The 56,434-nt window shown below is 72.0% G+C and carries 51 protein-coding genes and 1 pseudogene (1 of these 52 cut by a window edge); 27 read left to right on the forward strand and 25 right to left on the reverse strand.

Annotated elements, in window-relative coordinates; all coding sequences use genetic code 11:
* Positions 1-195: pseudogene (locus tag ACWD0F_RS43795) on the reverse strand (MarR family transcriptional regulator); the annotation flags it as partial.
* Between the two features lie 162 nt (positions 196-357).
* Between ACWD0F_RS43795 and ACWD0F_RS43800 the strand changes: the two are divergent.
* Positions 358-1,431, forward strand: a complete 1,074-nt coding sequence (locus ACWD0F_RS43800; protein ID WP_449887805.1) for an LLM class flavin-dependent oxidoreductase — start codon at positions 358-360, stop codon at positions 1,429-1,431.
* The gene (locus ACWD0F_RS43805) at positions 1,428-2,915 is read left to right on the forward strand and encodes an AMP-binding protein (RefSeq protein WP_449887807.1); all 1,488 of its coding nucleotides are present in this window, start codon (positions 1,428-1,430) and stop codon (positions 2,913-2,915) included. The genes ACWD0F_RS43800 and ACWD0F_RS43805 overlap by 4 nt, the downstream gene beginning before the upstream one ends.
* On the opposite strand, the gene ACWD0F_RS43810 is transcribed toward ACWD0F_RS43805, so the two are convergent.
* Positions 2,916-3,503, reverse strand: a complete 588-nt coding sequence (locus ACWD0F_RS43810) for an acyl-CoA-like ligand-binding transcription factor (protein WP_449887809.1) — start codon at positions 3,501-3,503, stop codon at positions 2,916-2,918.
* A 99-nt stretch (positions 3,504-3,602) separates the two neighbouring features.
* Here ACWD0F_RS43810 and ACWD0F_RS43815 point away from each other — a divergent pair, with 99 nt between their 5' ends.
* Positions 3,603-4,754, forward strand: coding sequence for a cytochrome P450 (locus ACWD0F_RS43815; RefSeq protein ID WP_449887811.1), 1,152 nt, complete (start codon positions 3,603-3,605; stop codon positions 4,752-4,754).
* Positions 4,755-4,785: 31 nt separating this feature from the next.
* Here ACWD0F_RS43815 and ACWD0F_RS43820 read toward each other — a convergent pair whose 3' ends face one another.
* A complete protein-coding gene (locus ACWD0F_RS43820) occupies positions 4,786-5,694 on the reverse strand; it encodes a cyclase family protein (protein ID WP_449887813.1) in 909 nt (302 codons plus the stop codon).
* A gap of 29 nt (positions 5,695-5,723) precedes the next feature.
* On the opposite strand from ACWD0F_RS43820, the gene ACWD0F_RS43825 reads away from it, so the two are divergent.
* Complete coding sequence (locus tag ACWD0F_RS43825) at positions 5,724-6,881, forward strand: serine hydrolase domain-containing protein (protein WP_449887815.1); 1,158 nt, start codon at positions 5,724-5,726, stop codon at positions 6,879-6,881.
* 5 nt (positions 6,882-6,886) lie between these two features.
* On the opposite strand, the gene ACWD0F_RS43830 is transcribed toward ACWD0F_RS43825, so the two are convergent.
* Positions 6,887-7,624 carry an SDR family NAD(P)-dependent oxidoreductase gene (locus tag ACWD0F_RS43830; protein WP_449887918.1) on the reverse strand — a complete coding sequence of 246 codons (738 nt, stop codon included), beginning with the start codon at positions 7,622-7,624 and terminating at the stop codon, positions 6,887-6,889.
* Entirely contained in the window at positions 7,624-8,214 is a 591-nt protein-coding gene (locus ACWD0F_RS43835; protein WP_449887817.1) for an isochorismatase family cysteine hydrolase, read from the reverse strand. Before ACWD0F_RS43835 ends, ACWD0F_RS43830 begins: the two co-directional genes overlap by 1 nt.
* A gap of 168 nt (positions 8,215-8,382) precedes the next feature.
* On the opposite strand from ACWD0F_RS43835, the gene ACWD0F_RS43840 reads away from it, so the two are divergent.
* The 7 genes from ACWD0F_RS43840 (at position 8,383) to ACWD0F_RS43870 (ending at position 17,517) form a co-directional block, all read left to right on the forward strand.
* Positions 8,383-10,074 (forward strand): serine/threonine-protein kinase, encoded by a 1,692-nt coding sequence (locus ACWD0F_RS43840; protein ID WP_449887819.1) that lies wholly within the window; start codon positions 8,383-8,385, stop codon positions 10,072-10,074.
* A gap of 26 nt (positions 10,075-10,100) precedes the next feature.
* On the forward strand, positions 10,101-10,463 hold the full coding sequence (locus ACWD0F_RS43845; protein ID WP_449887821.1) for a Zn-ribbon domain-containing OB-fold protein: 363 nt from the start codon (positions 10,101-10,103) through the stop codon (positions 10,461-10,463).
* The gene (locus ACWD0F_RS43850) at positions 10,460-10,783 is read left to right on the forward strand and encodes a VOC family protein (protein ID WP_449887823.1); all 324 of its coding nucleotides are present in this window, start codon (positions 10,460-10,462) and stop codon (positions 10,781-10,783) included. Before ACWD0F_RS43845 ends, ACWD0F_RS43850 begins: the two co-directional genes overlap by 4 nt.
* A 15-nt stretch (positions 10,784-10,798) precedes the next feature.
* Entirely contained in the window at positions 10,799-12,307 is a 1,509-nt protein-coding gene (locus tag ACWD0F_RS43855; protein WP_449887825.1) for a class I adenylate-forming enzyme family protein, read from the forward strand.
* On the forward strand, positions 12,304-14,394 hold the full coding sequence (locus ACWD0F_RS43860; protein WP_449887827.1) for an acetate--CoA ligase family protein: 2,091 nt from the start codon (positions 12,304-12,306) through the stop codon (positions 14,392-14,394). Before ACWD0F_RS43855 ends, ACWD0F_RS43860 begins: the two co-directional genes overlap by 4 nt.
* Positions 14,381-15,130, forward strand: a complete 750-nt coding sequence (locus ACWD0F_RS43865) for a glucose 1-dehydrogenase (protein ID WP_449887829.1) — start codon at positions 14,381-14,383, stop codon at positions 15,128-15,130. Before ACWD0F_RS43860 ends, ACWD0F_RS43865 begins: the two co-directional genes overlap by 14 nt.
* Before the next feature lie 272 nt (positions 15,131-15,402).
* Complete coding sequence (locus ACWD0F_RS43870) at positions 15,403-17,517, forward strand: CHAP domain-containing protein (RefSeq protein ID WP_449887831.1); 2,115 nt, start codon at positions 15,403-15,405, stop codon at positions 17,515-17,517.
* Here ACWD0F_RS43870 and ACWD0F_RS43875 read toward each other — a convergent pair whose 3' ends face one another.
* Genes ACWD0F_RS43875 through ACWD0F_RS43890 form a run of 4 tightly spaced genes read right to left on the reverse strand, consistent with a single transcriptional unit; the run spans position 17,518 to position 21,573 of the window.
* Entirely contained in the window at positions 17,518-18,345 is an 828-nt protein-coding gene (locus ACWD0F_RS43875) for a TIGR03619 family F420-dependent LLM class oxidoreductase (RefSeq protein ID WP_449887833.1), read from the reverse strand.
* A gap of 22 nt (positions 18,346-18,367) precedes the next feature.
* Complete coding sequence (locus ACWD0F_RS43880; protein WP_449887835.1) at positions 18,368-19,426, reverse strand: acyl-CoA dehydrogenase family protein; 1,059 nt, start codon at positions 19,424-19,426, stop codon at positions 18,368-18,370.
* Positions 19,427-19,454: 28 nt separating this feature from the next.
* Complete coding sequence (locus ACWD0F_RS43885; protein ID WP_449887837.1) at positions 19,455-20,552, reverse strand: acyl-CoA dehydrogenase family protein; 1,098 nt, start codon at positions 20,550-20,552, stop codon at positions 19,455-19,457.
* 52 nt (positions 20,553-20,604) lie between these two features.
* Positions 20,605-21,573, reverse strand: a complete 969-nt coding sequence (locus ACWD0F_RS43890) for an alpha/beta hydrolase fold domain-containing protein (protein WP_449887839.1) — start codon at positions 21,571-21,573, stop codon at positions 20,605-20,607.
* Positions 21,574-21,837: 264 nt separating this feature from the next.
* Here ACWD0F_RS43890 and ACWD0F_RS43895 point away from each other — a divergent pair, with 264 nt between their 5' ends.
* Complete coding sequence (locus tag ACWD0F_RS43895; RefSeq protein WP_449887841.1) at positions 21,838-22,494, forward strand: dienelactone hydrolase family protein; 657 nt, start codon at positions 21,838-21,840, stop codon at positions 22,492-22,494.
* Positions 22,495-22,557: 63 nt separating this feature from the next.
* On the opposite strand, the gene ACWD0F_RS43900 is transcribed toward ACWD0F_RS43895, so the two are convergent.
* From ACWD0F_RS43900 to ACWD0F_RS43910, 3 genes are read right to left on the reverse strand one after another with little or no spacing between them, the layout of a single operon-like run.
* On the reverse strand, positions 22,558-23,298 hold the full coding sequence (locus ACWD0F_RS43900; protein WP_449887843.1) for an ABC transporter ATP-binding protein: 741 nt from the start codon (positions 23,296-23,298) through the stop codon (positions 22,558-22,560).
* A 1-nt stretch (position 23,299) separates the two neighbouring features.
* Positions 23,300-25,948: an ABC transporter permease subunit gene (locus ACWD0F_RS43905; RefSeq protein WP_449887845.1), complete on the reverse strand. Its 2,649-nt coding sequence runs from the start codon at positions 25,946-25,948 to the stop codon at positions 23,300-23,302.
* Positions 25,945-27,153 (reverse strand): ABC transporter substrate-binding protein, encoded by a 1,209-nt coding sequence (locus tag ACWD0F_RS43910; RefSeq protein WP_449887847.1) that lies wholly within the window; start codon positions 27,151-27,153, stop codon positions 25,945-25,947. The genes ACWD0F_RS43905 and ACWD0F_RS43910 overlap by 4 nt, the downstream gene beginning before the upstream one ends.
* Before the next feature lie 157 nt (positions 27,154-27,310).
* Here ACWD0F_RS43910 and ACWD0F_RS43915 point away from each other — a divergent pair, with 157 nt between their 5' ends.
* From ACWD0F_RS43915 to ACWD0F_RS43930, 4 genes are read left to right on the forward strand one after another with little or no spacing between them, the layout of a single operon-like run.
* Positions 27,311-28,399 carry an alcohol dehydrogenase catalytic domain-containing protein gene (locus tag ACWD0F_RS43915; protein ID WP_449887849.1) on the forward strand — a complete coding sequence of 363 codons (1,089 nt, stop codon included), beginning with the start codon at positions 27,311-27,313 and terminating at the stop codon, positions 28,397-28,399.
* Positions 28,400-28,442: 43 nt separating this feature from the next.
* Positions 28,443-28,937 carry a cupin domain-containing protein gene (locus tag ACWD0F_RS43920; RefSeq protein WP_449887851.1) on the forward strand — a complete coding sequence of 165 codons (495 nt, stop codon included), beginning with the start codon at positions 28,443-28,445 and terminating at the stop codon, positions 28,935-28,937.
* Positions 28,937-29,584, forward strand: a complete 648-nt coding sequence (locus tag ACWD0F_RS43925) for an ArsR/SmtB family transcription factor (RefSeq protein WP_449887853.1) — start codon at positions 28,937-28,939, stop codon at positions 29,582-29,584. Before ACWD0F_RS43920 ends, ACWD0F_RS43925 begins: the two co-directional genes overlap by 1 nt.
* Before the next feature lie 26 nt (positions 29,585-29,610).
* Positions 29,611-29,946 (forward strand): hypothetical protein, encoded by a 336-nt coding sequence (locus ACWD0F_RS43930; RefSeq protein WP_449887855.1) that lies wholly within the window; start codon positions 29,611-29,613, stop codon positions 29,944-29,946.
* 12 nt (positions 29,947-29,958) lie between these two features.
* On the opposite strand, the gene ACWD0F_RS43935 is transcribed toward ACWD0F_RS43930, so the two are convergent.
* On the reverse strand, positions 29,959-32,172 hold the full coding sequence (locus ACWD0F_RS43935) for an MMPL family transporter (RefSeq protein WP_449887857.1): 2,214 nt from the start codon (positions 32,170-32,172) through the stop codon (positions 29,959-29,961).
* 98 nt (positions 32,173-32,270) lie between these two features.
* Here ACWD0F_RS43935 and ACWD0F_RS43940 point away from each other — a divergent pair, with 98 nt between their 5' ends.
* Positions 32,271-32,816, forward strand: coding sequence for a TetR/AcrR family transcriptional regulator (locus tag ACWD0F_RS43940; protein ID WP_449887859.1), 546 nt, complete (start codon positions 32,271-32,273; stop codon positions 32,814-32,816).
* Positions 32,817-32,994: 178 nt separating this feature from the next.
* Here the strand turns inward: ACWD0F_RS43940 and ACWD0F_RS43945 are convergent, their stop codons facing one another.
* From ACWD0F_RS43945 to ACWD0F_RS43960, 4 genes are all read right to left on the reverse strand, one after another.
* Positions 32,995-33,249: a DUF6203 family protein gene (locus ACWD0F_RS43945; protein WP_449887861.1), complete on the reverse strand. Its 255-nt coding sequence runs from the start codon at positions 33,247-33,249 to the stop codon at positions 32,995-32,997.
* Positions 33,250-33,345: 96 nt separating this feature from the next.
* Positions 33,346-35,364 carry a protein kinase domain-containing protein gene (locus tag ACWD0F_RS43950; RefSeq protein ID WP_449887863.1) on the reverse strand — a complete coding sequence of 673 codons (2,019 nt, stop codon included), beginning with the start codon at positions 35,362-35,364 and terminating at the stop codon, positions 33,346-33,348.
* Between the two features lie 112 nt (positions 35,365-35,476).
* On the reverse strand, positions 35,477-37,078 hold the full coding sequence (locus ACWD0F_RS43955; protein WP_449887864.1) for a protein kinase domain-containing protein: 1,602 nt from the start codon (positions 37,076-37,078) through the stop codon (positions 35,477-35,479).
* A 39-nt stretch (positions 37,079-37,117) separates the two neighbouring features.
* Complete coding sequence (locus ACWD0F_RS43960; protein ID WP_449887866.1) at positions 37,118-37,939, reverse strand: TIGR03619 family F420-dependent LLM class oxidoreductase; 822 nt, start codon at positions 37,937-37,939, stop codon at positions 37,118-37,120.
* An 87-nt stretch (positions 37,940-38,026) separates the two neighbouring features.
* Between ACWD0F_RS43960 and ACWD0F_RS43965 the strand changes: the two genes are divergently transcribed.
* From ACWD0F_RS43965 to ACWD0F_RS43980, 4 genes are all read left to right on the forward strand, one after another.
* Positions 38,027-39,274, forward strand: coding sequence for an LLM class flavin-dependent oxidoreductase (locus ACWD0F_RS43965; RefSeq protein ID WP_449887867.1), 1,248 nt, complete (start codon positions 38,027-38,029; stop codon positions 39,272-39,274).
* Complete coding sequence (locus ACWD0F_RS43970; RefSeq protein WP_449887869.1) at positions 39,271-40,140, forward strand: TIGR03619 family F420-dependent LLM class oxidoreductase; 870 nt, start codon at positions 39,271-39,273, stop codon at positions 40,138-40,140. The genes ACWD0F_RS43965 and ACWD0F_RS43970 overlap by 4 nt, the downstream gene beginning before the upstream one ends.
* A gap of 63 nt (positions 40,141-40,203) precedes the next feature.
* Positions 40,204-41,013, forward strand: a complete 810-nt coding sequence (locus ACWD0F_RS43975; RefSeq protein WP_449887870.1) for a HipA family kinase — start codon at positions 40,204-40,206, stop codon at positions 41,011-41,013.
* Positions 41,010-41,387 carry a DUF3037 domain-containing protein gene (locus ACWD0F_RS43980; protein ID WP_449887872.1) on the forward strand — a complete coding sequence of 126 codons (378 nt, stop codon included), beginning with the start codon at positions 41,010-41,012 and terminating at the stop codon, positions 41,385-41,387. The genes ACWD0F_RS43975 and ACWD0F_RS43980 overlap by 4 nt, the downstream gene beginning before the upstream one ends.
* A gap of 23 nt (positions 41,388-41,410) precedes the next feature.
* Here ACWD0F_RS43980 and ACWD0F_RS43985 read toward each other — a convergent pair whose 3' ends face one another.
* From ACWD0F_RS43985 to ACWD0F_RS43995, 3 genes are all read right to left on the reverse strand, one after another.
* Entirely contained in the window at positions 41,411-42,253 is an 843-nt protein-coding gene (locus ACWD0F_RS43985; RefSeq protein ID WP_449887920.1) for a GNAT family N-acetyltransferase, read from the reverse strand.
* 72 nt (positions 42,254-42,325) lie between these two features.
* The gene (locus ACWD0F_RS43990; protein ID WP_449887874.1) at positions 42,326-43,870 is read right to left on the reverse strand and encodes an alpha/beta hydrolase; all 1,545 of its coding nucleotides are present in this window, start codon (positions 43,868-43,870) and stop codon (positions 42,326-42,328) included.
* A gap of 156 nt (positions 43,871-44,026) precedes the next feature.
* Positions 44,027-45,214, reverse strand: a complete 1,188-nt coding sequence (locus tag ACWD0F_RS43995) for a trypsin-like serine peptidase (RefSeq protein ID WP_449887875.1) — start codon at positions 45,212-45,214, stop codon at positions 44,027-44,029.
* 433 nt (positions 45,215-45,647) lie between these two features.
* Here ACWD0F_RS43995 and dxr point away from each other — a divergent pair, with 433 nt between their 5' ends.
* Positions 45,648-46,838, forward strand: coding sequence for a 1-deoxy-D-xylulose-5-phosphate reductoisomerase (gene dxr / locus ACWD0F_RS44000; protein WP_449887877.1), 1,191 nt, complete (start codon positions 45,648-45,650; stop codon positions 46,836-46,838).
* Between the two features lie 39 nt (positions 46,839-46,877).
* Positions 46,878-48,041 (forward strand): flavodoxin-dependent (E)-4-hydroxy-3-methylbut-2-enyl-diphosphate synthase, encoded by a 1,164-nt coding sequence (ispG, locus tag ACWD0F_RS44005; RefSeq protein ID WP_449887879.1) that lies wholly within the window; start codon positions 46,878-46,880, stop codon positions 48,039-48,041.
* 111 nt (positions 48,042-48,152) lie between these two features.
* Here ispG and ACWD0F_RS44010 read toward each other — a convergent pair whose 3' ends face one another.
* Positions 48,153-49,580, reverse strand: coding sequence for an aldehyde dehydrogenase family protein (locus ACWD0F_RS44010; protein WP_449887881.1), 1,428 nt, complete (start codon positions 49,578-49,580; stop codon positions 48,153-48,155).
* Between the two features lie 291 nt (positions 49,581-49,871).
* On the opposite strand from ACWD0F_RS44010, the gene ACWD0F_RS44015 reads away from it, so the two are divergent.
* Positions 49,872-50,495, forward strand: a complete 624-nt coding sequence (locus ACWD0F_RS44015) for a TetR/AcrR family transcriptional regulator (protein WP_449887883.1) — start codon at positions 49,872-49,874, stop codon at positions 50,493-50,495.
* Positions 50,496-50,519: 24 nt separating this feature from the next.
* Here the strand turns inward: ACWD0F_RS44015 and ACWD0F_RS44020 are convergent, their stop codons facing one another.
* Positions 50,520-51,095 carry a TetR/AcrR family transcriptional regulator gene (locus ACWD0F_RS44020; RefSeq protein WP_449887885.1) on the reverse strand — a complete coding sequence of 192 codons (576 nt, stop codon included), beginning with the start codon at positions 51,093-51,095 and terminating at the stop codon, positions 50,520-50,522.
* 77 nt (positions 51,096-51,172) lie between these two features.
* Here ACWD0F_RS44020 and ACWD0F_RS44025 point away from each other — a divergent pair, with 77 nt between their 5' ends.
* Entirely contained in the window at positions 51,173-52,234 is a 1,062-nt protein-coding gene (locus ACWD0F_RS44025) for an alpha/beta hydrolase fold domain-containing protein (RefSeq protein ID WP_449887887.1), read from the forward strand.
* Here the strand turns inward: ACWD0F_RS44025 and ACWD0F_RS44030 are convergent.
* Together ACWD0F_RS44030 and ACWD0F_RS44035 are read right to left on the reverse strand one after the other, a co-directional pair.
* Positions 52,201-52,635 (reverse strand): nuclear transport factor 2 family protein, encoded by a 435-nt coding sequence (locus ACWD0F_RS44030; RefSeq protein ID WP_449887889.1) that lies wholly within the window; start codon positions 52,633-52,635, stop codon positions 52,201-52,203. The two genes, ACWD0F_RS44025 and ACWD0F_RS44030, sit on opposite strands and share 34 nt — an antisense overlap.
* A gap of 136 nt (positions 52,636-52,771) precedes the next feature.
* The gene (locus ACWD0F_RS44035) at positions 52,772-54,352 is read right to left on the reverse strand and encodes a PucR family transcriptional regulator (RefSeq protein ID WP_449887890.1); all 1,581 of its coding nucleotides are present in this window, start codon (positions 54,350-54,352) and stop codon (positions 52,772-52,774) included.
* 90 nt (positions 54,353-54,442) lie between these two features.
* Between ACWD0F_RS44035 and gabT the strand changes: the two genes are divergently transcribed.
* Positions 54,443-55,771: a 4-aminobutyrate--2-oxoglutarate transaminase gene (gene gabT, locus ACWD0F_RS44040; protein ID WP_449887892.1), complete on the forward strand. Its 1,329-nt coding sequence runs from the start codon at positions 54,443-54,445 to the stop codon at positions 55,769-55,771.
* A 212-nt stretch (positions 55,772-55,983) separates the two neighbouring features.
* A complete protein-coding gene (locus ACWD0F_RS44045) occupies positions 55,984-56,184 on the forward strand; it encodes a hypothetical protein (protein WP_449887894.1) in 201 nt (66 codons plus the stop codon).
* A gap of 191 nt (positions 56,185-56,375) precedes the next feature.
* Here ACWD0F_RS44045 and ACWD0F_RS44050 read toward each other — a convergent pair whose 3' ends face one another.
* A protein-coding gene (locus ACWD0F_RS44050) for an extracellular solute-binding protein (protein ID WP_449887896.1) crosses the window boundary here: on the reverse strand, positions 56,376-56,434 show its end. 1,072 nt of this gene lie beyond the right edge of the window; 59 of the gene's 1,131 nt are visible here — the last part of the coding sequence; the start codon falls outside the window, past its right edge; it ends in the stop codon at positions 56,376-56,378.

Consider the following 56,434-nt stretch of genomic DNA (forward strand, 5'->3'; position numbering starts at 1 on the left):
CGTGGTCTTGTCCATGTCGCCGATCTCGGCGAGCTGGATCTGCGTCCGCTCCTCCTGCAAGGCGTGGACCAGCACACAGTGCATACGCGCCGTCAGCCCGATCTCGGCCAGTGCCGCGGCCATCCGGGTGCGCAGCACGTGGCCGGCGTGGTCCAGCAGGAACGACAGGTCCGGTCTCGTGGGAGCTGGTGCCATGGCAGTCATAGTCTGAGCCTACCAACAAGTCCCGTTCCGGATTATCTGCCAGAAACCTACAGGGGTGCGTCGGAGCGCCCCGGAGCGGAGGGTCATGCTGGCGGGGCTTCGTCGTGGTACGCTCCCAAGCGAGCGCTTGGTTTACCGCTGAGGGGCCGCCGCATGAAGTTCTCGACCTTCCACCTCTTTCACCGCTTCGACGGGCAGAGCTTCAAGGACGTCTACGACTATCACCTGGAGCTCATCGAGCTGGCCGAGGAGCTGGGGTTCGACGGGGTGCGGCTGGCCGAGCACCACTTCCGCGACTACGGCGTCGTCCCGAACCTGTTCACCATGCTCGCCCACGCCGCCGCCCGCACCTCCCGCCTGCGGCTCGGCACCGGCATCGTGGTGCTCCCCCTGCACAATCCCGTGCACGTGGCCGAGGAGGCGGCACTGGTGGACGTGCTCTCCGGCGGGCGGCTGGACCTGGGGATCGGGCGGGGGTATCAGAGCTTCGAGTTCGAGGGCTTCGGGATCGATCTGGCGGAGGCGCGCGACCGGTTCAACGAGGCGCTGGAGGTCGTGGTCGGGCTCTGGACGCAGGAGTCGTACCAGCATGAGGGGAAGTTCTACAAGACCGGCGCCGAGGTGTCGCTGGCGCCCAGGCCGCTGCAGTCGCCGCATCCGCCGCTGCACGTCGCGGCCGTCTCGCCCGAGACCGTGACCATGTACGCCGAGCGCGGCCTGCCCATCCTGGCCGACCCGGCGGCCACGTTCCGCAAGGTCGTCAAGGCGGCCGAGACCTGGCGGGAGACGGCCGCGCAGGCCGGCCACGCGGCGCAGGACGCCGACCTGGTGGTGGCGCGCAGCGTGTACGTCGCCCCGACCCAGGAGCAGGCCCGCGCCGACCAGGCCAGGTTCGAGGCGTCGTTCGACCGCTCGCGCATCTTCAACGAGCGCAGCGCCCCCATCGACCAGAAGACCGGGCGGGCCGCACAGGGCTTCGAGTACTACCAGGACCGTTACCTCAAAGGCGGCTCGGTGTCGGCCGACTTCCGGTGGGAGCAACTGGAGGTGATCGGGGATCCAGGGCGGGTGATCGAGCAGATCGGCCTGCTGAAGGAGGCCGGGTTCACCAACCTCCTGTGCGACTTCGGGAGCACCCGGCCGATGCCGCTGGAGGACATGAAGCAGGTCATGCGCTTCTTCGCCGCCGAAGTCATGCCCGCCTTCGCCTCTGGAGACCGACGATGATCCACAACCTGACGCTCTCCGACGTCCTCGCCGACCACGCCCGCAGCCGTCCGCAGGTCACGGCGGTGGTGGACGGCGCGGTCCGGCTCACCTACCCGGAGCTCGACGACCGCGTGAGCCGGCTGGCCGCCGCGCTGGCGGCGCGCGGCGTCTCGGCCGGGGACCGGGTGCTCTGGCTGGGCCAGAACGCGCACGCGGTGCTCGAACTGCTGCTGGCCTGCTCGCGTCTCGGCGCCGTCTGCTGCCCGGCCAACTGGCGGCAGTCGGCCGACGAGCTGCGTTTCGTGCTCTCCGACCTCAGCCCGGCCGTGGTCGTCTGGGAGCCGTCGGACGCCCTCCGGCCCCTGCGCGACGAGGCCACGTGGGTGGCGGCGGGCGACGAGTACGAGCGGCTCGTCGCGAGCGGCACGCCCCAGGACTTCCCCCAGGTGGCCGACACCGAGCCGGTCCTGGCGCTCTACACCGCCGCCTTCGACGGCCGGCCCAACGCCGCGCTGCTCAGCAGCGCCGCCCTCGTCGCGCACGCCACCTCCCTGCTGGTGATCCGCCAGATGGAGCCGGGCTTCACCTTCCTCAACAACGGCCCGCTCTTCCACGTCGGCACCATGATGTTCTGCCTGGCCACGCTCCAGATCGGCGGCACCAACGTCTTCACCCCCGCCTTCGAGGCGGAGGAGGTCTGCCGGCTGATCGACGCCGAGCGGGTCACCCAGGCGTTCCTGTTCGGACCGATGATCGACGCGGTGGCCAAGGCGAACGAGGCGGGCAAGTACGACCTCTCCTCGCTCAGGTTCGTCTCCCACTCGCGCGAGTGGGACGACATGATCACCGTGGACGACTCGCCGTGGTGCCGGTCCAAGATGGGCGGCTACGGGCAGACCGAGGTGGGCGGCATGCTGACCTTCCTCGGTCTGGCGCAGGGCGGGTCGGGGTTCGCGGGCCGGCCGTCGCCCCTGGTGCAGGTGCGGATTCTGGCGCCCGGCGGGGACGAGGTGCCGGCGGGCGAGGTGGGCGAGATCTGCGCGCGCGGCAAGACCCTCTTTTCCGGATATTTCGCCCGGCCCGACTTAAATGCGGTCAAGTCGCGGTACGGCTGGCACCACACCGGCGACCTCGGCCGCCGCGAACCCGACGGCACCATCACCTTCATCGGCCCCAAACTCCGGATGATCAAATCGGGCGCCGAGAACGTCTACCCCGCCGAGGTCGAACGCGCGCTCAAGACCCACCCCGCCGTGGCTGACGCGGCCGTCATCGGCGTCCCCGACCCCGATTGGCACCAGGCGGTCAACGCCGTCGTGGCGCTCGAACCGGCGGCCACCGCCACCGAGGACGAGCTCATCGAGCACGCGCGAACGTTGCTGGCGTCGTACAAGAAGCCGAAGCGGATCGTGTTCGTCGACGAGATCCCCAAACGCGGGTTCACCCCCGACTACGACGCGCTGGACGCCGCCCACGGCGGCGGCAACTATCCGGGCGCCTGATCACCGCAGCGGCAGCCCGGCCTCCAGGTGGGCCATCGCCCGGTCGAACTCGGCCGCCGCGTCCATCTCCGGATCCCGCACCCAGTCGAACCAGAGCGCCATGAGCACGCCCACGATCGCCCCCGTGACGTTGCGGATCTCCGGATCGGCGGCATCGCGTCCTTCGCGCGCCGCCAGATGCTCCTGGATGCCGCGGATGACGCCGGTGACGTTCGCCAGGCTCGCCGCCCACAACTCCGGGACGGTGAACATGAGCTTCTCCCGCTCCACGCTGTCGGCGAGCTCCTCCGGCGTCCGCCCGTCGATCATGGCCCGCATCGCCATGCGCATGGCCGCCACCGGCCCGGCCTCGGCCGGCACCGCGCGGAGCACCTCCATGAAGGGGGAGAACTGGTCGACCAGCACCAGATCCTCTTTTGTGGCGAAGTAGCGGAAGACGGTGCTGGGCGCCACCTCCGCCGCCTCCGCGATCTGCTCGATCGTCGTCGCGACGTAGCCCTGCGCACGGAACAGCCGCAGCGCCTCCTTCTGGATCAACGCCCTGGTCTTGGCCTTCTTCCGCTCACGCAGGCCCGGTCCGTCGCTCATGACTCCGCATTCTCCGTGGTACGGGTGATGCTCGTCCACTCGCGAGAGAGATCTAGCTTTCGCTATACAACTGTCAAATCGGAGTCTACTCTCATAATTATGCGCCTTCCCATCGCCCGCACGCCGGGCTGCCCCTTCGACCCGCCGCCCGAGCTGCGTGGCCTGCCGCCGATGAGCCGGCTGGAGTTCGCCGACGGCCATCTGGGCTGGCTGGCCACCACCGGCGCGACCGCCCGCGCGGTGCTGGGCGATCCCCGCTTCAGCGCCCGGCAGGAGCTCCGGCACGCCCCCGTCCACGCCGTACGCCCCGGCGGCCCCGCCAGCCCGGCCCCGCCCGGCTTCTTCGCCGCCACCGACCCGCCCGAGCACTCCCGCTACCGCCGCCTGCTCACCGGCCGGTTCACGGTGCGCAGGATGCGCCTGCTGGAGCCGCGCATCGAGCGGATCGCGGCCGATCACCTGGACGCCATGGCCGAGGCGGGGCCGCCGGCCGATCTGGTGACCGCCTACGCCCTGCCGATCCCGTCGCTGGTCATCTGCGAGCTGCTCGGCGTGCCGTACGCCGACCATGACTTCTTCCAGGAGCGCAGCAGGCGGATCGTCACCCCTGACAGCGACGGCCTGGCGGCCATGGGAGAGCTGACCGCCTATCTGGGCGAGCTGGTGCGCCGCAAACGGGCCGCGCCCGGCGACGACCTGCTCAGCGGGCTGACCGGTGAGCTGACGGACGAGGAGCTCACCAACGTCGCCCTCATCCTGCTCGTCGCCGGCCACGAGACCACCGCGAACATGCTCGCCCTCGGCGTCTTCGCGCTGCTGGAACGCGGCACGCCGTTCGAGGAGGGGGCCGTGGAGGAGCTGCTGCGCTGGTTGTCGATCCTGCATCTGGGGGCGCCGGTCCGCACCGCGCTGGAGGACGTGCGGGTGGCCGGCGAGCTGGTCAGGAAGGGCGAGACCGTGGCCCTGTCGCTGCCGGTGATCAACCGCGACCCGGCCGTGTTCGAGGATCCGGACGCGCTCCGGCCGGGCCGCCCGGAGGCGCGGCGGCATCTGGCGTTCGGCCACGGCGTGCACCAGTGCCTGGGGCAGCAGCTCGCCCGGATCGAGCTGCGCATCGGCTACCGGGCGCTGTTCGAGCGCTTCCCGGGGTTACGGCTGGCCGTCCCCGCCGCCGAGGTGCCGTTGAAGGAGGACGCCTCGGTGTACGGAGTCGAGCGCCTGCCGGTGACCTGGCCGGGCGCAACGGCCTGAAGACCGGCGATCTGGCCCGGCGAGCGGCGGCCTAAAGGATCGCCAGCGGGGTGATCGGGCTGCCGGTGCCGCCCTCGATCCGCAGCGGCGCCGCGACGAACACGAACTCCGCCCGCCCGGCCGCGCCCAGCTCCTCCAGCCAGAGCATCTCGACCAGGTGCACGCCGTGCCGGTGCAGCAGGATGAGGTGCAGGTCGTCGGCCACCGATTCGTCGGCGAGCTGGCGGTCGTTGAGCCCGCCGATCGCGGCGTTGTCCGAGGCCACGGCCGCCACGTCATGCCCGGCCAGCCAGCGGCCCGCGCCGGCGGACAGGCCGGGCTGCCCCGACCAGTACTCCTCCGGCGAACGCCGCCACACCAGCGGCCAGCCCGTACGGATCACCGCCACGTCCCCGGGGCGCGGCGTGGCGATCTCCGCCAGCAGCTCGGCCGGAATCCGGAAGTCGCCGGGCAGGTGGTCGAGACCGAGGTGGCGGGGCACGTCGAACAGCAGCCCCCTGGCCACCACGCCGCCCACGTGCTCGATGCCGCACCTGGTCGCGCCGTAGGAGCGGACGCGGGCGGCCGGATGGCCGTTGTAGAGCCGGTCGCCCGACCACATGTGGCACAGCGCGTCCATGTGGGTGGTCGTGCCGTGGTGGGTGACGACCAGCGCGTCGTCGGCCACGCACAGGCCGTCGCCGACGGGTTTGGCCCCCGCCGCGTAGTCGCCGCCGTCCACGGACATGAAGTGTTGCGGCAGCGGGCGGCCCCGCAGGTGCGGGACCGTCGTGGGCGCGGGTGAGGAGGTGGCGCCCCTGATCGGCATGGCCAGGCTCAGCACCTGGCCCGTGACCGCGCTGCGCAGGGCGTCGAGCACCACGGCGGGGGTGAGGAGGTTGAGGGTGCCCCGCTGATCATCTGGGCCGAAACGTCCCCAGTTGTTAGGCTCGTGAACCAAGTAAGCGCTCCCTTCTGTGCGGAGGTCCGATGTACTGCGATCCGCGTTTCTCCGGCGTGCGAGAGGTGTTCGAGCGGCATTTCGCCGACGGCGAGGAGCTGGGCGCGGCCTTCGCCGTCTACCACGACGGCGAGCTGGTCGTCGATCTGTGGGCCGGGGTCGCCGACCGGCACACCGGCCGGCCCTGGGAGTCCGGCACGCCCGCCCTGGCCTACTCCTGCACCAAGGCGATCACCGCGACCGTGCTGCACCAGCTCGCCGAGCGCGGGCTGGTGGACGTGTCCGCGCCGGTCGCCGACGTGTGGCCGGAGTTCGCGGCCCAGGGCAAGGGCGCGATCACCGTCGAGCAGTTGCTCACCCACAGCTGCGGGCTGCCCGTGGTGGAGGAGCAGGTGCCGGTGGCGGAGTTCGAGGACCAGGCGGCCATCGCGGCCCGGCTCGCCGCTCAGGCGCCGCTCTGGGAGCCGGGGTCGGCGCACGGGTATCACGCGCTGACGTACGGGTTCCTCGTCGGCGAGGTGATCAGGCGGGTGACGGGCAAGTCGGTGGGCGAGCTGGTGGCCGCCGAGATCGCCGGGCCGCTGAATCTGGAGTTGTGGGTGGGGGCGCCGGACACCGTCATCGCCCGTGCGGCACGGCTCAAGGCCGGCGAGCGGCCCCGGAGCGGCGGACCGGCGGTCACGGAGACGCGGCGGCCGGGAGACGTGCTGGCCGCGATGACCGCGGCCGCGGCCGACCCGCAGAGCCTGATGAACCGGGCCCTCGGCAACCCCGGCATCCACCGGCTGGAGGGCGGCGCCAACAACCCGGTCGTCCTGCGCGCGGGCTGGCCGGCGGCCGGTGTGGTCACCACGGCCAGGGGGCTGGCCGGGTTCTACCGCGCGCTGGCCGCCGGTGACATCCTGCGCCCGGAGACGCTGGCGGACGCCATCCGCCCCCGCGTGAGCGGCCCCGACCGGGTCCTGCTCCTGGACACCGTGTTCGGGCTCGGCTACATGCGGCCCTCGGTCACGTTCCTGATGCCGTCGGAGAGCGCGTTCGGGCACACGGGCATGGGCGGCTCCATCGGCCTGGGCGACGTGGACCGCGGCCTGGCCATCGGCTACGTGATGAACAAGATGGCCGACTCCATCTCGGGCAACCTGCGCGGGATCCGCCTGGTGGAGGCCGTCTACCAGGCGCTGTGAGAGGTTCACTGCATGGTCACGCCGCCGCTCACCGACAGGATCTGCCCGGTGATGTAGGCGGCGCGATCGGTGCAGAGGTAGGCGACCAGGCCCGCCACGTCGGCGGGCGTGCCGAGGCGGCGCAGCGGGATGCCGCGCGCGATCCGGTCCACGAGCCCCGGCTCGGCGGCGGAGATCCGCTGGAGCATGGGCGTGTCGGTGGGGCCGGGGCAGACCACGTTCGAGGTGACCTGCGCCTTGGCCGCCTCCCTGGCGAGCGTCTTGGCCAGGCCGAACAGCCCGGCCTTGGTGGCCGCGTAGGCGCCCTCGCCGCCGGATCCGGCGCGGGCGCCGTCGGAGGAGACGAACACGAGCCGGCCCCATCCCCTGGCCGTCATCTGGGGCAGCAGGAGCTTGGTCAGCAACATCGGCCCGCGCAGGTTGACCTGCCACATGAGGTCCCAGTGCGCCGGGTCGCTCTCGGCGAACGGCTCCACGAACGACACCCCGGCGTTGTGCACCAGGATGTCCACCGGTCCCGCCGCGCCCGCGAACTCCTCGACCGAGGCGGGCGAGGCGAGGTCCACGGGCAGCGCCCGCGCGCCGGGCAGGACCGCGGCGGTCTTCTCGGCGTTCGGCAGGTCCACGTCGGCGATCACCACGCGCGAGCCGAGCGCCGCCAGGTCCGCGGCGATGGCCGCGCCGATCGCGCCCGCTCCCCCGGTCACCACCGAGACGCGCCCGTCGAGCCGCAGGCCGTCCATCACTTCCACGCCTCGACCAGGTCGTCCGTGCCGGCGCGGGTGGCGAGCAGGCTGATGGTGTGCTTCAGTACGGCCCGCGCGTAATCCTCGGGAATGCCCGCCACCGCGTCCGTGACCACCGTCACCCGGTAGCCCAGGTTCACCGCCTCCAGGGCCAGGCCGGGGATGCCCAGGTTGAGCGAGACCCCGATCGCGACCACGGCGGAGACGTCCAGCGAGCGCAGCGTCATGTCCAGCGAGGTGCCGGTGAACGGGGAGAAGCCGTGGTGACGGCGGCTCTCCAGGTCGCCGCCGTCGCGCAGCTCCGGGATGATCTCGACGGCCGGTGAGCCCTCCAGCATGTGGCCGGGGTCCTTGAGCAGGGCGACGATGAACGGGCTGTTGCGCGCGTGCGAGCCCGCCCGGTCGGGGCGGAAGGCGGCCGTGCAGTGGATCACGGGGATCCCGGCCGTACGGGCCGTGGCGAGCAGGCGGGCGGCGTTGGGGATGACGTCGTGGCGGGCGCACGCGTCCACCAGATCCGGAAATTTCGTCAGATCGCCGACGACGCCCCTCTGCATCTCCATCACGAGTACGGCCGTGCGCTCCACCGGCGGCCCCCTTGCATTTAGCCGAGCGCTTGCTTGGGAAAATCCGAGCATAACACCCACCACATAGCGTCATAGGCCATTAACGCCGGGCGAAATATCTCAACTCGTGACAACCCGAACCCCGGGTGAGACCGTCGAACCGATGACGGCCGCATATGGGGGTTCGACTTGGTCCCTGGTTACCGCGAAGTACGCCAGCTCGGCGCCGGCCGCACCGGCCGTGTGTTCCTCGCCACCTACCAGTCGACCGGCGCCTACGTGGCGATCAAATACCTGAACGCCACCCTGCGCAGGGACGCCGAGTTCATGGACCGCTTCAGGTCCGACACCCACGAGCTGGTCGAGATCGACGACCCGAACGTGGTCCGGTTCTACGAATACGTCGAGACCCAGACACGCGCCGCCGTGGTCATGGAGCTGGTGGACGGCGTGTCACTGCGCACACTGCTGGCCGAGCACGGCAGCACCAGCCCGGAGGCCGCCCTGGCGGTGCTCAAGAGCACGCTGCTGGCCCTGGCCGTCGCGCACGAGAAGGGCGTGGCGCATCGGGACGTCAAACCGGACAACATCCTGGTCCAGGCGGACGGGACCAGCAGGCTGGGCGACTTCGGGGTCGTCGTGCACGCGGAGGAGCCGGGGGTGCCGGCGGGCAGCCCCGCGTACATGTCGCCGGAGTTGTGGACGCAGGACAGGGCCGGGGCGCCGGCGGATCTGTACGCGGCGGCGTGCGTGCTGTTCGAGACGGTCAGGGGGCGGCCGCCGTATCGGGCGTACAAGGAGGGGACGGACGGCGAGCAGGACGTCCCGGCGCTGCGGGACAAGCACCTGGTGGAGCCCGTGCCCCTGGAGGTCGCCCCCGACACGCTGCGCGACCTGCTCAAGCGCGGGCTGGCCAAGGATCCCGCGGCCAGGTACACCTCGGCCCGGCAGTTCGCCGCGGAGCTGGAGCAGGACGCGGTCGCCGGGTACGGCCCCGAGTGGGAGCAGCGCGGACGCCGCCACCTGGGCGAGCTGGCCACGCTGCTGGCCCTGCGCTTCCCGCTGGCCAACACCGATCACCCGACGGGCGCGGCGGCGATCGTCCGCGAGCGGATCTCGCGGATGCCCCGGCTGCCGCCGCACCTGTGGGTCGCGGGCGCGACGGTGGTGGCCGTGGCGATCGCGCTGGTGATCTCGGGCGGGCGGCTGCCGCCCGGGCCGGGGGCGATCCTCATGCCCCCGCCGCAGGCCCAGAACGAGAGCGAGCCCGAGCCGGTCCCCACGCCGCCCGAATCCTCCCCTGCGGCTCCCGGCCCGACCAGGACGGCGGCTCCCAGGCGGACGACCGCCGAGCCTGCGCCCGTCACGAGCTCGCCGCCCGCGCCGCCGCCCAGCAGCGCGCGGGCCGGGACCTCCGTGCCGGGTCCGGCCGTCCAGGCGGCCGGGATCGAGCGGTGGACCGGCACGGCGGGCTCGATCCGGGTCGCGGTGAACGGGGTGGGGGCGGTGCGGTTGCGGATCACGTACACGCGGCGGGACGGGGAGGAGGGAGCCGCCAGGACGGTGCGCAGGGAGACGCGCACGCTGCGCGGCAGCACGGCCTACACCAGCGGCGTCACGCACGATCCCGGGCGGGTGGCGTGCGGCGGGCGGGCCTACGTCGGGCTGCTCGTCATGACGGAGCCGGCCGCGGCGAACGGGCCGCAGGTGAGCGAGGCGGTGCTGGACGGGCCCGCCTGCGCCACCCCCGCGCCGACCCGGACGGTCCCGCCCACTCCGACGCCGACGCCGACGCCGAGCCAGGCGCGCAGCACGTCGGCCTTCGGCACTCCCACGCCGTCGGACGAGCCCACGGAGGAGCCCACCACGCTTGCCGGGTAACCAAGCGTGCGCTAGCTTGGCAAGCGATGAGCGGTGACACCTCTGCCTACCGGGCCGCCTGCGGACGCGGCGAGCTGGTCGTCCAGCGCTGCACGTCCTGCGACCGGCGGATCCACCTCCCCGAGGCCGCGTGCCCCTGGTGCGGCGGCGACGCGCTCGTCTTCGAGCCGGTCGAGGGCGAGGGCGTGGTGCACACCTTCACCGTCGTGCACCGTTCGTTCGCGCCGGGCTACCGGGGCCGCGAGCCGTACGTGCCGACCTGGGTGGACCTGCCGGCCGGCGTCCGGGTGTTCGGGCACGTGGTGGGGTGCGCGCCGGAGGAGGTGCGCATCGGGATGCCGGTACGCGTGACATTCGTGGACGACCTGCCGCATTGGAGGCCCGCGTGAAGCTGGGCAACGTGCTGATCCCCGTCGCCGACCTGGACGAGGCGATCGCCTTCTACGGGCTGCCGGTGAAGTTCCGCGACGGTGACAGGTTCGCGGCGCTGGACGCGGGCGGGGTCACCGTGGCGCTGGCCGGGCCGGCCGAGCACGTCACCGCCTCGGCCGCGCCGTCGTACAAGGTGGTCGACCTCCAGGCGGCCGTGCGGGAGATGTCGGCGCGCGGCGCGGAGGTGGTGCGGGCGCCCGAGGACGGGCCGCACGAGCGGCGGGCCGTGCTCCGCGATCCCTCAGGAAACGTCTTCGTGCTCTATTCGCCCCGCTGATCTGGAGGCACCCCCATGGCGCGATCACCCTACGGCAACTACGGCCACGCGATCCTGACCGCCGGAGCGCTGCGCACGCCCGAACGGGTGGCGCTGACCTACTGCGGCGAGCAGAGCCTCACCTACGACGAGCTCAACAAAAGCGTCAACAGGACCGCGCACGCCCTGCTCGCGACCGGGATCACGCCGGGCAGACGGGTGGCGGCGCTGCTCAACCAGACGTTGCGGGTGGCCGAGGTCTACCTGGCGCAGGCCAAGATCGGGGCCGTGACGGCGGCGCTGAACCCGTACTGGCCGGTGGAGACGCTGCGGGACGTGGTGGCGGCGTCGGGGTGCACGGCGTTCGTGTACGACGCGACGGTGGAGGACGTGGTCGAGCAGATCAGGGGCTCGCTGCCGGACGTGACGACGTGGATCGACGTGCGGGACCTGGCGGGCGCCTCGGAGGAGGAGCCGCCCTTGGGCGGCGGATACGACGACCCGCTGGCCCTCTACTACACCTCCGGCACGACCGGCCTGCCCAAGGCGGTCGTGCACACGCACGCGTCGTCGCTGGCCACGGCGCAGATCTGGCTGGACGTGCCGCGCGGGCCCGGTTCGGTGTTCGGCACCGGCGCGATCATCTGGGGCATCGGCTTCCCCGCGATCGTCGGCCCCGCCCTCTACACCGGCATGCGGCTGGTGCTGGAGCAGGACTGGGGCCCGGCGAACTTCCTGCGCGTCGTCCCCCGCGAGCGGGTCACGCATGTGTCGCAGATCCCCTCGTTCTACGCGGCCCTGCTGGGCTCGCCGGACCACGAGGACGTGGACCTGTCGTCGATCGAGGTGATCATGCTGGGCGGGGAGCCGCTGACCGCGACCATGCTCGACCGGATCAAGGCCAGGCTGCCCCAGGCGGGCGTGTTCTCCTACTACGGCCAGACCGAGGCGCCGTACACCTGCATGGGGCGCGTGGACGACGGCTCCATCCCGCTCGGCTCCTCCGGACGCGCCCGCACGGGCAACGCGGTCCGCGTCACCGGCCCGTCCGGCGCCCCGGTGATCGACGAGGTCGGCGAGATCAACCTGGCCGGGCCGCATCGGATGACCGGCTACGACGGCCTGCCGGAGCGGACGGCGGAGGTGCTGCGCGGCGAGTGGTACGTCGGCGGCGACCTCGGCACGATCTCCGCCGACGGCGTGCTGCGCGTGCTCGGCCGGCGCGAGGACGCGATACTCAAGCACGGCGTCTGGACGCAGCCCTCCGTGATCGAGGAGGCGGCCTCGGCGCTGGACGGGGTGGCCGAGGCGGGCGCGGTCGGCGTGCCCCAGGGCGCGGCGGACCAGCAGGTGCTGCTCGCGGTCGTGCCGCGGGCCGGGCACACGCTGGACGCCTCCAAGCTGGCGCTCGCCCTGGCCGACACGCTGCCGGAGCACCGGCGGCCCGACCACATCGTGGTGGTCGCGGAGCTGCCGCACTCGCAGGACGCCTCCGGCGGTCCCGGCAAGCTGCTGCGCGGGGAGATCCGCGGGCTGCTCGGGTGAGCGCTTACGAGCATGAGGTCCGCCAGCATGAGGTCAACGAGCACGAGGTCAACGAGCACGAGGTCAACGAGCACGAGGTCAACGAGCACGAGGTCTACGAGCACGAGGTCAAGGCGCTGCTGCGCGAGGCCGGGGTGCCGGTGCCGCGCGGGGTGGTGGTGGACGGCCACGACTTCTCCCCCGCCGCCGGGCTGGCCGAGCCGCTGGTGCTGAAGGCGTTCGGGCCCGGGCTGGTGCACAAGACGGAGGCCGGGGCCGTGGCGCTGGGGTTGCGGCACGCCGGCCTCGGCGCGGCGGCGGCCGCGATGCGCGGCCGGGTGCGGGCGGCCGGGTTCCTCGTCGAGGAGCAGGCCGCGACCGGCGTCGAGCTGATCGTGGGCCTGGTGCGGGATCCCGGGTTCGGGCCGGTGCTGCTCGCCGGGCTGGGCGGGGTGTGGACGGAGGTGCTGCGCGACACGGCGCTGCGGCTCTGCCCGATCTCGGAGAGCGACGCGCGCGCCATGCTGGCGTCCCTGCGCGGGTCGTCCCTGCTGTACGGTCACCGCGGCGCCCCCGCCGTGGACGTGGACGCGGTGGTCAAGCTGCTCATGACGGCCGGCGGCCCCGGTGGGCTGTGGGAGCGGCTGGAGCTGGGCGAGTTCGAGCTGAACCCGGTCATCGCCACGCCCTCCGGAGTGATCGCGGTCGACGCCCGTTACCTGCCCGCCGAGGCCCCCGCCCCGGCGCGCGGCCAGGAGACGGACTTCCGGCCGCTCTTCGAGCCCAAGGCCGTGGCCGTCGTCGGCGCCTCCGCCACCAGGCCGAACTTCGGCAACATGTTCCTCGGCTTCTACCGCGCCACGGGCGTCGCGCTGGTGGCGGTGCATCCCACGGCGGCGGAGGTGTCCGGGGTGCCGGCTGTGCCCTCCCTCGCGGCGGCCGAGGTGGACTACGCGCTGGTCGCCGTGCCCGCCGAGCGCTGTGCCGAGGTGCTGCGGCAGGCGCGCGGGGTGCCGTTCGTGCAGGTGATGAGCGGCGGGTTCGGCGAGGCGGGGCGGCCCGACCTGGAGGCGGAGCTGGTCGAGGCGGCGCGGGCGGCCGGGACGCGGCTGCTCGGGCCCAACTGCATGGGCGTGTACTCCCCGCAGGGGCGGCAGACGTTCGTCGGCGGCGGGCTCGGCCCGGCCGGGTCGGTGGCGCTGATCTCGCAGAGCGGCGGGCTCGCGGGCGAGGTGATCAAGGTCGGTGAGCGGCGCGGGCTGGCGTTCAGCCGGGTCGTCACCGTCGGGAACGCGGCCGACGTGACCCCCGCCGAGCTGCTCGGCTGGCTCTCCCGCGACCCCGGAACGCGAGCCGTCGGACTCTATCTGGAGGATCCGCGCGGCGGGCGGGAGTTGTACGAGGCGCTGTGCGCCACCCGCCTGCCCGTGGCGCTGCTGGTCGGCGGGCGCACCGGGCAGGGGCGGCAGGCGGCGGCCTCCCACACCGGCGGCATGGTCGGCGACCGGCGCGTCTGGGAGGCGGTGGCCGCGCAGGCGGGAGCGGCGCTGGTGACCAGCCAGGACGACCTGATCGGGGTGCTGGCCTACTTCCAGGCCCATGGCGCGCGCGTCCCCGAGGGGGACGGGGTGCTGGTGGTGGGGCCGAGCGGCGGCGCGAGCGTGCTGGCCGCCGACGCCTTCGACGCGGCCGGGGTGCGGCTCGACCCGTTCCCCGCCGACGCGCTGGACGGGCTCGGGCTGGCGGCGGACGGCAATCCACTCGAAGTGCCCGTGGGGCCGCTGGGCCGGGCCGGGCTCGTGCCCGAGGTGATCGAGGCGGTCCTGCGGCGGCGGCCGTACGCGGACGTGGTCGCGCATGTGAACGTCCAGGCCTTCTTCACGTACGGGGACGCGGCCGAGCCCCTGTACGCGTACACGCGGGCGCTGGCCGGCGCCGCCCGGCCCGGCGTGCGGATCACCCTCGTCACCAGGAACGGCGACTGCGCTCCCCCTGGCGTCGAGGACGAGGTGCGGCAGATCGCGGCGGCGGCGGGAATCCCCGTCTACCGCTCCATGGAGGCGGCCGCTGTGGCCGTGGCGGCAGGAGGACGTTATGGGACTGCTTGACGGCAAGGTCGCGTTGATCACCGGTGGGGCCCGCGGGATGGGGGCGGCGCACGTGCGGCTGTTCCTGGAGGAGGGGGCGCGGGTGGTCTTCGGTGACGTGCTGGACGAGGAGGGGAAGGCGCTGGCGGAGGCCAGCGGGGCCACGTACGTGCATCACGACGTGACGAGCCTGGCGGACTGGGGGCGGGCCGTGTCGGCGGCCACGGAGCTGTTCGGCAAGCTGGACGTGCTGATCAACAACGCCGGGATACTGAAATTTCGCCGCATCGACGATATGTCGCCCGAGGACTTCGATCGGGTGATCGACGTCAACCTCAAGGGCTCCTGGCTGGGCATCAAGTCGGTGATCGAGCCCATGAAGGCGGCCGGGCGCGGGGCCATCGTGAACATCTCCTCGATCGAGGGGTTCGTCGGGGCGGAGGGGTTGTCGGCGTACTCGGCCTCGAAGTTCGGGCTGCGCGGGATCACCAAGTCGGCGGCGCGGGAGCTGGCCCGGTTCAAGATCCGGGTGAACTCGGTGCATCCGGGGGCGATCAACACCTCGATGGCCATGGACCCGGACATGATGAACGAGATCGACGCGGAGACCTTCCTGAAATCCATGGTCATCAAGCGCTTCGCCAAGCCCGTGGAGGTGTCCCACGTGGTGGCCTTCCTGGCCTCCGACCGGGCCAGTTACTGCACGGGCAGCGAGGTCATGGTGGACGGGGGCCTGCTGACCGGCGCAGGGTACTGACATCTCACCACAAGGTAGATCTTTTACGGTTAAACCACCTTCGTGGGGACATATCTGGCAACCTTGCTGACCTGCGGTTTCGATCCCAGAGTGACCCGAATCTCGCTTGAGCCATGCTTGAGCTGGGATTACTCCAGGGTAACCTCAGGCAGCACCGAAGACCCAGGCCTCCGTGGTGTCACATGAGTCCCGAGTTACCCCCCTTACCCAGGACTGCGTGGACAAACACGGACTTGTCCGGAAGGTTCCCTCGTACTTCCATGACGCCAGAGATGCAGAAACTCATCGACCTGCTCGAGAGCCAGATCGGCTACTCCGAGAAGTCTGCCGGCTTCACCAAGTTCGGTGACTGGTACGGCAAGCACGTCGAGTTCGACGCTGACTACAGCGCTGCCCCGTGGTGCGACATGTACCTGTCGTGGGCCGCGCACAAGCTCGGCTACGAGGACTGGGTCGGGCAGTTCGCCTGGACGGTGGCGCACGCGAAGTGGTTCAAGGAGCAGGAGGCGTGGGGCAGGACGCCCAAGCCCGGGGCGATCGTCTTCTACGACTGGAGCGGCTCGAACCGCGTCGACAACATCGACCACGTCGGCATCGTGACCAGGGTCGAAGGCAACACGATCTTCACCATCGAGGGGAACATCGACGGCGGCGTCGCCAAGCGCAAGGAACGTGACACGAGCAAGGTGGTCGGCTACGGCTACCCGGAACGCATCAAGACCCGGCTGGACAAGGCGGCCGCGAAGAAGGCCGCGGACGGCGCGATCCAGGTCCCCGAGGAGTCGCTCAGCTCGTTGATCCCGCGTGATGCGGGGCAACCCGCTCCCCTGCCCGGCCAGTCCGCCCGCGAGGACCGGATCCAGTCCCAGACGCCCGGGCGGGGCCAGGCGCAGACCCAGGGACAGACCGACGGCCAGACCCCGGCCGAGGCCCAAGGCCTGACCCAGGACCAGGCGCAGGGACAACCCCAGGGCCGGCCCCGCGATCAAACGCAGAATCAAACGCAGGACCGAACCCAGGACCGCACGCAGTCCAAGACCTCGCCGTCGAAGTCGGCCTCCTCAGCGGACACGGGCTCGCCGGCCGACTCGGGGCCGGGCTCGGCGGCTGTGTCCGGGTCGGCGACGACCCCGCAGGCCGGCGCCTCTTCCGCGCCCACCACCGCCAAGGCGGGCAAACACGCCAAGCCGGCGACGGCGGACACCACGGCGGCGACCGCCGAGCCGCTGCCCACGCACGTGGACGCCGCCGCCGGCAGCCCGCTGCCGGGCCTCGACTCCCCTGCCCTGATCGGCACGGCCCTGGTGGCCGCCCTCGCGCTGCTCGCCGTGGCCAAGACCCGCCGCGTCCGGATGGCTCCGGCCGCCGCCGCAGCGGGCCCAGCGCCGCGCCCGGCCGGCTCCCACGCCGCCCGCCGCCGTCGTCGCCGCTTCGCGCGGAAGGCCCCGCTCCTGGCAACGGCCGAGACCACCGCCACCGGCGGCCTGCTCGCCACGAACCCGGCCTCACTCACCGCCACCCCGGCCACCCCCGGCCGCCTCACCACCCCGAACCCCCTCGGCGCCGTCACCGCCCGACATGCCCTCGGCCACGGCACGTCCTCCGACGCCTCCCGGCACAGCACCTCCTCCGACGCCTTCGGGCGCCTCACGGCCCCCGGCTCGACTCGGCCCGGCGCCGGGGACGCCGGCCGGCGCGGCGGCGCCCGGCACGCCAGGCGGGGGCGGCGGCCGCTCGACACCAGGCCGTTCGACCTCGCCACGGACGCCACGCCGGACCACGTCCCCTCGGACCTCCCCCAGCACCGCAGCGCCGCCCATCCCCTCAACCCGGCCTTCGGCACCAATGCCGCCGAGTCCCCCTTCGCCACGAACCCTCTCGAATCCGGCTTCGCCGCGACCCCCTTCGAGTCCGGCTTCGACCAGGACCCCTTCGACATGGCCTTCGATCGAGACCCCTTCGACCGGGACCGCTACGAGTTCACCGACGACACCGGCCCGATCGAGGTCGTCCTGGACACCGGCCCGCTCCAGCGCATCGTCGGCGCCGGCTCGTTCGAGCGCGTCATCATCCCGGGCGCCACCAGCACGTTCGACGCCTTCAACCGCCCCCGTCGCACCGGTGGGAACCTCTTCGACCCGTCGGGCGGCATCGGCGCCACCCACCGGGGCCGCCGCCACGCCCGCCCCGACGGAGAGCCTGCCCGCCACCCGGCCGACCACCCCGCCGAGTCTCCGGCCCGTGGCCGCCGCCACCGCGAGTTGGTCGGCGCGGGCAGCACGACCGATCCGTTCACCCAGGACGCCCCGCTGCGCGGCCGCCGCCACCGCGAGCTGGTCCGCGCGGGCAGCACGACCGAGCCAGGAAAGGGCCGCCACCGAGCCTGATCACAACTCGCCGCTGCTCCTGACGCCGTACTCGGCGGCGAAGGCGGCCAGCCGGGAGACGGCGTCCCGGCTGCGGGTCCACGGCCGGACGATCAGCCGTTCCACCCCGAGCGACTCCCAGGCGGGCACCTCGTCCGGAGCGGCCAGCGCATAGGCGTGGGCCGTCACGGGCACGCCCGCCCCGAGCCGGTCGAGCTGCGGCCTGATCGACTCGATCGTGTGCGGCATGCTGATCCACCCGTCGCAGTTCCGGGCGGCCCGGCGCAGCGCGGCCGCCGACTCGCCCCCCGCGAGCACGGGCAGCCGCCGCTGCACCGGCTTGGGCTCGAACGCGACCTCGGGAAAGGTGTAGAAGGCACCCGTATGGGCGACCACCGGCTCGGTCCAGAGCCGCCTGACCACCTCGATGGCCTCGTCCAGCCGCGCCCCCCGGCCGGCGAACGGCACCCCCGCCGCCTCCCACTCCCCCCGGTACCAGCCGGCGCCGACCCCGCAGATCGCCCGGCCCCCCGAGAGCACGTCGAGCGTGGCGAACGCACGGGCCGACACGAACGGATGGCGCAGGCCGAGCAGGTACACCGCCGTGCCCAGCCGCACCCTGGAGGTCAGCGCGGCCAGCCAGCACAGGTACGCGGGCGCGTCGAACAGCGGCGTCGTCGGCTTGATCCCCGGATCGGAGGTGCCGGGGTAGACGGCGAGCGACAAATCGGTGGCGAAGACGAGATGCTCGGGCAACCACACCGACTCGAACCCCAGCTCGTCGGCCGCCACCGCCACGTCCTTCCAGGCGTCCGGATGCAGCAGGCCGAGCGGCACACCGAACTTCACCCGCGCCACCTCCGCCGGGAAGTCATGGGTACCTCCGCAGGTCGCCACCGATGAGGGCGGTGCGCAGGCGTTCGCGGTGCACGGCCGTGGTGCCGTACGCGGCGGACAGGGACCAGGCCCGCGCGAGCCAGAACCGCAGGTCGAGCTCCTCGGTGTAGCCGATCGCGCCGTGCACCTGCAGCGCCACCCGCGCCGCCAGCGCGGCGGCGTCACCGGCGGCGGCCTTGGCGGCGCTCACATCCCGCTCGGCGACACCGTCCGGCAACGCCGGCGCGTCCACCGCCCCGTCGCCGGCCGGCAGACCTGACGCGTCCACCGACAGGACCGCCCCGTCGGCGGCGTCGTCCGGCGGACCGGACGCGTCCACCGACAGGGCCGCTCTGTGCACCAGCGGCGCGGCGAACTCCACGGCCACGGCCACGTCGGCGAGCTGGTGCTTGACCGCCTGGAACGACCCGATCGAAGCGCCGAACTGCGTCCGCGCCCGCGCGTAGGCGACGGTGACCGCCAGCAACTCCCTGGCGACCCCGATGAGCTGCGCGGCGGTCGCGACCGTGATGCGCCGCAGCGCGGGAACGGCTGAGCCGCCCAGCCCCTCCGATTCCTCGAAGGCCACCTCGAACAGCGGCCGGCTCGGATCGACGCCCGGCCGGGGCGTCAGGCGTACGGACTCCCGGGAGACCAGCCGCAGCCCGTCGTCCCGCGCCACCACCAGCAGGTCGGCGAGGTCGGCGTCCGGCGCGTACACCTGACCGGGCAGCAGCACGCTGACGCACACGGCGCCGGAGGCCGGCTTGTGCGCGCCCGCCGGCAGGTACGGCGCCGCCACGACGGTCTCCACGACCGGGCCGGGCAGGCAGGCGCGCCCGGTCTCCTCCAGCGCGGGCAGCAGGTCGGTCAGCCCGAGCCCCAGCCCGTCGGCCTCGGGCGGCAGCAGCGAGCCGAACAGGCCCAGCCCGGCGAGCTGCGCCCAGCCCGGCCGCCGCTCGGACCGGAGCGCGGCCGGCGGGCAGTGTGCCCGGAGGACGTCACGCACCGCCGCGCCCAGGGCGAGCTGCTCCTCACTGAAGCCGAAGTTCATCGCCCCACCTCGGGCACCGGCGCGCGGCTCATCGGGGCAGCCCCAGGACCCGCTCGGCGACGATGTTGCGCTGGATCTCGTTCGTGCCCGCGTAGATGGGCCCGGCCAGGGAGAACAGGAACCCGTCCAGCCACGGCGTCTCCCCCGCCCGCTCCCCCAGCACCTCCATGGCCAGGGCGTGCATGCGCAGGTCCAGCTCGGACCAGAAGATCTTCCCCATGCTGGCCGCCGCCCCCACCTCGCCACCCGCCATGATCCGCCGGGCGGTCTGGAAGGTGTGCAACCGGTACGCCTCCGCCGCCACCCAGCACCTGGCGGCCCGATCGGCCAGCGCGGGATCGGCGCGGGCCAGCCCGACGAGCCGGTCGGCGGTGGCCAGGAAGCGGCCGGGGCTGCGCAGGGCGAGGCCGCGTTCGGAGGAGGTGGTGGCCATCGCGATCCGCCACCCGTCCCCCACCTCCCCCAGCACCATCGACTCCGTCACGAACACCCCGTCGAAGTGCAGCTCGGCAAAACCGGGCAGCCCGTCGAGCTGCGCGATCGGCCGGACGGCCACGTCGTCGAGGGGGAACAGGAAGTACGTCAGCCCCTTGTGCCGCGTCCCCGAGGTGCGGAAGAGCCCGAACCCGTGCGTGGCGTACGAGGCCCGCGAGCTCCACGTCTTGTGCCCGTGCAGCCGCCAGCCCCCGGGCACGGGCTCGGCCCTGGAGGTCAGCGCGGCCAGGTCGCTGCCCGCCTCCGGCTCCGACCACGCCTGCGCCCACACGTCCTCGGCCCTGGTCATGCGGAGCAGCCAGCGGTCGCGCTGCCCGGCCGTGCCGAATCTCATCAGGGACGGCGCCAGGAGGAAGATGCCGTTCTGGGTGACGCGTGCGGGTGCTCCGGCGGCCCAGTACTCCTCCTCGAAGATCAGCCAGTCGATCAGGGACGCGCCGCGCCCGCCGTACTCGACGGGCCAGGAGACGGTGGACAGCCGCGCGCCGGCCAGCAGCGCCTCCCAGTCGCGGTGCGCCGCGAAGCCGTTGGGGGTGTCCATGGACGGGAGCGGTGCCGGCACGTGGGTGCTCAGCCACTCGCGAACCTCGGCGCGGAAGTCCCGCTCGGCCGGGGAGAAGTCGAGATCCACATAAACCAACCTAGCGCACGCTTGGTACGGCCGCCAGCCCGCCGCACCGGAGTCAGACCTGGTACGCCCGCTTGAGCGCCGCCAGCCGCGCCGCCTTGGCCCGCTTGCTGAGCTCGGCCCCCGGCACCATGCCGTCGAACCCGTGAAAGGCCCCGGGATAGAGGTGGAACTCGGTGGACACCCCGGCCCGCGCCAGCCGCAGGGCGTAGTCCATGTCCTCGTCCCTGAACACCTCCAGCTCCCCCACGTCGATGAACGCCGCCGGCAACCCGGCGAGGTCGGCGGCCCGCGCGGGCGCCGCGTACGGGGACACGTCGCCCGTGCCCCGCCGGTCGCCGAGCAGGCAGGTCCAGCCGAACAGGTTCGCGGCCCGGTCCCAGACCACCGCGTCGGTGAACTCCTGACTGGACGGGGTGGTGTTGCGATCGTCCAGCATCGGGCAGACGAGGAGCTGGAAGAGCACGTCGGGGCCGCCCCTGTCGCGGGCGAGCAGGACGGTCCCGGCGGCCAGCCCGCCGCCCGCGCTGGCGCCGCCCACGGCCAGCCGCGCGAGGTCGATGCCCAGCTCGGCCGCCGACTTGGCGGTCCACACGAGGCCCGCGTAGCAGTCTTCGACCGGCGCGGGATCCGGATGCTCCGGCGCCAGCCGGTAGTCGACGGAGACCGCGACGACGCCGAGCCGCTCGACATAGTCGATCATCATCGGGTCGTCGAACTCGGGCAGGCCCAGGATCATCCCGCCGCCGTGGATCCAGTAGAGCCCCGGCCGCGCCTGCGACGCCTCGCCGGCCGGGCGGTAGACGCGTACCCGGAGGTCGGGCGCGCCGTCCGGCCCCGGCACCTGCCGGTCCTCGATCAGCACGTCGGTCTCGGGCGGCGGGGTGGCCGAGAGGAACGCGTGGGCCTGCGCCCTGACGTCGGCCAGCTCCGCGGGCGTCATGTTCGCGAGGTCGAACGCCACAAGGGGTGACTGCTCGATCACGGCACGAAGGCCAGGGTCGAGATTGGGGTGGAATGCCATGCGTTGTCCTTCCACGGGAGGTGAGCCGTACCCCTCGATCGTCGAAGTACGCGCACCGCCGCACAACCGCTCGCCGGCGCCGATCGGCCTCCGCGTGACCGCCGTTCGGCACTCCAGTCACCCCAGCATCACCCGCCCCGCCCATCCTGACTCCGAGCGGGTTTGGATAGCGTGACCTTTGAGGGGAATGCTGATCACATGTGCCATTCCACCGACAGCAGACCGCCCGCCCCGCCGATCCAAGGCGAGGTGGCCTCGCACGACTTGACGGAGCTGACCGCCGCCGACGGCAATCGGCTGCTCGCCTATCGGGCCGAGCCCGCCGAGCCCAACGGGCGCGGCATCGTGATCCTGCCCGACGTACGCGGCCTGCATCCCTTCTACCGTGACCTGGCCATCCGCTTCGCCGAGGCGGGCTTCCGCACGATCGCGATCGACTACTTCGGCCGTACGGCGGGCCTGGGCGACCGCGGCGACGACTTCGACTTCATGACCCACGTCAAGCAGGTCACCAGCGACACGGTCCGGGCCGACGCGCGGGCCGCCACCGAGGAGCTGAGCGGCCCCGTGTTCACGGTCGGCTTCTGCATGGGCGGCGCCCATTCGTGGCGGCAGGCGGCCGAGGGCGGCAACGGCCTCTCGGGCGGCATCGGCTTCTACGGCGCCCTGCGCGCCGTCGGCAAGCCGGAGACCGGGCCGGGCGCGCCACTGCTCTTCCTCAGAGCCGGAGCCGACACCGTCACGACGCCGCAGGAGTTCGACGCGTACGAGGCCGCCCTCCACCAGGTGGGCACCGAGCACGAGATCCACATCTACGAGGGCGCGCCGCACTCCTTCTTCGACCGCACGTACGGCGAGTGGGCCGAGGCCTGCGAGGACGCCTGGCGTCAGATCCTCTCCTTCACCGAGCGGCACGCCTGACCGAGCACCGAGCGGCACGCCTGACCGAGGCGGGACGCCTGGCGGCGGGTCCGAGCGGCACGCCTAGCCGAGGTAGGCGGCCCGGACGACCGGGTTCCGCCTGATCTCGGCGGGCGTGCCGGTGGCGATCACCTTGCCCAGGTCGAGCACGATGATCCGGTCACAGGTGTCCATGACGAAGCCCATGTCGTGCTCGACCAGCAGCACGGTCGTCTCCAGGGCCCGCACGACCTCGCCGAGGCGGGCGGTCTGGCCGGCGTCCAGGCCGGAGGTGGGCTCGTCGAGCAGCAGCAGGCGCGGCCGGTCGGCGAGGGCCCTGGCCAGCTCGACGAGCCGGCGCTGGCCGACGGGGAGCGCGGCGGCGTACGCGTCGCGCAGCGGGGTGAGCCCGCAGAGCTCCAGCACCTCGGCCACGCGCTCGCCGCGCTCGCGTTCGAGCCGCCGCCGGCCCGGCCAGCCGATCAGGTCGGCGGCGAGCCCGCCACCGCCGCCGTGCCAGTCGAGCGCGGCCAGCACGTTGCCGGCCACGGTGAGCCGGCCGAAGACCTGCGTGCGCTGGAACGTGCGGCGCAGCCCGGCCCTGGCCCGCCGGACCGGTGACACACCGGTCAGGTCCCGGCCCGCCACGCTGACGCGCCCTTCGCTGGGCCTGCGCAGCCCCGACACCACGTCGAACAGCGTCGTCTTGCCCGCCCCGTTCGGCCCGATCACGCCGCAGACCTGCCCGGCGCCGGCCTCGAACGACACCCGATCCAGCGCCTTGACCCCGCCGAACGCCACCGACACGCCCTCCACGGCCAGCATGTCAGCTCACCCCCAGGTAGGCGGCGGTCAGCCGTTCGCTGTCCACCTCGGAACGCGGGCCCGTCCACGTGACGCGGCCCAGCCGCATGAACGCCACCCGGTCGGCGATCGCCAACGCCTCCGTGGCCTTCTCCTCGACCAGCAGCAGCGCCACCCCGCGCGCCCGCAACTCGGCGAAGACCTCGAACACCTGCCGCACCACCAGCGGCGCGAGCCCGAGTGACGGCTCGTCGGCGACCAGCACCCGCGGCGGCCGGATCAGCGCCGGGGCCAGGGTGAGGAGCTGCTGCTCGCCGCCGGACAGCGCGCCGGCGAGCACGGTGCGGCGCGCCGCGAGCTGCGGCAGCCGCTCGTAGACGGGTGCGGGGTCGGGCAGCCAGGTCCGCAGGTTCTCCTCCACGGTGAGACCGGGGAAGACGCCGCGCCCCTCCGGGGCGAGCAGGATGCCCGACCGTGCCCTGCGGTGGGCGGGCCAGGCGGTCACGTCCACGCCGTCCAGCAGGATCCGGCCGCTGGTGGCGGGCAGGTCGCCGGCGGCCACCGCGCAGGCGGTGGACTTCCCCGCGCCGTTCGCGCCGAGCAGCGCGACCACCTCGCCCGGCTGGACGGCCAGGTCCACGCCGCGCAGCACGGTGCAGTCCGCGTACCCGGCGACGACGCCTTCGAGCACGAACAACGGCCGCCCGGCGACCGGCCCCGCCCCTCCCCCAGGCACCGCCCCGGAGACGACTTTCTCCGCCGGCGCGTCCTCCTGCGCGGAGACCGTCCGCGGCGGCCGGCGGCGGTGGCGGATTTCGGCGAGCTGGGTGAGCACCCCGTCGGGATGCCGGGCCAGGATCATCCCCCCGGCCCCGAACAGAATGGCCCCGACGTGCGCGGACACGTCCCAGACGGCCAGCAGCTCGGGCACGACCACGGCGACGAGCCCCCCGAGCACCGCGCCGCCGATCCGCCGCACCCCTTGGAGCACCACCACGGCCAGCCACACGAACCCGGCGAAGGCCGGCAGGTCGGTGGCGGTGATCGAGCCCTTGGAGATCGCGAACAGCACCCCGCCCAGCCCCGCGATCGCCGACGCCAGCACGAAAAGCATGATCTTGGTACGGGACGCCGACAACCCCGACGTGGTCGCGGCGGCCGGCGCCGACCGCACGGCCAGGATCGCCCGCCCGGAAGCCGACCGTTCGAGATTGCGTACCAGCAGGGCGACGAGCCCGATCAGCACGAGCAGCACCACCACCCGCACCCGCGGATCCGAGGTGTCGGCGAAGCCGAACCCGAGCGCCGGCAACGGCCACCCGATCGTCCCGTTGCTGAACGCGTCCACCTGGAACAACACCTGATCGGCCAGCAGCGCCAGGGCGAGCGTGGCCAGCGTCAGCACCCGCCCGCCCAGCCGCAGTGCGGGCAGCGCCACCAGCATCCCGACGGCGCCGGCCGCCAGCACGCCCAGCAGGATCGCCACGACGAACGGCAGCCCCGAGGAGAACGCCCACCCGCAGGTCAGCGCGGCCATCGAGGCGAAGGCGGCCTGAGCCAGGTTCACCATGCCGCCGATCCCGGTGACCACCACGAACGAGCAGAAGATCAGCGCCAGCACGAGCCCCTGCGCGGCCACGCCCACGTAGTACTCCGAGGCCAGGAAGGCGAAGGCGAGCAGCGCGGCCAGGCCCAGCGCCCACGGCAGTCGCCGGCGCCAGGGCGGCAGCCCCGCCAGGTGGTCCGGCGGCGGCGCGTCCTCGCTGGCGCTGCCCGCGATCCGATCACGCGACCTGTTCAGCAGGACGAGACCGGCGAAGAGCAGGATCACCGGCACCGCCGTCCGCAGCCCGGTGACCTCTTCGAGGAAGTCGGTGTAGCCGGCGACCAGGTTCTGGACCACGCCGAGCGCGAGCCCGGCCGCGAACGTCCAGGGGATCGACCGCAACCGCCCGAACACCGCCGCCGTGGCCGAGGCGAACAACAACACCGTGTACGCGGTCGCGTCCAGCCCGAGCACCGACACCGCCAGCACCCCGGCGAGCCCGGCCAGCCCCGAGCCGAGCATCCAGGCCAGCGCCGAGGTGCGGTCGGCGTCGATGCCGCGCAGCGTGGCCAGGCGGCGGCGGTCCACGGAGGCCCGCATGCGCAGCCCGTACGGGGTGTGCCGCAGGAACGCCCACAGTCCGGCCGCGGCCACCGCCGAGAAGGCGAACGTGATGAGCTGATCGGTGTCCAGGCGCACGCCGAGCACGTCGAGCGGGCGGGCCGGATGCGGCCCGACGCCACGCGGCAGCGAGGTCGCGTCCGCGGGCGGCAGCCCGGCCAGGTCCACGATCAGCAGGCCCAGCGCGGGCAGCGCGATCGTGAGCCCGATCGTGGCGACGATCTGCGCGGTCTCCCCCGCCCGGGCGAGCCCCCGGAACATCACCTTGTGCAGCACGTAGCCGAGCGCGGGCGCGAACAGCACCACCGCGATCAGCGCCGACACCCAGGCGGGCAGCCCGGCGGCCACGTTGAGCTCGTAGAACAGCAGGGCGGACAGGAATCCGAGTGCGCCGTGGGCGAAGTTGAACACCCCGGTCGCCGCGTACGACAGTGTCAGGCCCGATCCCATGATCGCGAAGATCGCTCCGGTGACCAGGCCGCTGAGCACGTAGCCAACGATCATTTGAGCGGCACGTTGTCGAAGCACTTCATGCTCTTGGCCACCTGGAAGGCGCCGCTCTCCAGCTTGACCAGGGCGCCGCAGCCGTTCGGCTCGCTGTGGTCCCTGGGATACTGGATCTTGCCGAAGCCCGCGTTCTCGTAGAGGTAGGAGCCGTTGCCCGTGGCCAGGAACTTCTCCCTGGTGAGGTCCTTGCCGGTCTTGTTCAGCATGTCGAGGAAGATGTCGGCCGCCCAGTAGCCGATCGCGAGGTGCTGGGTGAGCGCGGTGCCCGGGGCGGCCTTCTCGACGTCCTGCTTGAGCTTGGCGATCTCCGGGGCGCTCGACTCGAACGGCTCGAACATCGGCGCGGCCAGCACGCCCTCCAGGGCCTGCGCGGTGGCCTGGTCCTTCAGGATGGCGGCGTCATAGCTGGTGGCGTCGGTGAGCACGCCCTTGTACCCGGCCCGTTTCAGCGCCCCGTAGAGCCCGACGTTGAACTTCGTGCCGGCGATCACGGAGACCACGATGTCCGGGGCCTGGCCGTCGTTCGAGGTCATGATCTTGTTGACGTACGGGAGCCAGTCAGGTGGTGGCGCGGCGGCCGGCAGGCCCGAGTTCACGCCGGCCAGCTCGAATCCGGCCGCGGTGAACGACTGGGAGATCGTGGTGCCGCCGTACTTGCTGCCGCTGGAGTCGGAGGTCTGGACGTAGACGCTCTTGCCCGTGGCGCCGCCGAGCAGGTCGGCCATCTGCCGGCCCCACCACGTCTGCGAGCCGGCCCCCTGCTTGGGCGCCAGGCAGCCGTTGTAGCCGAAGCCGGTCTTCGTGCCGCACCACTGCGGGCCCGTCGCCCAGCCGAACCACGGGACACCCTGCTGCTCCAGGAAGGCGGCGCCGCCGAAGTTGGGGGCGTGCACGGGGATCAGGGCGAACACCTGGTCCTTCTGCACGAGCTTCTTGGCCGCCGAGTCGCCCTTGGCCGCGTCCTGCCCGTCGTCCTCGGCCCCGAGGAACTCGATCTTCCGCCCGTGCACGCCGCCCTCGGCGTTGGCCCGCTCGAACCTGGCCTTGGCCCCGATCTCGGCGTCCTTGGTGGAATATCCGCTGGCGCTGGTCTTGGTCAGCACGCCGCCGACCTTGATCGTCGTGTCGGTCACGCCTGGGGCGGACGCGCCGCCCGTGCCCTGCTGCTGGGCCGCACACCCGGCGACGAGCAACGTCGCCATGAGTACCACCGGGCCCCGCCGTACCATGATGGCCTCCTGCGATTTGGCCTAGCGCTCGCTTGGTTTTGCGCCGAGCGTAAATTCGCCCGCCAGGGGTGTCAACGGGCTCCCGAGCAACCGCTTGCTCACGATATGCGGCCGGGTTACCGTTTGGCGCATGCTGATGCGCGCGGCCGTACTGACCAGGTTCCACGCCCCCATGGAGATCCGCGAGGTCGAGATCGCCGACCCGGGCCCCGGCGAGGTCCGCGTGCAGATCAAGGCGTCGGGCGTGTGCGGCTCCGACCTCAAGGCCATCGACGGCAAGAGCCCCGTGGTGAGCAGGTTGCCGTTCATCCTCGGGCACGAGAGCGCCGGGGTCGTGGAGAGCGTCGGTACGAACATCACCACCGTCAAGCCCGGCGACCACGTCATCATCTCCATGAGCGGCCCCTGCGGCCGCTGCCGCCCGTGCGGCGCGGGCCGCTTCCACCTGTGCTCGGGCCCCGCCAGGCTTCCGGCCATCATGGGCGGCCTGCCGAGGATCACGCTGGACGGCGTGGAGACCCGCCGCTTCATCGGCATCGGGGCGTTCGCCGAGTACGCGGTGGTCGGCGAGCCCATGTGCGTGAAGATCGCGAAAGACGCCCCTTTCGACGTCATGGGCCTGCTGGCCTGCGGCGTCGTCACCGGCGTCGGCGCGGTCCTGAACGTCGCCCAGGTTCCGCCGGGCGCCGGCGTCCTCGTCGTGGGCTGCGGCGGCGTCGGGCTCAACGTCATCCAGGGCGCGGTGCTCGCGGGCGCCACCACGATCATCGCCGCCGACGTGGCCGAGCAGAAGCTCAAGCTGGCCGAGCGCTTCGGCGCCACCCACACCCTGCTGGCCACGGATCTCCCGCGCCAGGTGGGCGAGCTGGTCAAGGGCGGCGTCGACTACGCCTTCGACGCGACGGGCGCCCCCGGCGTGCTGGCCCAGGCGTTCGCCGCGACCCAGCCGGGCGGCACCACGGTCATGGTCGGCAGCCCGCCCGCCGGCCATCCCCTGGAGCTGGACACGGGCCTGCTGTTCTCCTCCCGCCGCCTCATGGGCACCCAGGGCGGCGACGCCGCGCCGCACCGCGACCTGCCCATGCTGGCCGGGCAGTATCTGCGGGGCCGCCTCGACCTCGACGGCCTGATCTCGGAGCGCCTGCCGCTCGACCAGATCAACGAGGCGGTGGAGCACGTCCGGCAGGGCTCGGTGGCCCGTACGGTCATCATCTTCTGAATCCTGTTATTCTACGTTTCCTTAGAATATTAGAGGAGGCGGCATGTCCTACCCCGAACCCCGTTACTTCGGCGAGCACGGCGAGCGCGGCGGTGACTTCAAGGAGGCCGGCCGCAAGCCGGACCTGTCCATCGGCACCGGCGGCACGCAGGTGCACTACCTGGCCACGGGCGGCTCCACCAACGGCGCCTACGGCCTGTACCGGTGGGAGATGGGCCCGCGCCCGTCCGGCCCCGACCCGCACTTCCACCGGACCATGACCGAGTCGTTCTACGTGTTGTCCGGCACCATCCGGCTCTACGACGGCGTCACGTGGGCCGACGGGCGGCCCGGCGACTTCCTGTTCCTGCCCGAGGGCGGCGTGCACGCCTTCAGGAACGAGTCGGGCGAGCCGGCCACGATGCTGATCCTGTTCACGCCGGGCGCCCCCCGCGAGGCGTACTTCGAGGAGCTGGCCGAGATCGCCGCCGGCGGGCGGCAGCTCACGGCCGAGGAGTGGACCGACGTGTACCTGCGCCACGACCAGTACATGGTCTGATGACGGCGTTCCCGGAAGAGCCGATCTACGAGCAGCTCGCCCGCATCTCCAAGGCCCTGGCCAGCCCGGTGCGGCTGCGCCTGCTCGACGTGCTCGACCAGCGCGAGCGCACGGTCGAGGAGCTGGCGCGGGCGGCGGAGATCCCGCTCAAGAACACCTCGGCGCAACTCCAGCAGCTCCGCGCCGCCCAGCTCGTCACCAGCCGGCGGGAGGGCACCCGCCTCTACTACCGGCTGGCCGACGAACGGGTGTCGCGCTTCCTGGGCGAGCTGCAGGAGTTCGCGCACGACCGGCTGGCCGGCCTGCGTGAGGCCGTGCGGTCGCGGCTCGGCTCACTGACGGGCGTGACCGCCGGCGAGCTGGCGGAGCGGCTCGCCGATCCGGGCACGGTGGTGCTCGATGTGCGCTCGGCGGCCGACTACGCGGCCGGCCACGTCCCCGGCGCGATCTCGGTGCCGCTGGCCGAGCTGCTCGACCGGCTCGACGACCTGCCGGCGGACGCGGAGATCGTGGCGTACTGCGGCGGGCCGTACTGTGTGGTCTCCCCCGAGGCGGTGCGCCTGCTGCGCGAGCACGGCTACGACGCCCGGCCCCTGGACGGCGGCTACCTCGGCTGGCGGCGCGCGGAGCAACCGCTGGAACATTGAGCGATCGACCGCATACGCTGAGCGACGTGGCGAACACGACAGAGGCAGGCGCGGTGCGCATCGGACGAGCCGCCACGGCCGGCCTGCTCACGGCCCTGACTCTGGGCGGCCCGGTCCCCGCCCAGGCCGCGCGCCTGTACGACTTCGGCTCCCAGGGCGTCGTCATCTGGAGCGAACCCCGGGCGGACTCCGGCCGCAACGGCCTGGGCCACCCGGGGCAGGGCTTCGAGTCCGTCTGGTCCCAGCAGCACGGCCTCTTCCGGTGCGCCGACTTCGAGAGCACCCTGTGGCACCACGGCCGCAACGTGACCACCGGCATCTCCGGCTGGGTCCCCGCCTGCGACCTCGCCGACACCGACTGACTCGGAGCCCCGTCAAACGCCAGCCTTGACCGGCTCCGGGCGCGGGGGCGCGACCTCGTCCTCCTCGTGGCCCTCCACCGACAGGTTCGGCAGCAGCCGGTCCAGCCAGCGCGGGCACCACCAGTTCAGCCGGCCCAGCAGCACCATCGTGGCGGGGACCAGGAACCCGCGGATGATCGTCGCGTCCACCGCGACGGCCACCGCCAGCCCCACCCCGAACGTCTTCACCATCGCGTCCGGATAGGCGATGAACGCCACGAACACGGCCACCATGATCAGCGCGGCGGAGGTGATGACCCGCCCCGTCGTGCCGAGCCCCTCAGCGACGGCCCGCGAGTTGTCCCCATGCTTCGTGTACGCCTGCCGCACCGCCGTCAGCAGGAACACCTCGTAGTCCATCGACAACCCGAACAGCACCGCGAACAGCATCAACGGCACATAGCTCTCGATCGGCACGCTGAAGAAGAGCGTCTGCAGGAACGAGGAGCTCACCGGCGGATCCATGCCCACCAGCCCGCTGCCCAGACCGATCGAGAACACCATGGCCAGCGCCCCGAACGCGGCGCCCAGCGACACCAGGTTCATCACCGCCGCCTTGATCGCGACGACCGGCGCGCGGAAGGCCAGCAGCAGGAGCAGGGCGCTCAGCAGCACCACCACGCCGATGACCAGCGGGGTGCGCTCCGCCATCCGGTCCCCGGCGTCGGTCAGACCGGCCACCTTGCCACCGACGTGCACGTCGATGCCGGGCAGCGCGATGGCCCTGATGCCCCTGACCACGTCGGCGGCCCGGCTGTCGCTGGGGGCGTAGTCGGTGACGACCTGGAGCAGGACCGAGCGGCCGGAGGTGTTCACCTTGGGGTCGCCCAGGTGCGCGACGCCGTCGACGTCCTTCACCTCGCGGGCGAGCTGGTCGACGATCGGGTCCTTGGCGCCGGCCACCTTCGAGGGCAGCTCGGCCACCACGATGAGCGGGCCGTTGCTGCCCGCGCCGAAGCCGGTGGCCATCAGCTCGTACGCCCGGCGCGGCTCCGAGCCCTGCGCGCCGTACCCCTCGTCGAGCGGGCCCAGCTTCAGCGCGAGGGCGGGCGCGGCCAGGGCGGCCAGGACGAGCGCGCTGGCGAACAGCACCCGCCACGGGCGGCGCGCCACCCACGACCCCAGCCCGGCCCAGCCGGTGCCGGCCGAGCCGCCGCCGCGCAGGAAGGGCACCTTGAGCGCGTTGACCCGGTGGCCGAGCAGCCCGAGCAGGGCGGGGACGAGCGTGATCGAGGTCAGCACGGCGGCGACGACCGAGATGCCGGTGACCCAGCCGAGCGTGGCCAGCAGCGGGAAGCCGGCCAGCATCAGCGCGCTCAACGCGATGATCACCGTGCCGCCCGCGAACACGACGGCGCCGCCCGAACTGGCCACGGTCCGGCGTACGGACTCCACGACGGGCACCCCTTCGGCCAGCAGCCGGCGGTGGCGGGACAGCAGGAACAGCGCGTAGTCGATGCCCACGCCGAGCCCGATCATCGTGGCCATGATGCCGGCCTGCTTGGGCATGTCGACCACCCAGCCGAGCAGCCCGATCAGGCCGAGCCCCGAGGCGACGCTGACCAGCGCGACGAAGATCGGGACCATCGCGGCCACCAGCGTCCCGAACGCGAACACCAGCACCAGCAGCGCGCAGATCACGCCGATGATCTCGCTGGGCCCGGTCTTGATCTCCTTGTCGGCGGGCGTGGAGCTGTCGGCGGGCACCACTTCGAGCCCGGCGGCGCGGGCCGGATCGGCGGCCTTCGACAGGGCCTGGGTGGTCGCGGCCAGCTTGGTGCTGTCGTGACCCTCCATGCGGATGCCGATGAGCCCGATCTGCAGGTTGGAGGAGATGCCGCCCTTACGGAAGGGCGTGTCGACCTGGACGACGTGGGGCATGTCCGTCAGCCGGTCGATGGCGTCCTCGACGGCCTCCTTGCGCGCCTTCTCGATCAGCGGCCCGCCGGCGGAGTACACGAGCAGCTGCACCGTGCCGCCCGTGCCGTAGCCGGGGCCGAAACCCTCCTTCATGAGGTCGTGCGCGCGCTGCGCGTCGGTGCCGGGGATGCTGGCGTCGTTGCTGGTGGGGCTGGCGAACACGAGGTTCGAGCCCATCAGCGCGCCTGCCGCGACCACCCATAAGATCAGCACGATCTTCCCGTGGCGAGCACACCAGCCACCCAGCCGTCCCAGTAACCGCGCCATCGTCCGCCCCCACCTCGACGCCCGTCCTGTACGGTCGTACAGGACATACGATAAGACGGGGGACGTCCGGAAGGCTCATCCCGCAGGGAAATGAGACGATGACCACATCCGAGACCACATCCGAGACCGCAGCCGATGACACCCGCAGCCGAATTCTGGCGGCGGCCCGGGAGTTGTTCGCCGAGCGCGGCTACGCGGGCACCTCCCTGGCCGACATCGCCGCCGCCGTCGGCCTGACCAAGACCGCCGTCGCCTACCACTTCCATCCGAAGGACCGTCTGGCCACGGAGTTGTTGTCCCCGGCGGCGGGCGACATGATCGCGCTGCTCGACGCGGACCACGCCACGCGGGCGGACTTCGTCGAGGCGCTGGTCGCGTTCGCGGTGCGCTACCGCTCGGTGATCCGCCTGTTCATGGAGGACCTGGCCGCCGACGACTCGGTCCCGCAGGGCACGGAGCGCATGACGATCAGGACGTTCAGGGACGAGATCTACACCAAGCTCGCGGGTGACGATCCCGATCCGGAGACCAGGCTGCGGAGCTGGGCGCTGCTCGGGGCGCTGCAGTGGGGCGCGGTCAAGACGATGGACCTGCCGGAAGAGCAGGTCAGGGCCGTGCTGCTGGCCACCTGCCGGGCCTGCTGAAGTCCAGGCTCACGCACAGGTCGGCCGCATGCCCGACGCTCTCACGCACAGGTCTGCCGCATGCCCGACGCTCTCACGCACGGGTCGGCCAGATGCCGGCGCGATCGACGACGACATCCGGCCGACGCGAGACCGTCACCCTGGAAGAAGCCCCTGGGTAACAGCGCGGCGGGCGCTCTCAAGAGATCCGGACACGCTCCCGGTGCGGGCCCTTGCGCCCGCCATGGTGCAGGAGATCGTGCCGGCCCCCGTGCTTGTCATGGTGCCGGCCCCGGTGCTTGTCATGGTGCCAGAAGCCGTGGCCGCTCTGCTGCTGAGCCTGGAGCCGCTGCCTGCGCTTACGGCCCAGCAGCCAGCCCAGCGCCAGGACGGCCAGACCGATCGGCGTGGCGGCCATCTTGCGGGCCATCATGAGCTTGAGAAGTTTCATCATGTGGCCCTAGCTGCCCAAAAGCGGACACACCACGCCACCCCCGCAGGTCGCCCGGTCACATCCCCGGCCACACCGGCAGACCACAGCGGTATGACGTCAATCGCCGGCGATCGGGCCGGTCGAGGTGGTCGGGGTGGGGGTCGTCTCGTCGGGGTCCGGGCCCGACTGTCCCGCCCGGCCGACCACGAGCGTCACCGTGGATCCCGCCGCCGCACAGGTGCCCGCCTGGAGGCTCTGGCTGAGCACCGTGCCCACCCGCGCGGGGTCCTCGACCACCTGTCCCGTGGACCGCACCACGAAACCGGCCCCGACCAGGGCGGCCCGGGCGTCCGCACGGGTCTGGCCGGCCACGGACGGCACGACGGTGCCGGCGCGTGCCACCGTGAGCGCCACCGAGGCACTGCCCTGAACACGCCGGCCCGCCTTCGGCTGTGTCGACAACACCTGCCCTTCGGGCTGCTCCGAACAGGATCGCGTGACGGCGCCGACCGTGAGACCGGTCCTGGTCAGCACCGCCGCGGCGGCCTTGCGCTGCAGGCCCACGACCGAAGGCACCGGCAACCCGGCCGAGACCTGCAAGGACACCTTGGTGCCCTTGGCCACGACGGAGCCGGCGGCGGGCCTGCTGCCCAGCACCAGGCCGATCTTCTGCGCCGAGTCGAGCTCGGACACGGCTCCCGGCACCAGCCCGGCCCTTTTGATGGCCTTGGCCGCCGCTTCCCGGCCCATCCCCGCCAGCGGCGGGATCGGCACCGTCACGGGCATCGCCACCGGCGGGTCCGCGGTGGGTTTGCGCCCGGCCGCCGTCGGCTGGCTCTTGGCCGGGGACGACTTGGCCGGCGTGGGCTGGGACGCCGCCGGCCGCGACGACGACGGGGCGGGCACCGACGGTCCGGCCGCCTGCGACGTCTGCCCGCTGTCACCGTTCAGGGCGGAGTAGAGCACGGCGATCAGCACGGCGGCCGAGACCAGCAACGCGACGCAGACGGCGACGGCCGCCCTGAGCCAGCCGGTCCTCGAAGGCCCGGCCTGGCCCCCGCGCCACCCAGCGTCCTGGCCCGCCCCAGCAGCCCCGGACACCTGACCATCGGGCGCCTGACCATCGGACACCTGACCATCCGGCATCCGACCATCCGGCGCCTGACCATCCGGCTCCTGAGCACCGAACACCTGAGCACCGGAGCCGGGCAGCAGGTAGCCGCCGGGCGCCCCCGTGGCCTCGGGATCGGCCAGGGGCGGGCGCGGCTCGGGGACCAGCGGCGGCGTGACCCGCAGGATGTGGGCCGGCGGCGAGCGCAACACCTCCTCCGGCACGTCGTCCCTGTCCCCCAGCAGCGCCAGCAGCAGGTCCCGGCTGGTCGGCCGGTTGCGGGAGTTCTTGTCGAGGCAGGCGTCCACGAGCGTCCGCAGCCGCCCGTCCAGCCGCCCCAGCTCCGGCTGCGCGGTCAGGATGCGGTGCAGCACGGGCGCGACCGAGTCCTGTCCGAACGGCGCCGTGGCGTTGGCCGCGAAGCACATCGTCGCGCCCCAGGAGAAGACGTCCGCCGCCCCGGTCACGGCTGAGGCCGTGATCTGCTCGGGAGCCATGTACGCCGGCGTCCCCACCCCCCGCCCGCTCACCGTGGCCGCCGCGTCCAGCGCCCTGGCCAGGCCGAAGTCGATCACCCGTGGCCCGTCGGAGCCGAGCAGCACGTTCTGCGGCTTGAAGTCCCGGTGCACGATCCCGGCCCGGTGGATCGCCGCCAGCGCGGTCGCGGTGCTGACCGCCAGCCGTTCCAGCGCGCCGCCCCGCCGGGGCCCGGTGAGCGCGACCTCCCGCTGGAGCGAGGGCCCGTCGACGTACTCGCTCACGATGTACGGCCGGCCCTCGTCGAACCCGGCGTCGATCACCTGGGCCGTGCAGAACCGGGCCACATGCTTGGCCAGCTCCACTTCCCGCAGGAACGCCGCCCGCTCGTCCCCCACCGGCCCATGCAGCAACTTGACCGCGTACGTATCCCCGCTCGTCGAACCGAGGAACACCGTGCCCTGACCGCCCTCGCCGAGCCGTCCGGAAAGCTCATATTCCCCGAGTCGCTGGGGGTCCCCCGTTCTGAGCGGCTGCGCCGTTGGCACGGGGCGCCTCCCCTCGCCGCCACCCCTTCTGCTCTGCTCTCTACTGAATGCAACGGGCCCCGATCAGTCAACGGTGCTCACGGCAATCGCGGCCTGACCGTGACACAGGGGGTCAGGAAACCCGGGCCACCTTGCCCGAATACGTCACGTCGTCAGCACCCTGGCGGGTCACCTTGATGGCCAGCTGATGTGCGTCGGACGTCGGGAACAGGCGCAGCGTCCCCGGATAACACTCCGCGCCCGTGACCCGATCGAGGGTGAAGACCGTTCCGCTCCCGATCCGCCCGAGCCGCCCAGAACAGTGCAGGTCCGCGCCCCACCGGAACGACCCGCCGGCGGCGGCGAGCTTGAGCTCGACCGGGAAGACGCGCTCGGCGGTGACGTGCTCGGCCGAGCCGGTCCACGTGCCCTCCAGCCCCGGCCCCTGCCCGCCGCGCAGCCAGAACACGAACCCGGCCACCGCCATCGCCAGCCCCGCCACCACGAGCACCGCCTGCCAGACCCGAACCCGCCGCCGCCCCGGCCGCACCCCGGCCACGGCACCCACCTGCGCGGCGCGCTCAGGCACGGTGCTTTCAGACGCCGTGCTTTCAGGCGCGGCGCCCACCTGCGCGGTGCGTTCGGCCGCCGCGCCCACCTGCGCGGTGACCTCGGGCACGGTGATCTCGGATGCGGTGTCCTGGGATGCGGTGTCCTCGGATGCGGTGACCTTCTGCGCGCGGGGCGTCGCCGGTGTGCCCCGGCCGGACGCGGTGACGACGGGGAAGCTCGTGGTCGGGTCGGGATCGGTGATCACCCCCGGAGCGGCTTCTGAGGCGCCGAGCGTGACGATCGAGCCGAGTCTGGACACCGGCGCCGGCCCGGCCCGCCCGACGGCGGCCATCGCTCCCGTCGGCAGCACGTCGCCACCGGCCACATCCTGCCCGAGCAGCCGCCGCAGCACCTCCTCGGCATCCGGCCGGTCGCCGGGCTCCGGCGCCAGGCAGGCCCGCACGATCTCGCGCAGCCGCCCGCTCAGCACCCCCAGGTCCGGCTTGCCGTACAGGATCCTGGCCAGCACCTCCTGGTGCGTGTCCGCCGTGTACGCGGCCCGCCCCGTCGCGGTGTACACGACGGTCAGCCCCCAGGCCCACAGGTCGGCGGCCGATCCGGCGGCCTCGCCCTTGATGCGCTCGGGCGCCATGTAGGCGGGGGTGCCGATGGGCGCCAGGTTGGTGGTGGCGGTGGAGCCCGCGAGCCGGGACACACCGAAGTCGATCACCCGGGGCCCGTCGATCCCGAGCAGCACGTTGCCCGGCTTGAAGTCCCGGTGCACGACCCCCGCCCGGTGGATGGCGCCCAGCGCGGTGGCGGTGCCGATGGCCAGGCGGTCGAGGGAGCCACCCCGTCTGGGCCCTTCGGCGATCACGTGCTCGCGCAGCGAGGGCCCTTCGACGTACTCGCTGACCAGGTAGGGGCGGTCGCCTTCGAGGTCGGCGTCGAGCAGTTGCGCCGTGCAGAACGCCGCCACCCGCCGCACCGCCTCGACCTCGCCGAGGAACCTGCGGCGCACGTCCGGATCGCCGGACAGGCTGGCGTGCAGCAGCTTGACCGCGACCTCCCCGCCTTCCGGCTGGTGGCCGAGGTAGACGACGCCCTGGCCGCCCTGACCGAGTCTGCGTGTCAGCCGGTACGATCCCAACTGCCGGGGATCATCGGCACGTAGCTCGGACATAGGCTGCCATTATGCCCGCCACCGGGTGAAAACGCGTGATCAACCCACCTTTCCGACCAGCGTCGCATACTCATCCAGAACCGGCAGCACCACGTCGGCCGGGCCGCTCGGCAGTGTGGCCACCGCCTCCCCGATCCCCAGCCCCGCGAAATAGTCGAGCTTCTCCCTGGTGGGCCGCGTCCCGAACGGGATCACCTCGGCCATCTCCCGCCCCGCCTTGTCGCACGCCGCACGCAACGCGGGCAGCGCCGCCTTGATCCCGTGGCCGCCGATCGGCATCCAGCCGTCGGCGTACTCGGCGACGTGCGCGAACATCTTGGGCCCCGCCGCGCCGCCCACGTACACGGGAGGGCCGTTGCGCGGCTTGGGCCAGGACCAGGACGGCTCGAAGCCGTCGAAGACGGCGACCTCGTCCCGCCACAGCGCCCGCATCGCCAGCACGTTCCGCCGGGCGACCTCGCGCCGCCGCGCGTACGGGACGCCGTGGTTCTCGATCTCCTCGGCGTTCCAGCCGAAGCCGACCCCCACCACCACGCGGCCGCCCGAGAGGTGGTCCAGGGTCGCGACGGCCTTGGCGGTCACGATGGGATCGCGCTGGGCGGCGAGCAGGATGCCGGTGCCGACGCGCAGCCGGGTGGTCACGGCGGCGGCGTAGGAGAGGGCGACGAGGGGGTCGAGCGTGCGCTTGTACTCCTCGGGCAGCTCGCTCTGCCCGCCCGCGGGCGGCGTGCGGCGCGAGACCGGGATGTGGGTGTGCTCGGGCACGTAGAGGGAGTCGAAGCCGCGCTCCTCAGCCGCCCTGGCCAGGTCCTGGATCGGCATGCCCAGGTCCGTGACGAACATGGTGACCCCGAGTCTCATCCTGCCCTCCCGTCGTCAACCAAGCGATTGCTCGGCTAAGATTCCCAGAGTACCTTGCAGAAGACCGCCCGCGGAAAGAGGTCCCCGGTGAAGTTCTCTATCTTCCTGAATCCGCAGATTCCAGGCTCTGGCTACGCGGCCGAGGAGAACGCCAAGGCCAAGCGCCCGATCGGGCGTGACACGGAGTCGTATCAGAAGCTGCTGCACGAGGTACGGGAGATAGCCGTGCACGCCGACCAGGTCGGCTTCGACGCGCTGATGATGACCGAGCACCACTTCCACTCGGAGGGCATGGAGTTCTCGGTCAACCCGCTGATGTTCCTCACCGACCTGGCCGCCAGGACCGAGCGCATCCTGCTGGCGCCGCTCGGCCTGGTGCTGCCCGCCTGGGACCCGATCAGGGCGGCCGAGGACGTGGCGCTGCTCGACCAGTTCTGCAAGGGGCGGTTGCGGCTGGGCGTGGCGCGGGGCTACCAGAACCGCTGGATGAACGTCCTGGGCCAGCGCTGGCACACCGCCGCGGCCCGCTCGGACGGCTCGGCGAGCGACACCCGCAACTTCGACGTCTTCGGCGAGGTGCTGAAGATCATGAAGCTCGCCTGGACGGAAGAGACGCTCCGCTACAAGTCCGACGTGCTCGACTACCAGGTGCCCTATCCGTACGAGGGCATCGAGGGCTGGCCGGCCATCGAGTGGACCAGGACCTTCGGCGCGCCGGGCGAGTTGTCCGACGACGACAAGGTGCAGGCCGTCTCCGTCTGCCCCCGGCCGTACCAGAACCCGCACCCCGAGTTGTGGCAGCCGTTCACGATCTCCGACCGCTCGGTCATCAGGGCCGCCCAGGAGAACATCCTGCCGTGGATGTTCACCCCCAACCCCGACGACCACGCCGCCAAGGCCAAGCTGTACCAGGAGGAGTCCGCCCGGCAGGGCCGCGAGTACAAGCTCGGCGAGCACACCGGCATCCTCAAGATCGTCGGGATCGCGGACACCACCGAGGCGGCCATCAACACCTTCGGCCGCAGCATCCCCAAGGACTTCGCCGCCTTCTTCGGCCCGTTCGGCTATCTGGAGGTGATGCGGAAGAAGGAGGATGAGAAGCACAAGCCCATCTCCCCGGAGAAGGGCGACGCCAAGCGGATGAACGACGTGGAGATGGCTCTGTTCGGCACCCCCGACGACATCAAGCGGGGCATCCAGCGGATGCTCGACCGGATGCCGGACCTGGAGTGGTTCGGGCTCTACATGCAGGGCCAGCAGGGCGTGCTGCCGCTCGACACGGTCAAGCGGAACCTGGAGCTGTTCGCCACCAAGGTCGCCCCGGAGTTCCGATGAAAATCTGGCTGGGCGCCTCCTTCGTCGACACCGGGCAGTACCTGGAGCTGGCGCGGACGGCCGAGCGGTGCGGATTCGACACGCTGACGCTGTCCGACCACCTCTTCTACGCCGACTTCGCCTCGCCGTATCCGTACTCGAAGTCGGGCCGGCCGCGCTGGGACGCGCGGACGCACTGGCCGGACGTCTGGGTCACGATCGGCGCCATGGCGGCCGTCACCACGTCCCTGCGTTTCTCCCCCAACGTCTACATCGCGCCGGCCCGCGACCTGTTCACCGTGGCCAAGACGGTGTCCACGGCGTCGGTGTTGTCCGGCGAGCGGGTGACGTTCGGCGTCGGGGTCGGGTGGTGCAAGGAGGAGTTCACCGGGACAGGACAGGACTTCCACACGCGCGGGCGGCGGCTCGACGCGATGGTGCCGGAGCTGCGCTCCCTCTGGGCCGGCGAGACGGTCACCCTGGACGGGCTGCCCGCTCTGTCGATCTCACCGACCCCGGCCGGCCCCATCCCCGTGTACGTCGGCGGCGACAGCGAGGCGGCCCTGCGGCGCGCGGCCCGGCTGGGCGACGGCTGGATCGGCAACCGCATCTACACCGAGGAGCAGCTCGACCCCGTGCTGGCCACGCTGCGGCGGCACCTCGACGAGAGCGGCAGGACCGAGCCGTTCGAGATCATCGCGCCGCTCGCGGTGCTCCCGGACGCCGGCACCTACCGCCGCTTCGCCGCCAAGGGCGTGACCGGGACGATGGCCGCCCCGTGGTGGCTGGCCACGCCCGAGGAGAAGTCCCGGTACGGCGAGGGCACCCTGGAGCTCAAGGTCGCCACCATGGAGCGCTTCGCCGAGGAGGTCATCGCGAAACTCTAGGGTGCCGCCATGTGGCCGCCCACCTGGGACCGAGCGGGCGCGGGTGGGCGATAGCCTCGTCACGTGCTGGAAAAGATCGCAGCCACCCGTTACGTGACCCCGCTGCGGGAGGGTGGGTCGCTGCCGGGCGTCGTCGAGGCCGACGACCTCGGCACCTACGTGGTGAAGTTCCGTGCGGCGGGACAGGGCCGGCGGGTGCTGGTCGCCGAGATCATCGCCGCCGAGCTGGGGCGCCGGCTCGGGCTCAGGACGCCCGAGCTCAAGCTCATCGACCTCGATCCGCAGCTCGGCATCAGGGAGCCGGACGAGGAGGTGCAGGACCTGCTCAAGGCCAGCACCGGGCTCAACCTGGCGGTGGACTTCCTGCCGGGGGCGCTGGGGTTCGACCCGCTGGGCTGGGTGGCCGACCCCGTCTTCGCGGCCAGGGTGGTGTGGTTCGACGGCCTCATCCACAACGTCGACCGGAGCTGGCGCAACCCCAACCTGCTGATCTGGCACCGCGAGACCTGGCTGATCGACCACGGCGCGGCCCTGTGGTTCCACCACAACTGGCGCACGGCCGACCCGCGGCGCCTCTTCGACGCCGGTGACCACGTGCTCGCACCCTACGCCGGCGACGTGCCCGCGGCCGGGGCCGAGCTCGCCGGGAAGATCACGCGGGAGCTGCTGGAGGGCGTGACGGCCCTGGTGCCCGACGAATGGCTGGACGACGAGCCGGGATTCGACACGGCACGGGACGTACGCGAGGCTTATGTCGATCATCTGCTCCAGCGGGCGCACGGCCCGCACGCGTGGCTCGTGCGCTCCGAGCAGCCGGCGCGGCGGTCGGGGCCGGGGTCTGTCGGCGAGTTCTGGCGGGGAGGCGGCCGATGACCAGGGACGTCTACGAATACGCGGTGATCCGCGTGATGCCCAAGGTGGAGCGGGGCGAGCTGATCAACGCGGGCGTGCTGCTCTACTGCCAGCCGCGCGACTACCTGTGCGCGCGGGTCGAGCTCGATCCCGTCCGGGTGCGGGCCCTGGACCCGGCGGCCGACGTCGAGGAGATCCGCCGCGCGCTCGGCGCGTACGAGCTGGCCTGCGGCGACGAGCCCGGCCCGCTGGCGGTCGAGTCGCTCGGCAGCAGATTCCGCTGGCTGACGGCGCCGCGCAGCACGGTCGTGCGGGCGGGGCCGGTGCACGCGGGGCTGACCATCGATCCCGGCATCGAGCTGGCCCGCCTGTTCGACAAACTGGTGCGCCTCTAACGCACAGAACAGCACGGCAGCGGTCAGAACAGCACGGACATGAACGTGTCGACCTCGTGGAAGCCCACCTTGCGGTAGACGGCCCGCGCCGAGCGGTTGTAGTCGTTGACGTAAAGGGTGACCACGGGGGCGAAACAGTCCATCGCCGCCGCCACCACGGCGGCCATGCCCGCCGCCGCATGCCCCTTGCCCCGCAGCTCGGGGGCGACCCAGACGCCCTGGATCTGACAGGCGTGCGGCGTGACCGCCCCCACCTCCGCCTTGAACACCACCCGCCCGTCGTCGATGCGGGCGTAGGAGCGGCCGATCCTGATCAGCTCGGCGACCCGGGTGCGGTAGAGGGCGCCGCCGTCACCGAGGTTCGGCGAGACGCCGACCTCCTCGGTGAACATGGCCACGCACGCCGGCAGCAGGATGTCGAACTGGTCGGGCCGCACCCGGCGGACCAGCGGATCGGCGGGCACCGGCGACCGGCGCGAGGTGGCCATGACCGGCTGCGCCCACCGGATGGCGCGCGCCCTGCCCCAGTGCGGCTCCAGCCGCTCCCACAGCAGGGAGACGGCGTCGACCGGGCCCACGATGGAGGAGCAGCGACGCCCCTGCTTGCGGGCGCGGTCGGCGAAGGCGTGCACGGCTTCGGGACCGGCGTAGACGGGCACCATGTTGGCCCCGGCGTAACAGAGTGACACGAGGCCACCGCGCGGCCCGAATCCCCACATCTGCCCGCCGAGTCTCGCCGGATTGAGTCCGACGGCCCGCACGCGGGAGGAGACGAAGACATTGGCGACCGGATCTTTGTCCAGCAGGGCGCAGACTTCGTCCCGGTCGCTGTCGTCGAGCACGCGCGACGCCGATGTACGCAGCATCACATGGTCAGACTACGCGAAGGGTCCGCCATTAGCTCATCCGGCACCGCCCACGGTGACCGTTTCTTGACATCACCCTCCGGTGAGGAGCCCGAGCATCCCCAGCAACGGCCCCGCGTCCCGCTGCGCGGCCATGTGCGTGATCGCGGCCGGCGTGGGCAGCGCGGCGCAGGCCGCGCCCACCTTGGGCAGGGTGCCGTCCTTCAGGTACGCCGCCAGATGCCCGTCCGCGCACTGGTTCCCGGCCAGCGACACGCCGTGGTTGCCGCCGCTGTCGACCACCATGCGTGAGCCGGGGAACTGCTTGTGCATCTCCAGAGCCCCCTTGTACGGCGTGGCCGCGTCGCTGCGCGACTGGAGGATCAGGATCGGCGGCAACTTCTTCGACCCGTGCACCTTGACCGGCGTGCCGCCCGGCACCGGCCAGAAGGCGCAGGGGGCGTTGAACCAGGCGTTCGGCCAGGTCAGGAACGGCGCCTCACGGTGCATCTCGGTCATGTCCCGCCGCCACCGGTCCCAGTTGCGCGGCCACGGGGCGTCGCTGCACTGAACGGCCAGGTAGATGGCGTAGCCGTTCTCGTCGGCCGCGTCGTTCTTGGCATGCTTGTTGTAGATCGCGACCAGGCTCTTGTCGTCGCCCTTCCGCACATAGGTGGACCAGGCCTGGGCGAACTGGGGCCAGAGCTTGTCGCTGTAGCCGGCGATGGTGAAGATGTCGTCGAGCTCGCTCGGCCCGACGACGCCGCCGGCCGGCTTGCCGCGCAGCCGGTCGCGCATCGCGTAGAAGGCGAACGACGTCTGCTTGGCGTTGGCGCCCAGCTTGTAGGCGGCGTTGTTCTCGGCCGTCCAGGCCAGGAACTGGCGGTGGCGGCGCTCGAAGGCACGGTCCTGCTTGAGGTTCGACTCGTACCAGACGCCGGTCGGGTCCACGGTGCTGTCCATGACCATCCGCCTGACCCGGTGGGGGAAGAGCGTGGCGTAGACGCCGCCGAGGTAGGTGCCGTACGAGAAGCCGAGGTAGCTGATCTTCTCCTCGCCGAGTGCGGCACGGATGCTGTCCATGTCGCGGGCGGAGTTCTCGGTGGTCAGGTGCGGGAGAAACCAGGACCACAGGGTGCCGCACTGGCTCGCGTACTGCTCGGCGCGGGCGAGCAGCACCTTCTCCTGGGCCTGCCCGCGCGGCACCGCGTCCGGCCTCGGGGCCTTGTAGTAGGTGTCCGGGTCCACGCAGTGCAGGGCCGGCTCGCTGCCGCCGACACCGCGCGGATCGAACCCGATGACGTCGTATCGCTGCCCCAGCCCGGCCGGCAGGGCCGCCGACACGTACTCGGTCAGGTTCCGCCCCGACGCTCCCGGGCCGCCCGGGTTCACCAGCAGCGTGCCCAGGTGGTCGGCACCGGACGCCTTGGCCTTGATCCGGTTGACCGCCAGTTTGATCGACTGGCCCGCAGGCCGGCGATAGTCGAGCGGAACGCGCAAGGTGCCGCACTCCAGACTCGCCGACGCCGGCCGTCCCGCCACCTTGGGACAGGCACTCCATACCAGCCCGGCCGCCGGCGCCTCCTTGCTCGCGACGGCGCTGTCCGCGCTCACGATCCCGGCGACGATCACTGCCATCCCGGCGATAACCCCAACTAGCCGCTTCACCCGGCCCCCTCCCCTGTCATAGGCCTTGCGATGTTCCCGTGGGCGACCGGGGGGCGACACCGAGTATGGGGAATGCTTGCCGTTCTGTGATCGGCCCATGGCATGGTGTGACCGCTCTTGAGGGGATCAGGCACGTTCCGCCGTGGCGTGGAGCGCCCTGGCGGAGTCGCCGAAGTACGGGCCGTACATCGTGCGCTGGTCGTCGCTGTACTTGAAGCTGCTCAGCGACACGATCGTGCCCTTGCCCGTCGCCGCGTCGAACGTCCCCATCCACGGGCCGCCGCTCGAACCCGCCGTCATGTCGCAACCCAGCCCCTGGTCGCGCGACTGCCCGTACGGGTCCGCCCTCAGCCGCCCCGCGCAGTAGACCAGATGGTCCCCGCTGTACGGCGGATCGGCCGGATAGCCGAAGCCGAACGCCTGGCCGCCGCGCGGGCGGTTGAAGGCGATCTCCTGCGTGCCGACCACGTCGGCCACGTGCCGGCCGCGCGACGTGGCCAGGGCGACCATGCCCACGTCGTAGTTGTCGTCCGCGCTGCGCGACCACGGCCCCGCGACGAACATGCGGCGGGCCGCGTAATGGCCGTAGGGCTGCCGGCCGTCCGCCTCGTAGCCGGGCACGAACGTCCAGTTGGCGGCCCACTCGCCGGTGCCGTCCTTGACGCAGTGGCCGGCGGTGACCACGACGTCCCTGTTGCGGCTCCTGATGGTGCTCGCGGAGCAGACGAAGTCGGCCCCCGCCACCGTCAGGAACACCCGGCCCGTGGTCCTGGCCACCAGGCCGCCCGTGCCCCAGCGCGAGCCGACCGTGCTGGTCTGCGGCCTGGTGGCCGTGCCCTGGCCGAGCGGGGTGGCCGCGCGATGGCGGGTGATCGTCGAGTCGTGTCCGCCGGGGACCGCGAGCCCGGTCTTCCCGCCGGTCACGTGCGGGGCTGCGGCCAGGTCGGCGTGGCCGGTGAGGCCGCTGAGGAGATCGCCGCCGTCCGTCACCATGTCGAGCAGGCTGATCGGCAGGGCCTTGGCCATGCGCTGCGGCGTCCAGTAGCCGAGCACGCGCCGCTGTTCGGCGCGGGTGCGGGCGGCCACGTGCTCGACGACCTCGGTCCGCCGCGCCGAGGCGTCGGTGTACTGCGCCGTGGTCGCGGGTTGCTGCGCCGTGATCTCGTCCTGCTGCGCCGTGGCCTCGGCCGTGCGGGCGAGGGCGGCGGCGGGTCGGTCTGCCTGCTGCGGAGTGGGAGCCGCGCCGATGAGGGCGGCACCCATCAGCCCCGCCAGAAGCGGAGCGGCCGCAAGCAGAGGGGTGCTCAGGGTCATGCCCACCGAGTGTGCACCACGCGATGTGTTCTTGTGACTACTTTCGGTAAATACCGCAGAGTACGCCAGCGGTTCACACCGCTTGGCAGACGGCCTGCGCCCCATCCCCGAAATATGAGCCGAACATCTAGTTCGGGGTGAAATTGCGGCCCGCGACGAAGATGTGGTTCGCGCGCGGGCGCCGTTCGGCGTCGCGCATTGCCTCCGCCGTCGGCATGGGCGGGTCCGCCTGGCATTACGTGCCTCCCGATAGCGCACGCGGGACTGAGCGGCAGCCGTCGCAAAATGCAGATTTTTCGAGATTCACGAACACCGATATCGCCATATTCCGGCACTGATTGCCTGCAATATCTCACGTCACATAAGTGAGAGAGTTTCGTGACGACCGGGCACCCCGTGCCCGAGCGCGCCCAGCAGCGGGGACAATGGACAGGTGCATGAAGGAACCCTCCGCTCCATCGTCGTGCTCGGCTCCACCGGCTCGATCGGCACCCAGGCCCTCGACGTCGTCGCCGCCAACCGGGGCGCCTTCGAGGTCGTCGGGCTCGCCGCCGGGGGCGCCAAGGTCGACCTGCTGGCCAGGCAGGCGGCCGAGTTCGGCGTGCGGGTCGTGGCGGTGGCCGACCCCTCGGCCGTGCCGGCGCTGAAGGAGGCGCTGGCCGCGCACGGCTGCCCGGCCACGGTGCTCGCCGGGCCCGAGGGGGTCGCCGAAGTGGCGGCGTGGCCGTGCGACACCGTGCTCAACGGCATCACCGGCGCGCTCGGGCTGACCTCCACACTGGTCGCGCTGCGGGCCGGCCGCACTCTCGCCCTGGCCAACAAGGAGTCCCTGATCATCGGCGGGCCGCTGGTCAAGCGGCTGGCCCGGCCCGGGCAGATCGTGCCGGTCGACTCCGAGCACTCGGCGCTGCAGCAGTGCCTGTGGTCCGGCGGCCCCGACGGCGCCCGCCTCGGCAAGGTCAAGCGGCTCGTGGTCACCGCGAGCGGCGGGCCGTTCCGCGGGATGCGGCGCGAGGAGATGGCCCACGTCACGCCGGAGATGGCGCTGGCCCATCCGACCTGGTCCATGGGCCCGTTGATCACGATCAACTCCGCCACCCTGGTCAACAAGGGGCTGGAGGTCATCGAGGCGCACCTGCTGTTCGACCTCGCCTTCGACCGGATCGAGGTGGTGGTGCACCCGCAGTCGATCATCCACTCCATGGTCGAATACGTCGACGGCTCCACCATCGCCCAGGCGAGCCCGCCCGACATGCGGCTGCCGATCGCGCTGGCGCTCAACCATCCGTACCGCCTCGCCGGAGCCGCCCGGCCCATCGACTGGACCAAGGCGCACACCTGGACGTTCGAGCCCCTGGACGACCTGGCCTTCCCAGCCGTCGCGCTGGCCCGGCACGTCGGTGTCGCCGGCGGCACCGCGCCCGCCGTCTACAACGCGGCCAACGAGGTCTGCCTCGACGCCTTCATCGGCGGCGAGCTGCCGTTCCTGGGGATCGTCGACACGATCGCCAAGGTCGTCGAAGAGCACAAGGTCACCCCGGCCGACTCCGTCGAGGAGGTGCTGGAGGCCGATGCCTGGGCCCGGGCCCGTGCGGCCGAACTCACAGCCGGGCAGTCCCGCTGACTACCTAAACTGGAAAGCGTCGTCACAGTAAGGGTTGAAATGTCTCCTGTAGCTCTCGGCATTCCCGCGGTACGCCCCAAGCCGCTCGCCGAACGCCGTCACTCCCGCCAGATCATGGTCGGCAACGTGCCCGTGGGCGGCGACGCGCCGATCTCGGTGCAGTCGATGACGACGACGGTGACCGCCGACGTCAACGCCACGTTGCAGCAGATCGCCGAGCTCACGGCCTCCGGCTGCCAGATCGTCCGCGTCGCCGTGCCCTCGCAGGACGACGCCGACGCGCTGCCGATCATCGCCAGGAAGTCGCAGATCCCGGTCATCGCCGACATCCACTTCCAGCCGAAGTACGTCTTCGCCGCCATCGAGGCGGGCTGCGCGGCCGTCCGCGTCAATCCCGGCAACATCAAGAAGTTCGACGATAAAGTAGGCGAAATCGCCCGAGCGGCCGCCGACCACGGCGTGCCCATCCGCATCGGCGTCAACGCCGGCTCGCTCGACCCCCGCCTCCTCCAGAAATACGGCAAGGCCACCCCCGAGGCGCTCGCGGAGTCGGCGCTGTGGGAGTGCTCGCTCTTCGAGGAGCACGGCTTCCGCGACATCAAGATCTCGGTCAAGCACAACGACCCCGTCGTGATGATCAACGCCTACCGCCTGCTGGCCGCCAAGTGCGACTACCCCCTGCACCTGGGCGTCACGGAGGCCGGCCCGGCCTTCCAGGGCACCATCAAGTCCGCCGTCGCGTTCGGCGCGCTGCTGGCCGAGGGCATCGGCGACACCATCCGCGTCTCCCTCTCGGCGCCTCCGGTCGAGGAGGTCAAGGTCGGCGCCCAGATCCTGGAGTCGCTGGGGCTGCGCGAGCGTGGCCTCGAAATCGTCTCCTGCCCGTCCTGCGGCCGCGCTCAGGTGGACGTCTACACCCTGGCCGAGCAGGTCCAGGCCGGGCTGGAGGGCCTGAAGGTGCCGCTGCGGGTGGCCGTCATGGGCTGCGTGGTCAACGGCCCCGGTGAGGCCCGCGAGGCCGACCTCGGGGTGGCTTCGGGCAACGGCAAGGGCCAGATCTTCGTCAAGGGCGAGGTCATCAAGACCGTGCCCGAGTCGCAGATCGTCGAGACGCTGATCGAGGAGGCCCTGCGACTGGCCGAAGAGATGGGCGTCGACGTAGACCTCGACGACGACGCCGAGGTCCAGGTCACGGTCAGCTAGCGCGACCGGCTCCTGAGCACTCAGGAGCCGGTACGGCTGCGCCGTGAGCCGGTGCGGCTGCGGCCGAAGCCGGTGCGCCATGAGCCGGTGCCGCGGCGGCCGGTAAGCCGATCAGAGCGTCAGCCCCGTCAGCACCAGGACCTTCTCGTAGGTGAAGTCCTCCATCGCCGAGTGCAGCCCCTCACGCCCGATCCCCGAGTCCTTCACCCCGCCATAGGGCATCTGGTCGGCCCGGTACGACGGCACGTCGCCGATGATCACCCCGCCGACCTCCAACTCCCGGTTGGCCCGGAAGGCGGCGTCGAGCGAGCGGGTGAACACCCCGGCCTGCAGCCCGTACCTGGAGTCGTTGACCAGGGCGTAGGCCTCGTCGATCGAGGCCGCCGGCTGGAGGATCAGGACGGGCCCGAAGACCTCCTCGCAGGCCACCTTCGCGTCGTGCGGCACGCCGTCCAGCACCGTCGGCGCGAACGTGGCCCCCTCACGGACGCCACCCGCCAGGACGCGGGCCCCGCCGGCGACGGCCTCCTGGACCCACTGCTCGACCCGCTCGGCGGCGGCCTCGGACACCAGCGGGCCCACCTGGGTCTTCTCGTCGGCCGGGTCGCCGGTGACGAGGGCGCCGACCGCCGGGAGCAGGCGCTCGACGAAGGCGTCGTAGACCGGCTGCTCGACGATCACGCGCTGCACGGCGATGCAGCTCTGGCCGGCCTGGTAGTTGGAGTAGAGGGCGACGCGCTGGGCGGCCCAGTCGAGGTCGGCGTCGGCCAGCACGACGGCGGCCGCGTTGCCGCCGAGCTCCAGCGTGACGTGCTTGCGCGGAACCTGGTCGGCGATGGCGTACCCGACGGGCGCCGAGCCGGTGAAGGAGACCACCGGCAGGCGCGGGTCCTGGACGAGGGCCGAGGCCCGCTCGTTCTCGATCGGCAACACCGAGAACAGGCCGGCGGGCAGGTCGGTCTCGGCCAGGATCTCGCCGAGCAGCAGCGAGGACAGCGGCGTCGCGGGGGCGGGCTTGACGATGACGGGCGCGCCGACGGCGATGGCGGGGGCCACCTTGTGAGCGACCAGGTTCAGGGGGAAGTTGAACGGGGTGATGGCCAGCACGGGACCGTACGGCACGCGGGAGACGTACGCCAGGCGCCCGGCCGCCGCCGGCTCGGTGTCGAGCCGCTGCACACCGCCCGACCAGCGGCGGGCCTCCTCGGCGGCGAAGCGGAAGGTGGCGACGGCCCGGCCGACCTCGCCCCGCGCCCAGAAGATCGGCTTGCCGTTCTCCGCGGTGATCAGGTGGGCGATCTCGTCGGCCCGCTCCGCCAGGCGGCGCGAGACGTGGGCCAGCGCCTCGGCCCGTACGTGCACGGGCAGCGCGGCGGCCTCCTTGGCCACCGACTGGGCGGCCGCGATGGCCTCTTCCACCTGGGCGTCGGTCGGCACGGAGTACCGGCCGACCGCGCGGCCGTCATGGGGGTTGATCACGGTGAGCTCGGAATCCCCGGTCGCTGCGCGACCGGCCAGCCAGAAGGTACGCACGTCCATACCCAAGACGTTATGCCAAGGGCGACACAGGGGATTTACACCATGGTGCACAAGACGTCCCTGGGGGCCCACCGTTAAGTACAAGCCCCGATCTATACCCATGATGTAACAGAAGTAGACCTAATTCGGGATGTTTACCATGCGGAGTGGTTTGAGCGATCTCCGCTATGGCTAAGTCATCGAGTGCGGGTCTCCAGCGCGGCGGGCCCCCGACCAGAAAGGCGAGGGCCCCGTGACCGAGCCACGTGAGGTCACCAGGATGCTCGGCCCCTTGGGCGATGGGGAGGTGTCATGACCTCGGCGCCGCTGGGGCTGCAGGGCGCCTATCTGCTGGGTGAGCGCGCCGGCCATGACGAGTTGCGTTCCCGTCTCCTCGACGTGGCGGTCAACCTGCTGGAGTCCGACGGGCCCGAGAGCCTGACCATGCGCAGGATCGCCGCCGAGGCCGGGTGCACGACGACCGTCATCTACACGATGTTCGGCAACAGGGAGGGCCTGGCGGAAGCGCTCTACCTGGAAGGGTTCGAGCGCCTGCGCCGCTTTCTGGAGACGGTGCCGCAGCGGCGCAACGCGCTGGAGCACCTGTCCGCGCTCGGCCCCGCCTACCGTCAGGCCTGCCTGGCCGAGCCGGGCTACTACAGCCTGATGTTCGAGCGGGCGATCCCCGGTTTCGAGCCCAGCGAGCGCGCCAGGACCCTGGCCCGCGCCGCCCTGAACATCCTCGACCGCGTCATCGCCGACTGCATCTCGGCCGGCTACCTGATCCCGACCCAGCCCCGCAAGATCGCGGACGCGCTGTGGGCGGCGGCCCAGGGCGCGGTCACCCTCGAACGCGCCGGGCACCTGCGCGACGACGGCACCTTCGAGGCCGTCACGATGGCGACCATCTGCTGCTACCTGGTGGAGAGGAAATAGTGGTCGCCGGGTTCGGCAGCAGGTCTAAGCCGGAGGGGCACCTTCGGCGAAGTACCGCAGAACCATCTCGGCCAGCGCGTTGATGTCGGCGTCGGCCATCGGCTCGCCGGTCATGCCCATCCGGTGGAGCAAGGTTCCGACGACGACGTCGATGAAGAACAGGACCCGGTTCTCCGGCTCGCCGAGCGCATCCTGGAGTGCGAGCCGGTAGGGGTCCTGCAACCGTGCGGACAGGACCTCGCGCAGGGCCGGATCGCTGACCGCGTCACTGAACACGCCGGCGAACGCATCGCCCACCCCGGGCTCGCCGATCTTCGCCGCGATCCAGCGGATGGCCGAGGACAGCAGTTCGGCTCGGCCGGTGCCCTCCAGCGGCACCGGGCCGAACGCGTCGAGCAGGCAGTCCACGATCAGCGCCCCCTTCGACGGCCAGCGACGATAGATCGTCGTCTTGGCGACGCCGGCCGTGGCGGCGATGCGGTCGACGGTGGCCCGAGCGTAGCCGAGCTCGCGGACGGTGCTCAGTGTCGCGGCGAAGACCACAACGTTGACGCCGGAGCGCGGGCGACCGGGTGGCCTGGCGGATGTGGTCGATGTCATGCCCACACGATACCCATATGCGCTACCGTAGGTATCGAAACCTTCAGTAGCGAAACCATCGGACCGAGGAGAAGGCATTGAGTGAGAGCACTGCCACGGAGCGGCCGCCGCAGCCGGACCTGTTGGCGATGACGGTCGAGGAACTGCACGCCTACCGTGAGGCGGAGAACCGCTTCCGGGCCTCCAGCGCGGCGCGGGCGGTCACCGGGGATCCGGATCCCGGCGCCGCGATTCAGTGGCAACAGGTGGCGCTGCCCGGCCGCGAGCTCCCGCTCCGGGTGTACCGGCCCGCACCCGGGGGTGCTGGCGAGAGTGCCGGCCTGCCACTCGTGATCCACGTTCACGGAGGGGCCTTCGTGGGCACGGCGGTGCAGTGCGACTGGGCGAACAGCCACCTCGCCACCCAGCTGCCCGCGGTCGTCGTCTCGGTCGAGCACCGCCTCCTCGACTCGGAGACCCCGCTGTCGGCGGCCGTCAGCGACGGCTGGGACGTGCTCCAGCACGTGGTGCGGCATGCCGCGCAGTGGGGCATCGACCCCGCGCGGACCGCCGTCTTCGGCGAGAGCTGCGGCGCGTTGATCAGCGCCCTGGCCGCGATCCGGGCCAGAGAGGCCGGCCTGCGCCTGCGGGCGCAGGTGCTGGTCAACCCCGCCGTCGACGTGACCGAGACGATGTTCGACCACGCCTCCGTCACCCAGTACGCCGACAGCCCGACCCTCAGCCTGACGCAGCTGCGGCTGTTCCGCCGGTTCGCCGTACCGCCGGGAACCGATGCTCGTGGGTTGTCACCGCTGCACGCCGACAACCTGAACGGGCTGGCCCCAGCACTCGTGGTGGTGCCGACCCACGACCCGGTGGCCGATCACGGCCGCCGTTACGCCGAACGACTGCAAGCGGCCGGGACGCCGCACGGCTTACCGAATACCCCGAGGCGGGCCACGCGTTCCTCAGCATGCCGGGCGTGGCGCCGCAGGCCAAGGCCGCGCGGGCGGAGATCCTCGAGTTCCTCCGAGGAGCCCTCGCCGGGTGAACGGGTGGCGGACGATCGGTCACAGGCGGATGCGCGGGTCCCCGGCGCACCGCCTGGCCACCCGCCGGACCGGTCTCATGTCTCGGCGAGGGCGTCGATGACCGTCTGAAATCGGCGCGGGTCGAAGTAATCGTGGTAGGCGATGATCAGGCCGTCCTGGAACTTGAACACGGCGATGTTGTCGTTGGTGTACTCGACGCCGCCGGTGATCACTGCCTGGTTGGTGTACTCCACGCACACCGCGTCGGAGTCGGCGGCGGGGTAGATCGCGCTCACCGTGGACCGGAAGGACTCGTAGTTGCCGAACAGGCCCTGGAACGCGGCGAGGATCTGCGCCTTGCCGTCGATGCTGGAGCCGAACCCCTCCGGCGGGTAGGGAATGATGATCCGGCCATGCTCGTGCCACAATTCGATCCACGTGTCGATGTCTTTGGCGCCGAGCAGGTCGAAGAACCGCCGCACGGTCGGCACATGGCTTTCAGAACGCTCATCGGCGATGGGTGATGACACGATGGCTCCCTAGCGTGGGCGAACGCGCGAGTGATGCGGACATGCCGGCCACATGCGTCTTCCGCTGAATGGGCTTTCAGGCGATGCTCCCGTCCACCGTACTGAACCCTTCTTTCCTATCGGCTTCATGCCGCGCTCAGCTTCGGCGGGCGGCTTCGAGGGCGAGCCAGAGCTCGGCCCGCACCCCGGGATCGTCGAGGTCGCGGCCGAGCAGCTCGGCGACCCGTTTCATCCGGTAGCGCAGCGTGTGCCGGTGCACGCCCAGCCGCTGGGCCGCCGCGTCCCAGTGCCCGTTGTCACCGAGGTACGCGCGCAGCGACTCCACCAGGTCGGCCCGCGAGCCGTACCCCGTCAGCGGGGCCAGCAGCGCGGCCGAGAAGGCTTGGGCGGCGGCCGGGTCGAGCAGGTCGAGCAGCCCCTGACCGCCCAGCTCCCCGAACCGGACCACCCGGTCCCGGCCCGCCCTGGCGCTCCGCAGGGCCCGCTTGGCCTGGTCGAGCCCGCCGGGCAGGGTGGGGCCGTACCCGCAGGGCCGGCTGACGCCCACCGGCTCGTCCACGTCCGCGAGTGCCTCCGCCACCGCGTCCTCCGCCACCAGCACGACGGCCAGCGGCCCCGCCAGGTCGTCGCGCCCCACCGGGTCACGCCCTGCCGAGTCACGCACCGCAGGGTCGCGCACGGCCGAGTCACGCACCGCAGGGTCACGCACCGCCGAGTCGCGCACTGCCGGGTCTAGCACCGCCGCGAAGCCGTGCGCCGCCAGCGCCTCGATGGCCTCCAGGCCCGTCGCCAGCACCACCAGCGGCTCCTCCGGCAGCCGCCCGCCGAGCGGCCGCAACACCGCGCGCGCCTGCTCCACCGCCCCCGCCAGCAGCAGCTCCAGCGCGGCCGAACGGGCCCGCCGCTCAGCTTCGAGCTGGCTCCTGCCCTGCTCCAGGGCCAAGGTGAGCAAAGAACCCGCGGCGTTGATCACGGTGTGGGCGATCGGGGTGAAGGGCTGCCCGGCCCCGACGGCGAAGAAGCCGCGCGGCCGGGCCCCGCCGCCCAGGGGCTGAACCACGATGTGCTCACCCGGCCCCGAGAGCGCCAGGCTGGCGGGCAGACGGTCACCAGGCTCAGGAACGCGACCGCCGCGCAGGCGGGTCAGCTCGGCTGTCACGGCCTCGGTCTTCGCGCCGCGGGTGGCGTGCCGCACCTCGCCGGCCTCGTCCAGCAGCATCGCCCAGCCGCCGACCTCCTTGGCCAGCCGGTCCACCACCGCGTGCATGCCCTCGGGTTTGAGCGCCGCGCGCGTGAGCCGTCCCTGGGCGGCGAAGGCGCGGGTGACCTCCTCGTACTGCTCGGCCGCCAGCAGCTCGCCGACGACCTTGCCGACCGCCATGAACGGCGTCTCGCGCGGCACCTCCAGCAGCGGCAGCCCGGCCGCCTCCGCGGCGGCGACCAGCGCGGCGGGCACCTCCTCGTGGGAGACGCCGACGCCGAAGCCGAGCCCGGTCACGCCACGGGCCACCAGCCGGGCGACATATCCCGTCAAGTCGCCTTCCATCCGCAGCCCGGTGGTGAGCAGGAGCTCCTCCCCCTCCAGGTACGGCGTCGGATCCGCCAGCTCGCTGACCGCCACCCAGCGCACGGCCCCGTTCAGCGCCCCGCGACCGGAGATCCCGGCCAGGGGTCGCAGGCCCGTGCGGCGCACCACGGTCTGCAGCGAAGGCGGCATACGAAGTTGTCCATTCCGGCTAAGACGAGGACCCTAGTGTTACATATCGACCTATCGGCGCAGGTGGGAGCCCGCCGTAGCGTCAGAGCCATGAGCATTCCCCAGGAGCGGCGCGTCGTGACCGCGATCCCAGGCCCCAAATCCCAGGAGCTGCTGGCCCGCAAGCAGGCCGCCGTCCCGTCCGGCATCGGCACCACCCTGCCGATCTTCATCACCCGCGCGGGCGGTGGCGTCGTCCAGGACGCCGACGGGAACTCGCTGATCGACTTCGGCTCCGGCATCGCCGTCACGAACGTGGGCAACGCCGCGCCCAAGGTCGTCGAACGCGTCCAGAAGCAGGTCGCCGACTTCACCCACACCTGTTTCATGGTCACCCCGTACGAGTCGTACGTGCAAGTGTGCGAGAAGCTCAACGAGCTGACCCCCGGTGACCACGAGAAGCGCTCGTTCCTGGTGAACTCCGGCGCCGAGGCGGTGGAGAACGCGGTCAAGATCGCCAGGCACGCCACCGGCAGGCCGGCCGTCGTGGTGTTCGACCACGGCTACCACGGCCGCACGCTGCTCACGATGACGCTGACGGCCAAGAACATGCCGTACAAGCACAAGTTCGGGCCGTTCGCGCCCGAGGTGTACCGGGTGCCGCTGGCGTACCCGTACCGGTGGCCGACCGGGCCGGAGAACTGCGCGGAGGAGGCCGCCGAGCAGGCCATCGACATGATCACCAAGCAGATCGGCGCCGAGAACGTGGCCGCCGTGGTGATCGAGCCGATCGCCGGCGAGGGCGGGTTCATCGTGCCGGCCAGGGGCTTCCTGCCGCGCGTGGCCGAGTTCTGCAAGGCCAACGGCATCGTGTTCGTGGCCGACGAGGTGCAGACCGGGTTCGCCAGGACGGGCACCCTGTTCGCCTGCGAGGACGAGGGCGTCGTGCCCGACATCATCACCACCGCCAAGGGCATCGCGGGCGGCCTGCCGCTGGCGGCCGTGACGGGCCGCGCGGACCTCATGGACAAGGTGCACGCCGGCGGGCTCGGCGGCACCTACGGCGGCAACCCCCTCGCCTGCGAGGCCGCCCTCGGCGTGCTGGAGACGATCGAGGAGGAGAATCTCGTCGCCAGGGCCGGCCGCATCGGCGAGATCATGCTCCCCCGGCTCAAAGCCCTCCAGGAGCGCCACGACGTGATCGGCGACGTGCGCGGCCGGGGCGCCATGATCGCCATCGAGCTGGTCGAGCCGGGCACCAAGGTGCCGAACCCGGCCGCCGTCCAGGAGGTCGTCAAGCGCTGCCACGCCGAGGGCCTGCTGGTCCTGACGGCGGGCACGTACGGCAACGTGCTGCGCTTCCTGCCGCCGCTGGTCATCCCCGAGCATCTGCTCGAAGAGGGCCTCGGCATTCTGGAGAAGGCGATAGCCGAGCTTTAACCCAGAACCCCAACCAATCGGGCATCCAGCTTGCGGCTGGATGCCCGTTTTTGTTGGCTTAACTCCCGTCACTCGGGTAGAGAAATCACCCTGACTTGACGCTCAGCTAGACCCTCGTGGCCTCGCTCAGGGTTATAACGGTTGCGACATACGGATGGGCGACGACAGCTGGGAGCGTGATGAACTGGGGCCCGACAAGAACGGCGCGGAATATGTTGACGTTCGACCCTGAGGGCTTGAGCGCGGCCCAGCGCGACGGCGACGCCTGCGTCGTCTGCCACAAGCGGTGGCCGCGACCTCGCGCGCGCGTGGGCCGGCTGCCCGACGACTCGGCGGTGCACGCCTGCGCCGACTGCGCCGATGCGCTCATCCCGAATCCGCTGGCCACCGTGGTCTCTTTCCCGTCTCGCTGACGAGCCACGTCTCGCCGCCGAGCCACGTCTCGCCGCCGAGCCACGTCTCGCCGCCGAGTCACGTCTCGCTGCCGACCGCGGCGGGACGCCCCAGGACGGGGGGAAGGCCCGGGGCGTCCCTGCAGGCCGCGCCCAGCGGGGGATGGACGCGCCCGCGGCACGGTCACGTGCGGATGATCGGCGGCCCCCACTCACTCAGCGAGCTGACGCCACCGTTCGCTCCAGGCGGCATAGTCAGTGCATTCCCCGT

The organism is Nonomuraea sp. NPDC002799 (assembly GCF_053592075.1).

Excerpts from the sequence above, each read along its gene's own strand:
- ACWD0F_RS43955 (WP_449887864.1), bottom strand. The coding sequence starts at position 37,078 with ATGTCCGAGCTACGTGCCGATGATCCCCGGCAGTTGGGATCGTACCGG.
- ACWD0F_RS43995 (WP_449887875.1), bottom strand. The coding sequence starts at position 45,214 with ATGACCCTGAGCACCCCTCTGCTTGCGGCCGCTCCGCTTCTGGCGGGG.
- ACWD0F_RS43890 (WP_449887839.1), bottom strand. The coding sequence starts at position 21,573 with ATGGCATTCCACCCCAATCTCGACCCTGGCCTTCGTGCCGTGATCGAG.
- ACWD0F_RS43805 (WP_449887807.1), top strand. The coding sequence starts at position 1,428 with ATGATCCACAACCTGACGCTCTCCGACGTCCTCGCCGACCACGCCCGC.
- ACWD0F_RS43825 (WP_449887815.1), top strand. The coding sequence starts at position 5,724 with ATGTACTGCGATCCGCGTTTCTCCGGCGTGCGAGAGGTGTTCGAGCGG.
- ACWD0F_RS43915 (WP_449887849.1), top strand. The coding sequence starts at position 27,311 with ATGCTGATGCGCGCGGCCGTACTGACCAGGTTCCACGCCCCCATGGAG.
- ACWD0F_RS43865 (WP_449887829.1), top strand. The coding sequence starts at position 14,381 with ATGGGACTGCTTGACGGCAAGGTCGCGTTGATCACCGGTGGGGCCCGC.
- ACWD0F_RS44010 (WP_449887881.1), bottom strand. The coding sequence starts at position 49,580 with ATGGACGTGCGTACCTTCTGGCTGGCCGGTCGCGCAGCGACCGGGGAT.
- ispG (WP_449887879.1), top strand. The coding sequence starts at position 46,878 with ATGTCTCCTGTAGCTCTCGGCATTCCCGCGGTACGCCCCAAGCCGCTC.
- gabT (WP_449887892.1), top strand. The coding sequence starts at position 54,443 with ATGAGCATTCCCCAGGAGCGGCGCGTCGTGACCGCGATCCCAGGCCCC.
- ACWD0F_RS43905 (WP_449887845.1), bottom strand. The coding sequence starts at position 25,948 with ATGATCGTTGGCTACGTGCTCAGCGGCCTGGTCACCGGAGCGATCTTC.
- ACWD0F_RS43830 (WP_449887918.1), bottom strand. The coding sequence starts at position 7,624 with ATGGACGGCCTGCGGCTCGACGGGCGCGTCTCGGTGGTGACCGGGGGA.
- ACWD0F_RS43800 (WP_449887805.1), top strand. The coding sequence starts at position 358 with ATGAAGTTCTCGACCTTCCACCTCTTTCACCGCTTCGACGGGCAGAGC.
- ACWD0F_RS43910 (WP_449887847.1), bottom strand. The coding sequence starts at position 27,153 with ATGGCGACGTTGCTCGTCGCCGGGTGTGCGGCCCAGCAGCAGGGCACG.
- ACWD0F_RS44020 (WP_449887885.1), bottom strand. The coding sequence starts at position 51,095 with ATGACATCGACCACATCCGCCAGGCCACCCGGTCGCCCGCGCTCCGGC.
- ACWD0F_RS44035 (WP_449887890.1), bottom strand. The coding sequence starts at position 54,352 with ATGCCGCCTTCGCTGCAGACCGTGGTGCGCCGCACGGGCCTGCGACCC.
- ACWD0F_RS43960 (WP_449887866.1), bottom strand. The coding sequence starts at position 37,939 with ATGAGACTCGGGGTCACCATGTTCGTCACGGACCTGGGCATGCCGATC.
- ACWD0F_RS43925 (WP_449887853.1), top strand. The coding sequence starts at position 28,937 with ATGACGGCGTTCCCGGAAGAGCCGATCTACGAGCAGCTCGCCCGCATC.
- ACWD0F_RS43900 (WP_449887843.1), bottom strand. The coding sequence starts at position 23,298 with ATGCTGGCCGTGGAGGGCGTGTCGGTGGCGTTCGGCGGGGTCAAGGCG.
- ACWD0F_RS43940 (WP_449887859.1), top strand. The coding sequence starts at position 32,271 with ATGACCACATCCGAGACCACATCCGAGACCGCAGCCGATGACACCCGC.
- ACWD0F_RS43855 (WP_449887825.1), top strand. The coding sequence starts at position 10,799 with ATGGCGCGATCACCCTACGGCAACTACGGCCACGCGATCCTGACCGCC.
- ACWD0F_RS43970 (WP_449887869.1), top strand. The coding sequence starts at position 39,271 with ATGAAAATCTGGCTGGGCGCCTCCTTCGTCGACACCGGGCAGTACCTG.
- ACWD0F_RS43985 (WP_449887920.1), bottom strand. The coding sequence starts at position 42,253 with ATGCTGCGTACATCGGCGTCGCGCGTGCTCGACGACAGCGACCGGGAC.
- ACWD0F_RS43870 (WP_449887831.1), top strand. The coding sequence starts at position 15,403 with ATGCAGAAACTCATCGACCTGCTCGAGAGCCAGATCGGCTACTCCGAG.
- ACWD0F_RS43990 (WP_449887874.1), bottom strand. The coding sequence starts at position 43,870 with ATGGCAGTGATCGTCGCCGGGATCGTGAGCGCGGACAGCGCCGTCGCG.
- ACWD0F_RS44015 (WP_449887883.1), top strand. The coding sequence starts at position 49,872 with ATGACCTCGGCGCCGCTGGGGCTGCAGGGCGCCTATCTGCTGGGTGAG.
- ACWD0F_RS43935 (WP_449887857.1), bottom strand. The coding sequence starts at position 32,172 with ATGGCGCGGTTACTGGGACGGCTGGGTGGCTGGTGTGCTCGCCACGGG.
- ACWD0F_RS43980 (WP_449887872.1), top strand. The coding sequence starts at position 41,010 with ATGACCAGGGACGTCTACGAATACGCGGTGATCCGCGTGATGCCCAAG.
- ACWD0F_RS43845 (WP_449887821.1), top strand. The coding sequence starts at position 10,101 with ATGAGCGGTGACACCTCTGCCTACCGGGCCGCCTGCGGACGCGGCGAG.
- ACWD0F_RS43815 (WP_449887811.1), top strand. The coding sequence starts at position 3,603 with ATGCGCCTTCCCATCGCCCGCACGCCGGGCTGCCCCTTCGACCCGCCG.
- ACWD0F_RS43810 (WP_449887809.1), bottom strand. The coding sequence starts at position 3,503 with ATGAGCGACGGACCGGGCCTGCGTGAGCGGAAGAAGGCCAAGACCAGG.
- ACWD0F_RS43880 (WP_449887835.1), bottom strand. The coding sequence starts at position 19,426 with ATGAACTTCGGCTTCAGTGAGGAGCAGCTCGCCCTGGGCGCGGCGGTG.
- ACWD0F_RS44045 (WP_449887894.1), top strand. The coding sequence starts at position 55,984 with ATGTTGACGTTCGACCCTGAGGGCTTGAGCGCGGCCCAGCGCGACGGC.
- ACWD0F_RS43920 (WP_449887851.1), top strand. The coding sequence starts at position 28,443 with ATGTCCTACCCCGAACCCCGTTACTTCGGCGAGCACGGCGAGCGCGGC.
- ACWD0F_RS43945 (WP_449887861.1), bottom strand. The coding sequence starts at position 33,249 with ATGATGAAACTTCTCAAGCTCATGATGGCCCGCAAGATGGCCGCCACG.